Genomic DNA, 55,777 nt, shown 5'->3' with positions numbered 1-55,777 from the left:
GCCCCGGGAGCGCCGCGCAGTTCCGCGGCCGCCCGCCGCACGGCGTCCGGCGCGCGCCCGGTCAGCAGCACCGTGTACCCGCGCGCCGTCAGCTGCCGGCACACCTCGCGGCCGATACCGCGGGTGGCGCCGGTGACGAGGGCGACGGGTCCGGTGGGAGGGTCGGCGTCCATGGGGCCATCTTCCGTCCCCGATCTCCTGCGCGTCCAAGGCCGTTTCTGATAACCCATGGCTATGGATGCTCATCTGCGGGACCTGCGCTACTTCGTCGTCACGGCCGAGGAGTTGAACTTCACCCGGGCCGCCGAGCGGCTGTTCATCTCCCAGCCGGGGCTGAGCAAGCAGATCCGGCAGCTGGAGGACGGGCTGCGGGTGAAGCTGTTCGTCCGCGACCGGCGCACGGTCACGCTGACCGCGTCCGGTGCCGCGCTGCTGCCCCGGGCGCGGGAGCTGGTCCAGCTCTGGGACGAGGCGCAGCGTGCGGTCAGCGACGCGGCCGCCGCGGAGGCCGCCGTGCTGACCCTGGGCATCTCGACGAGCACCGGCCGCGGGCTGCTCCCCGCGATCCGCACGCGGCTCGCCGAGCGCCGCCCCAACTGGCGCCTCCAGGTGCGCCAGATCGACTGGGCGGACGCCACCGCCGGGCTCGCCGGCGGCGAGACGGACCTGGCGCTGCTGTGGCTGCCGTTCCCCGGGCAGGAGGAGTTCGCCGTGCAGGTCGTGGCCACCGAACCGCGGTGGGTGGCGCTGCCGGCCGGCCACCCTCTCGCCGAGGCCGCCGAGATCCCGTTCGCCGCGCTGCTCGACGAACCGTTCCTGGCGCTGCCGGAATCCGCCGGGGCGCTACGGGACCACTGGCTCGCGGTGGACGAACGGGGCGGCCGGCCGGTACGCATCGGCGGGGTGGTCGCCAACGCGGACGAGACCTTCGAGTCGGTGGCCGAGGGCCTCGGCGTGGTCCTGCTGTCGGCCGGGAACGCCGCGATCTACCGGCGTCCCGGAGTCGTCGCCCGCCCCGTCACCGGCCTGACGCCCGCCCAACTCGCCCTGGTCCGCCGCCCGGACGACCACCGCACCGTGCTGCGCGACGTCCTCGACGCCGTCCGGCACCACCGGTCGCCATCCGTCACCCCCTGACCGAGAACCACACCCGTCCGCACGACCGCATGTCCGCGCGTCCCCTGTGAGGAGTTCCCATGTCCGTACGCCGGGTCGTTCCCGACCTCCGGTCGACCGCCCTGGAGGAGAACCGTGACTTCTACGGGCTGCTCGGCCTGGAGGAGGTCATGAACCAGGGCTGGGTCATGACGCTGGCCGCGCCGGCCAACCCCACCGCCCAGCTCACCTTCCTGACCGCGGACCGGACCGCTCCGGTCACCCCCGACCTCAGCATCGAGGTCGACGACGTGGACGCGGCCTACGCCACCCTGCGGGCCGCGGGCGCCACGATCGTCCGGCCCCTCGCGGACGAGGAGTGGGGCGTACGCCGCTTCTTCGTCCGCGACCCGGACGGACGGGTCGTCAACGTCCTGGGACACACGGTCAGTCGGCCCTGACGGCGAACGGACCCCCGTCCCCGAAGACCCGCTCGGCGAACCGCTCGCCGATACGGCGATGACCGGCCGGGTCCGGGTGGAGCGCGTCGGGCAGCGGCAGTTCGGCGTGGTCCGCCTCGCCGTAGAGCACCCGGCCGTCGAGGTAGTGCAGGTTGGGGTCGTCGGCCGCCCGCGCGGCGGTGATCCGGGCCAGCTCGTCCCGGATGCGGTTCAGCGTGAGGCGCCCGGGGTCCTTGGGGTCGCCGAGGGCCGTGAAGCGCAGCGTCCCGGAGCTGAAGTCCGGTGCGCCGGGCCCGGGGGTGTCCTCGTGGACCGGGCACAGGACGGCCGACACGACCAGCAGCGGCGCGGTCGGGTGCCCCTCACGGATCGTGTCGAGGAAGCCGTGGACCGCCGGCCCGAAGGCGCGCAGCCGCATCAGGTCGTGGCCGACCAGATTGATGCCGATCTTGACGCTGATCAGGTCCGCGGGGGTGTCCCGCATGGCGCGCGCGGTGAACGGGTCCAGCAGGGCGTTGCCGCCGAAGCCGAGGTTGATCAGCTCCACCCCGCCGCGGGCGGCGGCCAGCGCCGGCCAGGTCGCGGTGGGCCCTTCGGCGGAGGAGCCGTGGCTGATCGAGCTGCCGTGGTGCAGCCAGACCCGGCGGCCGTGGTCCGGGGCGGCCTCGACCGGGGCGTCCGTGCGCAGCGCGATCAGCTCGGTGGTCTCCGTCTGCGGCAGCCAGATCTCGATGTCCTTCACACCGGCGGCCAGACCGGTGAACCGGAGGGTGCCGGGCGGGCCGGGGCGGGTGACGATCGCCTGGGTGGCCATGTCGATGGTGCGGACGTTGCCGGCCGCGACACCGGCCCGGGCGGTGAACCGGCCGTCCACGACCAGGTCGTACACGCCGTCCGGCTGGGGCGGGGCGCCCTCGTAGACCGTCTTCGTGGGGAGCGTGTCCAGCTCGACGGCGGTGGCGCGGGTGCGGAACACCAGCCGTACGCCGGAGGGCTGGGACTCGACCATGGCCAGGTAGTCGTCCGGCCACTGCTGACGGGCCCACGCGGGCAGCCGGTGCGGCAGCACGCCGTGCGCGGTGCGCTCCACCTCCAGGGCGCCACGCAGGAAGTGCGGTTCCACGGGAGTGGTGATCCAGTCGGTCACGTGGGCCTGCCTGCGGGGGTAGGGAACGTCCGGGGGACGCCGTCGAACGGAAGGATCATGACCATCAGCCTGCCCGTCGTATGCCCGTTTCGCACCCGCATTTCCTCAGCCGCCGCCGGCCGGACCGTTCCCGGCCGGGTCACCGCCGGCCGGACCGTTGCCTGCCGGACCGTTGCCGGCGGGTCCGTCGAGGGACAGCACCGTGCCCTGAGCCACCGCGCACAGGCGCTCGGTGCCGTCCGCGTCGAGCACCGTCAGATCGCACCGGCACACGGCCTGCCGGCGGCCGGCGTGGACGACCTCGGCGCGGGCGCGGAGCGTACGGCCGCGCGCCGGCCGCAGGTACTGGATGGAGAAGCCGCCGGTGACGATGGCCGGGCCCAGGGCGGTGGCCGCGGCGAACGTGAGGGTGTTGTCGGCGGCGTACGACAGCACCCCGCCGTGCACGAACCCGTACTGCTGGAGCAGTTCCTCGCGGATGTCCAGCTCCAGCGTCGCCCCGCCGTCCCCGAACGCGGTGAGCCGCGCCCGCAGCAGTCTGCTGAACGGCTGCTCGTCCAGGCCCTTTTGAGCCGTCGCGAGATCGAAGGCCGCGGCGGGATCGAAGGCCGCGGCGGGATCGAAGCCGGCGCCGCCCCGCTCGGTTTCCGTCATCACTCCCCCATCCAGGCGTTCTCGTACTTCCGGTAGGTGCCGTCGTGGGTGGCCAGATGTACCCACTGGTTCACATAGGCGGTGAAGTCGTGGTCGCCCCGGGGCAGCGCATAGGCCTTCTCGGAGAAGGTGAAGGGCTTGTCCGGGTGGACCGAGCAGAGTTCGGGGTGGAGCTTGGCCTGATAGCGGGTCTCGCTGGCGTCGGTCATCATCACGTCGGCGCGGCCCGCGATGATCTCGTCGAAGATCGTGGTGTTGTCCGGATGGACCTTCAGGGTCGCGTGCTTGATGTGGGCGCGGGCGAACTCCTCGTTCGTGCCGCCAGGGTTGACGATGACGGTCGTGCCGGGGCGGTCGATCTGCTCCAGCGTGCCGTACTTGTCCTTGTCCGCGCAGCGCACGATCGGGGTCTTGCCGTCCGTGCGGGTGGGCTCGCTGAAGGAGACCGCACGGGCCCGCGCCAGGGTGATCGAGACGCCGCCCATGGCGATGTCGCAGCGCCCGGCCGACAGGTCGCCGACCAGTCCGGCCCAAGTGGTCGGGACGTAACGGGGCTTGGCGTCCAGGCTCCGGGCGAGGTCCCGGGCCATGTCGATGTCCACCCCGCGGTAGGTGCCGGTGCCGGGGTCGCGGTAGCTGAAGGGGCGGTAGTCGCCGGTGGTGCACACCCGCAGCTCCCCGCGCCGCGGAACGGTGTCGAGCGCCGACACCTGCCGTCCGTGGGCGGGAGTGGGCCTTCGTGCCGGGGCGGGGGCGCCGGACGCCGCCGGGGCGGCTGCGGTGACGGCGAGCAGACAGGCGAGGGCGGAGAGGGTGACGGCACGCTTCATCGGGTCTCCTGGGGCTCCTTGGGCCGCGGGCGCGGGGCTGACGCCTCATCGGATGATCGCGCGCTCAGCCTGGCAGAGCCGGTGATCGACGTGAAGCCCCTGCCCGGGGACCGGGACGCCCGGCCGGTCGGCCGGCCGAGCGGGGAGGGTGGGAGCCGGCCACCCGTCAGCGCGTCGGACCGGCGGGGCCCGGCAGCCGTCAGGGCGGGCCGGTGGACCGGCCGCCGGCCGTCAGTCCGTCAGTCGCCGTACAGGCCGTCCTCGTCGTCGCCCGCTGTCCCGTCCTGGGTGGCTTCGGCGAGACGGGCGAGGAGCACGGCGGCGCGCTTGGCGACGGTGTCGCGGTCGCCTTCGGAGAGGGCGGCGCCCATGCCGACGGCGGCCGCCCCGGCGGCGATCCACTCGGGTGCGCTGTCGACCGTCACCCCGCCGGTCGGCAGCAGCGGCGCCTGCGGCAGTGCCGCGCGGACCTCCCGGAGCCAGGACGGGTCGTGCGCCGAGGCGGGGAAGAGCTTGAGGGCGTCCGCGCCGAGCTCCAGGGCGCGGACGATTTCGGTGGGCGTCGAGACACCGGGGAAGACCGGGACGCCATAACGGTGCGCGGTGCGGATGACCTCGGGATCCAGGCTGGGCGAGACCAGGAAGCGGGCGCCGGCGTCGACCGCCATCCGAGCCGACATCGCGTCAAGGACCGTGCCCGCGCCGATGACCGCGTCCTCACCCAGCTCACGCGTCAGCGTCGTGACCGCCTCCAGCGCGAAGGGGGTGGTCAGGGATATCTCCAGGGTCGTGATGCCGGCCGACAGCAGGGTGTCGGCGGTGGCGCTCGCCTCGTCGTAGGTCTTGCTGCGAACGATGGCGAATACGCGCTGCGCCAGTGCGGCCCGGGTGATCTCCCAGCGATACACGGCAGTTCGCCGTCCTTCCTTGTCTGCGACACACCATGCCGGACCGCCCGGCCATGGCGGATACGGCACTTTCCCGGGCGCGCCGCAGCAGCTGACCCCACATGGTCCCTTGTCCGCCGATGCCCGCCCGCTCCTCGTTTCCACCGAAACGCTACCGGGAACCACCGACAATCCTCTCTCGGGGGGTGCGCCCCGCGCGCCCCTTCTGCCAAGAAATGCGAGAAGAGCGAGGTCAGAGGGGGCGCACGGCAAAGCGGCGGCCGGGGTGCGCAAGGCACCCCGACCGCCGCGGCGGATGGTTTCGGGTCGTTCGTGCGACCCGTGCGCCGGCTGAGCCGGTCTCAGCAGTTGCGGTCGACCAGGTCGAACGTGGAGTAGTGGTCGGCGGTGTAGTAGTCCTCGTCCTTCTTCTCACCGGCCACGATGCGCCGGGCACCGCGGTCGGGCGAGCCCGGGGTGATGACCGTGTACTCGTGGTAGTAGCCGGTGCTCTGCTTCGGCAGGATGCCTTCGCGGTTGTCGAAGACCGTCCCGTCCTTCGGGTACGGGAAAGGGCCGCCCTTGGCGATCAGGTCGAGGGTGTCATGGGCCTGCGAGGGCAGCTTGGAGTAGCAGACGCTGCCGACGTCCTTGACGTGCACGGCCGTTGCGTACGCCGTCGTGGCGTGCGGGGCGGCCGTGGCGGAGGGGGTGGCGGCGACCGCGGTCCCGCCGAGGAGAAGAGCCGATGCGAGGGCGCCCGCGGCGCCGATCCTGGTAATCCGTGGGGGGATTCTCATGCCTCCCAGAATGACGCGCGTAGACATGGCCCTGTCAATCCCAAGAGGCCGATGTTTCCCGGGAGTTCACACGGTCGCCCCAACTGGAGGCCCGAAAAATCCCGATGTCCCCTTCGGTCCCCACCAGGCATGATGAGCGCGCGGACGATCACCGAGGGGTGAACGGACCGGCGGTGCCACGGACGGTCCGTCAGCACCGCGCGGCGACGAGAGGGAGGGTTTTCCATGCGGGTCAAGGACTTCGACCACCTGGTGCTCAAGGTGCGGGACATCGAGCGGGCACTGGACTTCTACTGCGGTCCGCTCGGACTGGAGCCGGTGCGGGTCGAGGAGTGGCGGGCCGGCGAGGCCCCGTTCCCGTCGGTGCGGATCAACCCCGTCACGATCATCGACCTGATCACCCGCCCCGAGGACGAGCCGGGCGCGGCACCGGCCACCAACGTGGACCACATCTGTCTCGTCGTGGATCCGCTGGACTGGCAGGAGGTCATCGACTCCGGCGTCTTCACCACCGTCCTGGAGGGCCCGGTCGGCCGCTACGGCGCGCGCGGCGACGCCCAGTCGATCTACGTACAGGACCCGGACGGCAACACCGTCGAGCTGCGGTGGTACCCGGAGGACGCCGACCGGTCCTGACCGGGGCACCGGTCCGGCCTCGGGACATCGCACGGGGATGCCTCAGGGGCTTTTGCCTCTGAGGCAAAACTTTTGCCTGCCAGGCCGCATCTCGCTATACCGGTGCTATGTCCGAGCTCCCCGACGAGCCTCCCGGCGTCCCGCCGGCCGAGCTCCCCACCGTCGCGCCGCGCCTGCGCGACCTGCGGCGACGCAGTGGTCTCACGCTGGAGACGGCGGCCCGGCTGGTCGGGCTGTCGCCCGCGCACCTGTCCCGCCTGGAGACCGGCCGGCGGCAGCCCTCACTGCCGATGCTGCTGGCGCTCGCGCGGACGTACGGAACCACGGTATCCGACCTGCTGGGCGAGACCGCCCCGGAGCGGGACCCGATCATCCGGGCGGACCGCGCCGAGCCCTCGGAGGCCGGCGGCTGGGCGTACTGGACCGTGGGCGGCGCCGGCCGCGCCCTGCAGGCGCTCCGGGTGCACGTGCCGCAACGCGCGCAGGGCGAGCTGGTGCGGGTGCATCCCGGCGAGGAGTGGCTCTACGTCCTCAAGGGACGGCTGCGGCTGACGCTCGGTGCGGCGGCGCACGTGCTGGCCCCGGGGGACGCGGCGCACTTCGACTCGCTCACCCCGCACCGGATCGCCGCCGACTCCCGGGGCGGCACGGAGCTCCTGTTCGTCCACACGCTGCTGCAGAGCGGCGCCGCCGAGCTGTGTCTGGGCGACGACGCGAGGTACCGCGGGGTGTGAGCCCGCGCGCCGCCCGAACGAAAGGACCGTACGCCGTGCCCGACCGGACCCCGACCGATCTCCCCTCCGGCCCCTCCGCCGCCCCCGCCCGCTACGTCGAGAACAAGCCACCCCGCGGACTGTATGTGCGGGTCTTCATCTACGTCGTCGCCACGCACGTCCTGCTGGCCTTCATGAGCCTGCTCGTCATCATCGCCAAGTCACGCTGACCGCCGACCGCGCGGACCCGGCCCGTGGCTCCGGCCCCCGGGCCGCCACGCCCGGCAACGTCCATCCCTTCGGTCCGAAAGTCCATTGCCCCGGTGTGCCCCGCGGGTGAAGCCTGCTGCCGCGCAGTCCTGGCACCAGACTCGTCCCCGGACCACGTTTCCGTACCTCGTCCCTGCACCTGGTCGCACCGAGGAGGACCGAAGGATGCACCGTACGCGCACCGCGGCGGCCACCACGCTGGCCATGGCGCTGGCCGTCCTGCCCCTCACGGGCATGGCCGGACCGCCGGGCACCGGCCGGAGTGCGGACCGGGAGAGCACCGGCGACCGGACCGCGGCCGCCGGCGCCATCACCCCCGTCCCGCAGTCCGCGCACCGCCTGCCCGGCCGGGCGGTCATCACCCCCACCACCACCGTCGTCGCCGGGCCGAAGGCCGACACCGCCGCGCTGGAACTGGTCGAGCGGTCGCTCCAGGCCGCCGGCGCCGACCGCGTCGTACGGGCCGGCCGGGCGCCCGGAGGCGGGCAGTTGACGGTCTACGTGGACGGGCCGGACGCCGTCCGGACGCTCCGCGACCTGGGCACGCAAGGCACCGACGGGCTGCCCGCCGAGGGCTACGCACTCGCCGTCGGCGCCGGCCGGATCGCGCTGGCGGGCAAGGACGCCACCGGCACCTACTACGCCGCGCAGTCACTCCGACAGCTGCTGCCGCACCGCGACCACCCCGGCGGGCAGGTGCCGGGCACCGCCGTACGGGACTGGCCGGCCACCCCGCTGCGCGGCGTCATCGAGGGCTTCTACGGCACGCCCTGGTCGCACCGCGCCCGGCTCGACCAGCTCGACTTCTACGGCGCGCACAAGATGAACACCTACGTCTACTCGCCGAAGGACGACGCCTACCTCCGGGAGAAGTGGCGCGATCCCTACCCCGCGGACCGGCTCGCCCAGCTCCTTGAGCTGGTGGACCGGGCCCGGGCCCGCCATGTGGACTTCACCTACGCCCTCTCCCCCGGCCTCTCGGTCTGCTACAGCTCGGACGCCGACCTCAAGGCGCTGACCGCCAAGTTCCAGACACTGTGGGACATCGGCGTACGCGACTTCGCGGTACCGCTGGACGACATCAGCTACACGCACTGGAACTGCCCGGCCGACCAGGAGAAGTTCGGCACCGGCGGCGGGGCGGCCGGCGCGGCGCAGGCCCATCTGCTCAACCGCGTCAACCAGGACTTCATCGCCCGGCATCCGGGTGCCCGCCCGCTGGAGATGGTGCCGACCGAGTACTACGACGTGAAGCCCACGCCGTACAAGAAGGCGCTCGCCACCCAGCTGGACAAGGACGTGGTGGTGGAGTGGACGGGCGTCGGGGTGATAGCGCCCACCATGACCGTCACCCAGGCCGAGCAGGCCCGGGAGGTCTTCGGCCACCCGATCCTGACCTGGGACAACTACCCGGTCAACGACTACGTGACCAGCCGGCTGCTGCTCGGCCCGTTCAACGGCCGGGAGAAGGGGCTGCCCGGGAAGCTGGCGGGGATCACCGCCAACCCGATGATCCAGCCCGCGGCGTCCAAGATCGCGCTGTACACCGTGGCGGACTACGCCTGGAACGACCAGGCCTATGACGCCCGTACGTCCTGGGGCGCCGCGCTCAACGAGCTGGCCGGCCCCGACGCGGGGACCCGACGGGCCCTGCGGGCTTTCGCCGACGCGAGCTACGCCTCCTCGCTCAATCCCCGGCAGGCGCCCGAACTGGCCGCCGCCCTCGACCGGTTCCGCGAGGACGGGAACGCCGGGCGACTGGACGCGGTGCTGCGCACCCTCCGCGACGCGCCCTCGGTGCTGCGCGCCCGGCTGGCCGACCGCGGCTTCGTCGACGACAGCGGCCCCTGGCTGGACGCGACCCACGCCTGGGGCATCGCGGGACGCAGCGCCCTGGCACTGATCGAGGCGACGAAGGCCGGCGACGAGACCCGGGCGAAGGAACTGCGGGAGCGCATTCCGGAGCAGGTCAAGACCGCCAAGTCCTTCGTGTACGTGGACCTGAAGGGGAAGCGGGTTCCGGTGGTGGTGGCGGACAAGGTCCTGGACGCCTTCGTCGACGAGGCACTCGCCGGGCACGCCGGCTGACGCAGGAACGCGGGACGCGGCGGGCCGGCTCCGGCGCGCCGCGTCCGGGCGCATTGGCCCGGTCCACCGCGTCCCCCGCCCTAACCTGGGGCCCCGGCCCACCCCGGAGGAGACCGCCCCATGCCCCGACCACCCGCCCCCGGCGCCCCTCGCCCGGCCGCAACCGCCGTGCTCGACGACGCGGTACGGGCACTCGCCCCGGACGACGGCGCGAACCGGCTGGTCGCACGGATCGAGGCGGGAGAGGCGCCGCGTTCGGTGTTCGCGACCTTCGCCCTGGAGCAGCACCAGGTGATCACCGCCGACCGCCTCAGCTTCCGGCATCTGGCACGGCGGGCGGACGCGGATCCGCCGGTGGCCGACTTCTTCGAGCTGCTGGCGCAGGGCGAGACACTGGCCCTGCGCCAGCTGGCCGGCCTGACCGACGCGTGCGGGCTGACCGCCCGGGACATCGACGACTACCAGCCGCGGCCCGGCTGCCAGGCCTATCCGTCCTACGCCGCACGGCTCGCCCTCGGCGCGGAGCCGGCGGACGTGGTGATCGCGCTGACCGCCAACTTCGCGGCCTGGACCCGCTGGTGCGCCGTCGTCGAGACCGCGATGCGGGACCACTACGGCTTCGCCGAGGAGGCCCGCGGCTTCTTCGGCTTCTTCGCCACACCGGCCCCCACGATCGCCGAACAGGCCCGCGCGGCAGTCCAACACGCCCTCGACACCGGCCAGACGGAGCCGGCCGTAGCGGTGCGCTACGGCCGGCTGTTGCAGGCGTACGAGCTGATGTTCTGGCGTTCCGTCGCGTAACGCGTTTGCGGGTGCCTCCCACGTACCTGGCTTTCCCGCCGCGGGGCTTGCTCGCCGTTGCGCTTTGCGGCGCCCCGCACGTAGCCGTCTGTCCCGCCGCGGGTGTTGTTCGCCGTTGCGCCTGGCGGCGGGCGTTTGTGTGTCGGGTGCGGTGCCGGCCCTCCAGACTTCGTCCTCCGGTCCAGCCCCTCCCGTGAGTGGGAGTTTCCAAGCTGGTTGGGGGCGTGCGTAATCCGTTGCCTGCGCGCACGTCGGCATTACCTGCACCCCCACCGTCCTTAACTTTCCCTCTCACGGGAGGGGACGGGCCGGAGGGGCCGGTTGTGTGGACGTAAAGCGTCAGCAGTCCACACAACCGGCCCCGGAGGCCCGTCACCGCACCCAACAACAACCCAGCCCGCCGCAGGCGCAACGGCGAACAACACCCGCGGCGGGACGGCCAAGTACGTGGGAGGCGCCGCAAAGCGCAACGGCGAGCAACAACCGCGGCGGGTCAGCCAACTACGTGGGCGGCACCCCGAAGACGTACGAAGCCCGCATCCGTCAAAGAGCCATGCACCCGCAACCGCGCGATGCCCCCGTCCGGGAAGATGTCGAGCCGGACATGCGTGACGGCGGGCGCGCCGTCGAGCAGGAAGCGGTGTACCGAGTCGGGCTGGAGGCGGGTGCGGGGCAGGAGTTCGGTCCAGTCGCCGTCCTCGCCATCGCGGCCGGACAGGGCCGCCCAGCCGGCCGCGTTGCCCTTGAGGTAGCCGGTGTCGATCTCCACCGCGCGGATCACGGACTGCTCCGTGAGCCGGTAGCGGACCCAGTCGTTGCCGGTGCCGCGGCGCCGCCGGGTCTCCCAGCCGTCGTCCATCTTGCGGGAGCGGCCCGGCTGGATGGTGTGGGTGGGCGAGGAGTAGAAGCGGTCCGAGGCGTCCTCGACCCGGCCGCCGTTCTCCAGCGCGACCAGGTCGAAGGTGCCCAGTGCGGCGAGCCACTCGGGTGCCGGGACGACCTCGCCGTACACCCGCAGGCGGGCGATGCCGCCGTCGGGGTGCTGGTTGAGCCGCAGGTGGGTGAAGCGTCCGGTGGCGTCCACGGCGAAGCCGTTGGCGGCGTGGCCGGCGATGGCGGTGCGCGGGACGAGCGGCGTCCAGGTCACGTCGGCGGCGAGCAGTTCCTCGGGCGAGGGCGTGCCCTCGACGCAGGTGCCCTCGATGCTGACGGACTGCGGGTAGTTGCCGCGGAAGTGGGCGGTGTCGACGACGATGCCGTGGATCACGCCGGGCGCGCCGAGCCGGATGAGCGCCCAGTCGTGGTCCTCGTCCGCCGGGAACGGATGCGCGCCGTCGGTGCCGCGGCGGCGCCGGGTCTCCCAGCCGTCCATGATCTTGCCCTTGTGGCCGAACAGCTCGGGGTCGAAGTGGGCGGCCTCGGGCTTGAGCAGGTTCTCCCGCTCGGCGAAGAACTCGTCGTTGGCGGCGATCACGCCGGCGCCGAGCCGGCGGTCGGCGAGGTCGGGGAGGTGGGTGAAGGGGAAGCCGGCCGCGCCGGGGGTGCGGTAGTCGGCGTACGGGTCGCCGCCCTGGTAGGGGCTGGCGTCGCCGGTGTAGCGGGGTATGCCGTCGGTGGTCATGCGCGGTGCGGCCTTTCGAGCAGTTCGCCGGTGGGTTCGGCGAGGGTGGTGCCGTCGTTGATCTGCCGGCCGCGCAGCCAGGTGGAGCGGACGACGCCGTAGAGGGTCCGGCCGGCGTACGCGGTGATCTTGTTGCGGTGCTGGAGGGCCTGCGGGTCGACGGTGAAGGTCTCGTCGGGCGCGAGCACCGCGAAGTCGGCGTCCCGGCCGGCCTCGATGGCGCCCTTCCGGTCGAGGCCGACGAGGGCGGCGGGGGCGGTGGACATCCAGCGCACGACGTCATCGAGGCTGTGGCCGCGCTCGCGGGCGGCGGTCCAGATGGCGGGCAGGCCGAGCTGGAGGGAGGAGATGCCGCCCCAGGCCGCGCCGAAGTCGGCGGTCTTGAGGTCGGCGGTGGAGGGTGAGTGGTCGGAGACGATGCAGTTGATGGTGCCGTCGGCCAGGCCCTCCCACAGGGCGTCCTGGTTGGCGGCCTCGCGGATCGGCGGGCAGCACTTGAACTCGGTGGCGCCGTCCGGGACTTCCTCGGCGGTCAGGGTGAGGAAGTGCGGGCAGGTCTCGACGGTGACCTTGACGCCCTCGCGCTTGGCGGCGGCGATCAGCGGCAGCGCGTCGCTGGAGGACAGGTGCAGCACGTGGACCCGGGCGTCGAGCTGCTTGGCGAGCACGATGAGCCGGGCGATGGCGTCGTTCTCGGAGATGCGCGGGCGGGAGGCGAGGAAGTCGGCGTACTTGGGGCCGTGCGGCTGGGGGGCCTCGTCGAGGTGGCCCGGGTCCTCGGCGTGCACGATCAGCAGGCCGTCGAAGCCGGCGATCTCGCCGAGGGCGGCGGCCAGCTGCTCCTGGTCGACCGCGGGGAACTCGTCCACGCCGGAGGGCGACAGGAAGCACTTGAAGCCGAAGACCCCGGCGTCGTGCAGCGGGCGGAGGTCCTTGACGTTGCCGGGGATGGCGCCGCCCCAGAAGCCGACGTCGATGTGTGCCTTGCTGCGGGCGACCTCGCGCTTGGTGTCGAGGTGGGCCGTGGTGGTGGTCGGCGGCAGGCTGTTGAGCGGCATGTCGACGAGGGTGGTGATACCGCCGGCCGCGGCCGCGCGGGTGGCCGTCCAGAAGCCCTCCCACTCGGTGCGGCCGGGGTCGTTGACGTGGACGTGGGTGTCGACGAGGCCGGGCAGCAGGACGTCGTCGCCGACGTCCGTGAGCCGCGCCCCGGCCGGTACCTCGGCGTCGTGCGGCAGCACCGCGGCGATCCTGCCGTCCTTGACGGCGACGGACGCGGCGCGCGTGCCGTCCGGCGTCACGACGCGCGTGGAGCGCAGCACCAGCTCGATCTCGGACACCCGGTCCCCTCCTCATATCGTGTCTTCATGGTCGCGTGGCGGCGCGGCGGAATGTCGCCGGCGGCGCTACCGAATCCGGAATTCGGAATCTGGAATTCTGGATTCAACAGTCTGTTGAATGAGTCTTCACTCCGGACCCCGGCCCGTCAAGACCCTTCCGCGGCCACCGGCGCGACCGCCGGCCCGGCGACCCGGGCGTCGTCCGGCCGGTCCCCCGCTGCCGGGCTGAGCTGCGCGGGGATGATGGCGTCCGGGATCGGGCCGGTCCCGGCCGGCACCCGGCCCCGGCGGGAGACCGCGGCGTAGATCCCGCCGGACAGCCCCATCCCGAAGATCCAGGAGAACGGCGCGAGCGCGTCGAAGGACGGGACCAGGGCGAGCGCGGCGGAGACCGCCGCGGCCGGGAGGAAGGCGATCACGGCCTTCGGGTTGTAGCCCCGGCGGTAGAAGTAGGCACCCGCGGCATCGGCCGAGAAGAGCGCGTCGACATCGATCCGGCCCCGGCGCACCAGGTAGTAGTCGACGAGGAGGATCGCCACCAGCGGTCCGAGGAAGGCGCCCAGCGCGCCGAGGAAGTACTGGATCACCAGCGCCGAGGAGTACAGCTTCCAGGGCATGACGACGACGGCCAGCACCGCGGTGATCATGCCGCCGCGCTTGAAGTCGAGGTACTTCGGCGCGAGGTTCGCGAAGTCGTAGGCGGGCGAGACGAAATTGGCGACGACGTTGATGCCGATGGTGGCGACGATGAAGGCGAGTGCGCCGATGACGGTGACCACCGGGTCGTCGATCTTCTGGATCACCTTCACCGGGTCGTAGATCGCCTCCCCGAAGACCGCGATGGTGCCCGCGGTGACCAGTACGGCGACCACCGCGAAGGCGGTGAAGTTCACCGGCAGGCCGATCAGGTTGCCGCGGCGGTAGGAGCGGTGGTCGGGCGTGAAGCGGGCGAAGTCGGCGTAGTTGAGGACCAGGGTGAGGAAGGTGGCGACGGTCAGGCTGACCGCTATCAGGCTCTGATGGAGCTGCGCGGAACCGCTGAGCCCGGTGAGGCTGCGGGTCAGCGAGATCTCCCCGTGCGCCTTGACCACCAGGTAGACGGCGAGCGCCAGCACCACGAGCCAGACCACCGGCCCGGTCGCGAAGTCCTGGACCTTGCGGATGAACTCCATGCCCCGGGTGAGCAGTACGGCCTGCAGCCCCCACATCACCATGAACGCGACCCAGCCCAGGGTGGACAGGCCGAGCACCGAGTTGCGGTTGTAGACCTCCAGGCCCGGCGCGATCTGCAGGGTCAGCAGGACCACGGCGGTCGAGGCGAGCCAGGTCTGGATGCCGTACCAGGCCACGGCCATGACCGCCCGGAGGAGGGCCGGGATGTTGGCGCCGTAGACGCCCCAGCTCGCGCGGGCCAGTACGGGATAGGGCACGCCGGTCCGGTGGCCGGCATGGCCCATGCGGTTCATCAGCCGGTAGACGATCGTGATGCCGACCAGCAGGGCCAGGAACACCTCCCAGGCCGGCAGGCCCAGCACGAAGAGGCTGGCGGCGAAGGCGTAGTTGCTGATCGCGTGGGTGTCGGACATCCAGAGCGCGAAGATGCTGTACGTGCCCCAGGTGCGCTCGGGGGCCGGCGCGAGGTCGGCATTGAAGAGCCGCGGGTCCGGCTGCGGGTGCTGCGGGGATGTGGTCACGTGTCCTCCCAGGCAGATTGGGTGGAGCTTAGGCGATGGTTGTCAGATGTCTGATGTCTGTGCGGAAAAATCGGTGTGACATGAGGAGCCCCGGCCGCGCCCCAGGTCGAGGTGGGTACTCAGCGGCCAGGAGCCGATGCTCTTGGGCCGGGGCGGGGCGAAACTGCGGCCCCTGCTGGTGGTCAGCCCGAGTCCGACGACCGCCTCGGCGAACTTCACCGCCGCCGCGACCCCGTCGACGACCGGCACCCCGAGCTCCGCCGCGACCTTCTCGTCCAGTCCGGCCATCCCGCCGCACCCGAGGCAGATGACCTCGGCGCCGGCCCGGACGACCGCACGGGCGGCCTCGATGATCACCTCGACCGTGCGCTCCGGGTCCTCCTCCAGCTCCAGCACCCCGAGCCCGGTGCCGCGGACGCCGGCGCAGCGCTGGAGCAGTCCGGCGGTCAGCAGCCGGTCCTGGATCTGCGGTACGGCGCGGTCGAGGGTGGTGACGACGCCGTAGGCGTGGCCGAGCATCATCGCCATCTGGGCGGCGCTCTCGGTGATGTCCAGGACGGGGACGTCGAGGAGTTCCTGGGCACCCTCCCGGCCGGGTTCCCCGAAACCGGCCATGACCAGGGCGTCGAAGGGGGTATCGAGAGTGGCGAGCCGGTCCAGGACGGCCGCGGCACTGAGGTAGCCCTCGAAATGTCCCTCGATCGACACGGGTCCCCACAGGGGTTCCGTGGCGAGAATCTCGGTGCCCGGGGCGGCGGCCGCGATGGCGGTGGCGCGGATCGACGCGGTCATGGAAGCCGTGGTGTTCGGGTTCATGACGAGTATGCGCATGACGCTCCAACGATTTGGAGGATTCCACAGAATGGACAGTAGGTTTCGCGCAGCAGAACGTAGCTACGGCCACTGGCACCGTCAAGGGATCGTGGCCAGCGGCCTGCACGACAGCCCCTACGGTGGGACAAAGAGGGCCTGACCGGCGAGAACGAGTGTGCGAAGGCCGATGTGTCAACGTGCGGGGACCGGTAGGCTGGCGCGGTCGGGCCCGGCGCCCGCAAGTCCCAGCCGAGACCGATCTGACCCGCCCCGAAAGGAACGCGACGTGCCGCCGTCCAGCGCCAGCACCTCCGCCGCCGAAGCCAAGCCCGCAGGCGCCAGCGGCGGTGTCCAGTCCCTTGAGCGCGCCTTCGACCTGCTGGAGCGGATGGCCGATGCCGGTGGCGAGGTCGGCCTGAGCGAGCTCTCCGGCAGCAGCGGACTGCCGCTCCCCACCATCCACCGCCTGATGCGCACGCTCGTCGCCTGCGGGTACGTCCGCCAGCAGCCCAACCGCCGGTACGCGCTCGGCCCCCGGCTGATCCGGCTCGGCGAGAGCGCGTCCCGCCTGCTGGGCACCTGGGCCCGGCCGTTCCTGGCCCGACTGGTCGAGGAGACCGGCGAGACCGCCAACATGGCGCTGCTCGACGGTGACGAGATCGTCTACGTCGCCCAGGTCCCGTCCCGGCACGCGGTCCGGATGTTCACCGAGGTCGGCCGCCGCGTCCTGCCGCACTCCACCGGCGTCGGCAAGGCCCTGCTGGCCAACCACGCGCCCGAGGAGGTCCGCGCGCTGCTCGGCCGTACGGGCATGCCCGCCGCGACCGAGAAGACGATCACCGACCCGGAGCACTTCCTGGAGGCGCTCGCCGACGTCCGCCGGCTCGGCTACGCGGTCGACGACAACGAGCAGGAGATCGGCGTCCGCTGCCTCGCGGTGCCGGTGCCCAACTCCCCCACCTCCGCGGCCATCTCGATCTCCGGCCCGACCGGCCGGGTGACGGAGGCCGCGACCGACAAGATCGTCCCGGTACTGCAGGACGTCGCGGCCCAGCTGTCGGTCGCCCTGGCCAACCAGACGCCGGCATAACGCCGCCCGCGAGAGTCCCCGGCCGGGGCGGCGCGCCCGTCCCGGTCACCGGCTTCATCGATCGCGGCCGCCCCGGTCACCGGCTTCATCGATCGCGGCCGCCCCGGTCACCGGCTTTGTCGAGCACCGGCCGTCCTGGTCACCGGCCGCCCGGCAGCGAACCGAAGCGGTCGATGCCCGCGCGCACCTCGCCCAGCGCGGGCGAGAGCGCACTCACCGAACCGACCGCACCCGCGATCAGCAGCAACGAACGGCGCAGCCGGGGCACCTCCGGCAACCCGTGACTGACCATCGCATCCAGCGCGGCCAGCTCCTCGTCGGCGGCCGCCCGGTCCGGTAACTCCCCGGGCAGCGCGGCCAGTTGGCGCCGCAGCCGGGCCACCGCCCCGCGCAGCTCCGCCACCCGCGGGTCCCCGTCGACCCCGGTCACCGGTGCGTCACCCTGCAGTTGTTCCACAACGACGGCGCCCTCCCGAGCCGTTGCCCGTCCCGCGATGCGGGACAGTTAACGCCACTGTGTGCTGCCTGCGCCACACGGAGCGCGAAAAAACCACCGCAGCCGAACTTCCCCGCCGCCCACCCCTCGGGGGGTGGGCGGGTGAGACAGCGCGGGTGCGGTGGTGCGAACGAGGTCGTGCGGGTCAGTCCTGCTTCGGCTGGACCGCGTTGCGCCAGACGCGGACGTCGACGGTCATGTAGCTGCTGGGGTCGGACTTGGGTGCGAAGCCCTTGAAGGTGATCAGTGCGACATGGCCGTAGTCCGTGGTCAGGCAGATCTGCGCGCCCTTGGTGAGCTGCTTGGTCAGGATGCTCTCGGTGAACCGGGTCTCGTTGCGGCAGGTGTCGAGCGAGCCCTGCTCGCCCGGGTTCAGCAGCACCAGCTTGCCGTTGTCGGTGGAGACCTGGTCGTCCGAGTAGCTGTTGTCCTGGTAGGAGAAGTCGACGTCGGTGTCGTTGTCCGAGTTCGTCGGCTTCATCGACTCGTCGGCCATCGACAGGTGGTAGTCGTCCGGCAGGTTGATGTCCTTGAAGTCGACCGGCTTCGGGTCCTGCACGGGTGCGGCCGGTGTGCTCGTGCCGTCCCCGCCCGGCGTCCCGGTCGGGTCCGCGCTCGGCGTCGGCGAGGCGCCGCTGGTCTTGGCCTTGGTGCTGCCGTCGGCCTGGTCCTTCTTCGTCTGGCCGTTGTCCTTCATCAGCGCGTAGACGACCCCGCCGCCGGCGCCGGCGAAGGCCAGCAGGCAGACCAGCACCAGCGCCGTGACCAGGCCCTTGCGCTTCTTCTTCTTCGGCGGCTGCGGGGCCGGCGCGGCGGCGGCCGGGTAGGCGGCGGTGGGGCCGGTGGCCGTCGGGCCGGCCGGGGTGGCAACGGTCGGGGCGGACGCGGTGGGCGTGGGACCCGTGGCGGCGGGCGTCCCCTGCGCGGTGGCGCCGACGGTCGGCGCGTAGGCCGCGGGGCCGAAGCCCGGCGGCGGGGTCTGCGGGTGGTTCACCTCGGTCGGCACCGGCGGGACCGCGGGCGCCGGCTGGACCGGCGGCTGGGCGGGCGGCACGGGCGGCTGCGCCGGCCGGGCCGGGGCGCCCGCGGTCGGTGCCTCCAGCGGGGGCGGCGGGGTCTGCACGGGTGCCGGGGCCGCGGTCCGCGTGGTGATGTCGGCGGCGACGGCGCTGGGCAGCCAGTCCTCGGGACGGCGCAGCTGGGTCTGCCCGGAGGCGGCCCCGCACAGCTCGATCACCTCGGCCACCGACGGCCGGTCCGCGGCGTCCTTGGCGAGGCAGCGGCCGACCAACTCCCGCAGTTCCTCGGGGAGTCCGGTCAGGTCCGGCTCCTCGTGGACGATGCGGTAGAGCACGCCGTGCGAGGTGCCCTCGCCGAACGCCGGGGTGCCGATCGCCGCGTACGCCGCGACCTGGCCCAGCGCGAAGACGTCGGTGGCCGGGCTGATGGCGCTGCCGGCGGCCTGTTCGGGCGCCATGAAGGTGGGCGTGCCGACCGTGACGCCACTACTGGTGAGCGACGTCGCGTCGGCGGCCCGGGCGATACCGAAGTCGATCACCCGCGGGCCGTCCGCGGCCAGCAGCACGTTGGACGGCTTGAGGTCGCGGTGCACGATGCCCGCGCCATGGATGACCTGCAGGGCCTCGGCGATGCCGGCGACCAGCAGCAGGACCGTGGGGACCGGGAGCCGGCCGTGTTCGGCGACCGCCGCGGAGAGCGAGGGACCGGGGACGTAGGCGGTGGCGAGCCAGGGGCTCGGACCGTCCGCGTCGCTGTCGATGACCGGCGCGGTGAACAGGCCCTGCACCCGCTGTGCGGACTGCACTTCCTGCTTGAAGCGGCGGCGGAACTCCGCGTCCTCGCTGAACTCGGGCCGGATCACCTTGATGGCCACCGGCCGCCCGCCGGGCGTGTACGAGAGGTAGACCTTGCCCATGCCGCCGGCGCCGAGCTTGGCCGTGAGGCGGTAGCCCGCGATCGCCCGCGGGTCGTCACCCTCCAGCGGCTGGAAGATCCCGGACGAGCCCACACTGTTCACCACGAACGTCCCCCGACTTCAGAAAATGGCCCGGTCTGCCCCACCGGCAGACAGCCACGATTGCCCGCAACGGGGCAGAACCTTATCCGGCCGCACGCGGCACCGTGACATCGCCGGCCGACAGGGGGGGCACCTTGTCCGAAGCGCCGGTTTCGCGACCGCATTTCACGGCAGGCCCGGCCGCGGTCGGGGCTTGGCCGCGGGTATCAAGGGCACGCCGGCACACCGTCATGCGGCCGTTCCCCGTAGCGAACTGACCATGCGTCATGAGCCGGGTGTACATACGTTCCCCATGCCACCCGTTGGCGTGGGCGTGGCCGGATCGATGCGTACAGGGGGGCAAGTTGGAGCATTCTTCCCTCCGAGGAAATATCCGGCATATCACTGGATCGGAGAAACGGCATGGAGCCCCACATCGGCCCCGACACCGGACCGAACCGTCGCGACATCAGCGTCGTCCAGCTCATCTGCCGCGCGTACGGCCTTTCCGATGCCTCGGAAATCACCCTGGAACACATACACCGTTATGTGAGCGAGCGGCGGCGCGCGGAGGACGGCACACACCGCCTGCGGGACCGGTTCCGGCCGAGCATTCCCCGCCAGCGCTCCGTCGACGACGCGGCCTGATCCCGCGGGCGACGACGGCCAACGGCCCGCGACGCACGGTGCCATGAGGTAAGCAGTCCCCATGGCACCGACATCGCCGAACGCAACCTCCGAAGCGGACCACACCTCCGAAGCGAACGAACCCCCCGAAGCGAGCGGAACCGCGGAAGCGAGCGGAGCCTTCGAGGCGCCGCAGGCGCAGTCCGCGACGCCCCGGCCCGAGGGGAGGGTGGCCGGTCTGCTGCTCGCCGCGGGCGGCGGCCGACGTCTGGGGGGACGACCGAAGGCGCTGCTCGACCACCGGGGACGGCCGCTGGTCGAGCACGCGGCACGGGTCCTGCGGGACGGCGGCTGCCGGCCGGTGCACATCGTGCTCGGCGCGGCCGCCGACGCCGTACGCACCCGGGCCGACCTCGCGGCGTACGGCGTCTCGGTCAACCCCGACTGGGCGCAAGGCATGGGCTCGTCGCTCCGGGTGGGGCTCGCCGCGCTGGCCGGCGAGGGGGCGGACGCCGTGGTGGTGTCGCTGGTCGACCAACCGGGCATCGGCGCCGCGGCGGTGGCCCGGCTGATCGCGGCCCACGCCGGGGGCGCGGACCTGGTGGCGGCCGCGTACCACGGCCGGCGCGGCCACCCCGTCCTCTTCGGGGCCGGGCGCTGGGCCGGGATCGCCGCGAGCGCGGAGGGCGACCGCGGCGCCCGCGCCTACCTCCAGCAGCATGTGAACGCGCTCACGCTGGTGGAGTGCGGCGACATCGCCGAGCCGTACGACATCGACACCCCGGAGGACCTGTACCGCCTGGAGTGAGGCCCGGCCGGCGCGGTTCACCGGGCCCGCACACCCGTGGAGGGACCGTAATGGAGAGTGACCGGCGTGGCACCGAGAGCCATTCGATCACCACTTCTGTCGACCCTGAGAATCTCGACATCAACAAACCATTGAAGTTCCGCGATAAGGAAACTAGTCTCCACTGGTCAGAAGCGCCCTGAATCCAGACGGCGCCCGCGACCGTATCTCGGAGCCCGCGGCACCCCGTGCCGCCCGTGTCCCGGCGGCCGCCAGGCACCGCCGCTGAATGGAGTGACAGCTCATGTCCGCACCAGCGCCGTCCCCGCTGGCCATCGTCGAAGTCGACCCCGCCCACACCCCGGAACGGCAGGACGAGGTCCTCACCGACGCCGCGCTCGCCTTCGTCGCCGAGCTGCACCGCCGGTTCACCCCGCGCCGTGACGAACTGCTCGCCCGCCGCGCCGAGCGCCGTGCGGAGATCGCCCGGACCAGCACGCTGGCCTTCCTCCCGGAGACCGCGCAGATCCGCGCCGACGACAGCTGGAAGGTCGCCGAGGCGCCCGCCGCGCTCAACGACCGACGGGTGGAGATCACCGGTCCCACCGACCGGAAGATGACCATCAACGCGCTCAACTCGGGCGCCAAGGTCTGGCTCGCCGACTTCGAGGACGCCTCCGCCCCCACCTGGGAGAACGTCGTCGGTGGCCAGATCAACCTGATCGACGCCTACGAGCGCCGGATCGACTTCACCGACCCGAAGTCCGGCAAGTCGTACGCCCTGAAGCCCGCCGAGGAGCTCGCGACCGTCGTGATGCGGCCGCGCGGCTGGCACCTGGCGGAGCGGCACCTCCAGTTCGAGGGCCGCCCGGTCCCCGGCGCCCTGGTCGACTTCGGCCTGTACTTCTTCCACAACGCCAAGCGGCTGCTGGACCTGGGCAAGGGCCCGTACTTCTACCTCCCGAAGACCGAGTCCCACCTGGAGGCGCGCCTCTGGAACGACATCTTCGTCTTCGCGCAGGACTACGTCGGCATCCCCCAGGGCACCATCCGCGCCACGGTCCTCATCGAGACCATCACCGCGGCGTACGAGATGGAGGAGATCCTCTACGAGCTGCGCGAGCACGCCTCGGGCCTGAACGCCGGCCGCTGGGACTACCTCTTCTCCATCGTCAAGAACTTCCGTGACGGCGGCGAGAAGTTCGTCCTGCCGGACCGCAACGCGGTGACCATGACCGCCCCGTTCATGCGCGCCTACACCGAACTGCTGGTCCGCACCTGCCACAAGCGCGGTGCGCACGCGATCGGCGGCATGGCGGCCTTCATCCCCAACCGCCGCGACCCGGAGGCCAACGAGAAGGCACTGGCCAAGGTCAAGAACGACAAGGACCGCGAGGCCGGGGACGGCTTCGACGGCTCCTGGGTCGCCCACCCCGACCTGGTCCCGGTCGCCCGCGCGTCCTTCGACGCGGTCCTCGGCGACAAGCCGAACCAGAAGGACCGTCTGCGCGAGGACGTCTCCGTCGCGGCGGCCGACCTCATCGCGATCGACTCCCTTGACGCCAAGCCCACTTACCAGGGCCTGGTGGACGCCGTCCAGGTCGGCACCCGCTACATCGAGGCGTGGCTGCGCGGCCTGGGTGCCGTCGCCATCTTCGGCCTCATGGAGGATGCCGCCACCGCCGAGATCTCGCGCTCGCAGATCTGGCAGTGGGTGGACGCCGGGGTCACCTTCGAGGACGGCAAGAAGGTGACCGCCGATCTGGTCCGCACGATCGCCGACGAGCAACTCGCCGCCATCCGCGGCGAGATCGGCGAGGACGCCTTCACCACCGGCAAGTGGCAGCAGGCCCACGACCTCCTGCTGAAGGTCTCCCTGGACGCGGACTACGCGGACTTCCTGACGCTGCCCGCGTACGAACTGCTCGGCTGAGCACCCCGCGAGAACGCCGAAGGGCCGGTACGGACCGCCGTACCGGCCCTTCGGCACGCCGCCAGCGGGTACCGCTTCCTGCCGCGGCGGGCGGAGGGCCGGTGGTGGATCCGGAGCTGCCACCGCCGTCCCGGGAGCGGAGGGCGGGGTGAGTGAGCCGGCCACGTACGCTTACCCCGTGACGATGCGCAAGGCGGTCGATGTGAGTGTCGACGCGATGATTGAGGACCTCAGGACACTCGTCGACATCGAGTCTCCCTCGCGCGATCTCGACGCCTTGCGGGCCTCCGCGAAAACGGTCGCCGCCGTCCTCGAGAACCGCCTCGGCGGGCGGGCCGTCCTGGTGGAGAGCGAGGCCGGACCGCATGTCCGCTGGTCAGGTGGCGGCGAGCCCAAGGTACTGATCCTCGGGCACCATGACACGGTGTTTCCGCTCGGGACCCTGGAGCGCCGCCCGTTCAGGGTCGAGGACGGGCATGCCACCGGGCCCGGGGTCTTCGACATGCTCGGCGGTCTGGTGCAGGCCGTTCACGGCCTGGCGGCGCTCGACGACCGGTCGGGCGTCGAGATCCTGGTGACCGCCGACGAGGAGGTCGGTTCGCGCTCCTCCCGTGCCCTGATCGAGGAACGGGCACTTGCGTGCGGCGCCGTGCTGGTCTTCGAGGGTGCCGCGGACGGCGGGGCCCTGAAGACCGGCCGCAAGGGCTGCGGCACGTTCCAGGTCCGCATCAAGGGCCGGGCGTCGCACGCCGGCCTGGAGCCCGCGGCGGGGGTCAACGCCCTGGTCGAGGCGGCACACCAGGTGCTGGACATCGCGGCGCTCGGCCGGCCCGGGATCGGCACGACCGTCACCCCGACCGTCGCGTCCGCGGGCACCCTCGACAACGTCGTCCCCGCCGAGGCGACCGTCGTCGTCGACGTCCGGGTCGAGTCCGCCGACGAGAAGGAACGCATCGAGTCCGCGTTCGCGGCGCTGGCTCCCCATCTGCCGGAGGCGGAGGTCACGGTGGAGGGAGGCATCGGTCGCCCGCCGATGCCCGAGTCGGCATCGACCGAGCTCTTCGCGCTGGCCCGGCGGCTGCTTCCCGGCATCGAAGCCAGGGCGGTCGGCGGCGGCAGCGACGGAAACTTCACGGCCGCACTGGGGGTGCCCACGCTCGACGGCCTCGGAGCGGTCGGCGGCGGCGCACACGCCGACCACGAGTACCTGGTCGTCGACACCATGGTGGAACGGGCGAACCTCGTCGCCGGACTGGTGAAGGCGATTCAGCAGGCGTAGGAGGGGAGGACGGGGCAAGCCCCCCGCCGGGCGTCCCGGGCCGCGAGGCCACCCTCGTCAGCGATCTGTCGGCGGACGAACGCGACGCCCTCAGCACGCTGTTGGAGAAGCTGATGACCGACGTCCGACGGCGCACGGCCCACGTCGAGGGCTGAGCCGACCCGTCAAGCGCGGTGGGTGGCGGCGTATTCGGCGAAGAAGGCCGCCTCGGCGAGCAGCGCGGCGCGGAGTTCGGAGAGCAGCACCCGCTCGTCGGGGGCGTGCAGGTTGCAGAGGTTGTCCTCGGCACCGAAGAGCAGGATCTCGGCGTCCGGTACGGCCCGGGCCAGGCCGTTGACGAGCGGGATGGAGCCGCCGGTGGCGGTGTGGACGGGTTCGGCGCCCCAGGCACGGCGCAGGGCGGTACGGGCGGCGCGGTAGGCGGGGCCGTCGGTGGCCGCTTCGTATCCGGGGCCGGCGTCGGTGGGCGTGACGGTGAGGGGGATGCCGAAGGGGCGCAGACGCGCCAGGTGGCGGACGAGGGCGGCCTGGGCCTCGTGGGGGTCCTGCCGCGGATGGATGCGGAGGTTGAGCTTGGCGCGGGCGTACGGGACGACGGCCGAGGCGCCGCGCTCGACGGACGGGGCGTCCAGGCCGGTGACGGTGAGGGCGGGGCCGCTCCAGAGGCGTTCGCCGAGGCCGCCGGAGCCGATGAGCGGGGTGCCGTGCGGGACGCCGGCCAGTTCGCGGAACTCGTCGTCGGTGAAGGTGGTGCCGTTCCAGGGTTCGCGGCGCAGGCCCTCGACGGCGACGTCGCCGTGCACGTCGTGGAGGGTGGCGAGGGCCTTGAGCAGGACGATCAGGGCGTCCGGGGCGGCGCCGCCGTATTCGCCGCTGTGCACGGCGGAGTTGAGGGTGCGGACCTCGACGTGGACGACGACCGAGCCGCGCAGGGCGGTGGTGAGGGTGGGCGTGCCGGGGCGGATGCTGCCGGTGTCGGCGATGACCATCGCGTCGCAGGCGAACAGGCCGGGCTCGGTGGGCGGGTAGTCCTCGAAGACGCTGCCGTACTCCTCCTGGCCTTCGAAGACGATCCGGATACCGACCGGCGGGCGGCCGCGGTAGGCCCGTAGCGCACCGATGTGGACCATGAGGTTGGCCTTGTCGTCGGCGATGCCGCGGGCGCGGATGCCGCCCTCGATGTCGGTGGGTTCGAACGGCGGGGAGGACCAGAGCCGTTCGTCGCCGGGCGGCTGGACGTCGTAGTGGCCGTAGAGCAGGACGGTGGGGGCGTCGGGGGTGGGCGGCGGGACGGAGCCGGTGATGACGGGCGCGGTGTGCGGGAGGTTGAGCTCGCCGATGTCGGCCACACCGACGTCCCTGAGGAGGGCCACCACGAGGTCGCGGGCCTGGAGGACCGGTTCGGGCGAGAAGCCGGGGACGGCGATCGAGGGGATGGCGGCGAGTCGCTTGAGGTCGGCGCACACCCCGTCCATCAGGGCGTCGACGGTGTCCTCCAGCGCCGCGGCGCCGGCGCCCCGGGCGTGCGGATCATTGGCTTCCTGATTCACCGCGGAACCCCTCTCCATGGCACCGAAAATGGTGCGCGCACATGCCGTACCGACGTCATCTCAGGGCAAAGGAAGCATATCGACCATAATGGGATGAAGGGCGGGATGCGGCGCGGCGCCCGGCGCGGCCCCTTCACCCCCGGCCGGGCCGCGCGGACCGGGAGTGGGCAACGGCGGGCCGGCGCACGGGAGTTGGATCCGCCCGGACGGGTGTACGGCCTCCGTCAAGTCTGGTAGGAAAGCTTCCTAACGATTGGGGAATCCCGAACCCCCCACGGCTCGCCTGACTGGAGGACCGACTCCATGCGCACCCGATCGACAAGCGGCACGACCCGCCCACTGCTCTCCCGGACCACCGTCCGGGTCGCCCTCGGCCTGGCCCTCGTCGCCGTCCCCGCCACCGCCGTCGCCACCACGGCGACTCCCGCGGACCACCACCGCCCGGCCGCCGCCCACGACGCCGCGCGGACCACCCGGGCCGCGACCGGCCTGGACGACCCGGCGAAGAAGGAGATCGCCATGCAGCTGGTCTCCAGCGCGGAGAACTCCTCGCTGGACTGGAAGGCCCAGTACAAGTACATCGAGGACATCGGCGACGGCCGCGGCTACACCGGCGGCATCATCGGCTTCTGCTCCGGCACCCACGACATGCTCGAACTCGTCGAGCTCTACACCCAGCGCAAGCCCGGCAACGTGCTCGCCAAGTACCTCCCCGCGCTGCGCAAGGTGGACGGCAGCGACTCGCACGAGGGCCTGGACCCCAACTACACCAAGGACTGGAAGAAGGCCGCCCAGGACCCGGCGTTCCAGCAGGCCCAGAACGACGAGCGGGACCGGGTCTACTTCAACCCCGCGGTCAAGCGGGGCAAGGCCGACGGGATAGGCGTGCTGGGCCAGTTCGCGTACTACGACGCGATCGTGATGCACGGTGACGGCGACGACCCGACGAGCTTCTCCGGCATCCGCAAGCGGGCGCTGGCCAAGGCGAAGCCGCCGGCCCAGGGCGGCGACGAGAAGACGTACCTCAACGCCTTCCTCGACGCCCGGGTCTGGGCGATGAAGCAGGAGGAGGCGCACAGCGACACCAGCCGGGTGGACACCGAGCAGCGGGTGTTCCTGAAGAAGGGCAACCTCGATCTGCACACCCCGCTGGACTGGAAGGTCTACGGGGACGGCTACCACATCGGCTGAGCCACGAGACGCACGACGGCCCGTAGGAGAGCGGCAGTTGCCGCTTCCCTACGGGCCGTCGCCGTGCGGGTTCCGTAATGCCGCGGGGCCCAACGTCAGTGGGCCGGGGTCGTCGCCGGCTCCCCGCTGTCGTCCACCGCGCCGCGGGCGGGCTGTTGCGGGATCTGTGGATCGGCGCCGTGTGCGGCCTCCGCGGCCTCCGCTTCGGCGTCCCGCCTCCCGAAGTGGTTGAAGGCGAGGTTGAGGACGATGGCGACCAGACAGCCGGTGCTGATACCGGAGTCCAGCACGACCAGCAGGTCCTTGGGGAGGTTGTGGTAGAAGTCCGGCGCGGCGATCGGGATCAGGCCGATGCCGACGGCGGCCGCGACGATCAGCGCGTTGTCGCCCTTCTCCATCGCCGCGGTGGCCAGCGTCTGGATGCCGCTGGCGGCCACCGAGCCGAAGAGCACGATCCCGGCGCCGCCGAGGACCGGCAGCGGCACCAGCGAGATGACCGACGCGGCCATCGGGCACAGTCCCAGCACGATCAGGATCAGGCCGCTGGTCGCCACCACGAACCGGCTGCGCACCTTGGTCATCGCGACCAGGCCGATGTTCTGGGCGAAGGCGCTGTTGGCGAAGCCGTTGAAGAGCGGGCTGATCGCCGTGCCGAGGGTGTCGGCGCGCAGTCCGCCCTCGATGGTGCGCTCGTCCGCCGGGCGGTCGACGATCCGGCCGAGGGCCAGCATGTCGGCCGTCGACTCGGTCATGCAGACCAGCATCACGATGCACATCGAGACGATGGCCGCGATGTCGAACTCCGGGGCGCCGAAGTGGAACGGCGTCGGGAAGCCGATCAGGCTCGCCTTGGTGATCGCGGAGAAGTGCGTGATGCCCACCGGGATGGCGATCAGGGTGCCGGCTATCAGGCCGAGCAGGATGGCGATCTGCTGGAGGAAACCGCGCAGCACCCGGCGCAGGACCAGCACGATCAGGAAGGTCAGCGCGGCCATCCCGATGTTCGTCAGCGAACCGTAGTCGGGGGCCTTGGCGTTGCCGCCCTGCGACCAGTTGAAGGCGACCGGGAGCAGGGAGACGCCGATCAGGGTGATGACGGTGCCGGTGACGACCGGTGGGAAGAACCGGACCAGCTTGGAGAAGTAGGGGGCGAGGACGAAGCCGAGCACACCGGCGACGATCACCGCGCCGAAGATGATCGGCAGGGCGTGCTCCGGGCTCTGGGCCTTGCCGATGGCGACCATCGGCGTGACGCCGGCGAACGAGACGCCGTTGACGAACGGGAGCTTGGCGCCGACCTTCCAGAACCCGAGGGTCTGGAGGAGGGTGGCGATGCCCGCGGTGAAGAGGCTGGCGCCCATCAGGAACGCGGTCTCGGTGGCGCTCAGCCCGCAGGCCGGCCCCACGATCATCGGCGGGGCCACCACGCCCGCGTACATGGCGGCCACATGCTGCAGGCCACTGGTGAACATCTTGAAGGGCGGGAGGGTCTCGTCGACCGGATGCTTCCGGTCCCCCTCCGACTTCTGCCCGGTAATTGCGGCCACTGCGGGCCTCCTGTCGATTTCTGCGTCGCCGGGGCCGGCGAGGCGAGGCTGTCACGGAGGGCTTGCCATGTGGTGCGGGGTGGAGAAGTCGCCTGGTGAGCGTGGGTGGTGGGCCGCGCTTGTGGCGCAGGAACGGGCGAGCTGGGCCGACCGGCCCGGGGGTACGAGATGTCCCGCACCCCCGGGGTCCGGCGCTTGCGGATCCCGCTCGGATCCACAAGCTCGGCCGGGAGCCGTCCCTCCCGGCCGAGTCGGGGGTTGCGTCGGCGGCGGGTGCCGCGCCGGGGGTCAGCCCTCGGCGGCGATCCGGGCCAGACGCTGTGCCTCGGCCCGCGCGGTGCGGGCGATGGCGTCCTCGTCGACGTTGGTGAGGTGGTTGTCCTCGACGACCGGCTTGCCGTTGACGAGGGAGAGGGTGACCGGTGCGGCCGCGCCGAAGACCAGCGCGGTGACCGGGTCGGCGATGGAGGAGTGGCCGAGTCCGTCGAGCTTCCAGAGGACCAGGTCGGCGAGCTTGCCGGGCTCCAGCGAGCCGATCTCGGAGGTCCGGCCGAGGACCTGCGCGCCGCCGTAGGTGCCCAGGCGGAGGGACTTGCGGGCGTTGAGGGCGGCCTCGCGGTGGCTGCCGAGGCGGTTGATCAGCAGGGCGTTGCGCAGCTCGGTGTGGAGTTCGCCGGACTCGTTGGAGGCGGTGCCGTCGACGCCGAGGCCGACCGGGACGCCGGCCGCGAGCATGTCCGGGACCCGGGCGATACCGGCCGCCAGACGGGCGTTGGAGGACGGGCAGTGGGCGACACCGGTCTTGGTCCGGGCGAAGGCCGCGATGTCCGAGTCGGTCATGTGGACGCAGTGCGCCATCCACACGTCCTCACCGAGCCAGCCGGTGGACTCGAAGTAGTCGGTCGGACCCATGCCGAACAGCTCGTGGCAGAACTTCTCCTCCTCCACCGTCTCCGAGCCGTGGGTGTGCATGCGTACGCCCTTGCGGCGGGCCAGCTTGGCGCCCTCCCGCAGGAGTTCGGTGGAGATGGAGAACGGCGAACAGGGGGCGGCGGCGATGTGCACCATCGAGCCGAAGGAGGCGTCGTGGTGCTTGTCGATGGCCTCCTCGGTGCCCAGCAGGGCGCCCTCGGTGGTCTCGACGGCGAAGTCCGGCGGCAGGCCGCCGTCCTTCTCGCTGCGGTCCATGGAGCCCCGGGCCAGGGTGATCCGGGCGCCGATCTCGGCGGCCGCGGCGAGCTCGGCGCTCACCAGGTCGCCGGAGCCGTGCGGGAAGACGTAGTGGTGGTCGGAGGCGGTGGTGACGCCGCCCTTGACCATCATGCCGAGCGAGCCCTGGGTGGCCGCGGCCAGCATCGGCGCGTCGATCCGGGCCCAGGTCGGGTACAGCGCGACCAGCCAGTTGAACAGGTTGTGGTCGGTGGCCAGGCCGCGGGTGATCCACTGGTAGAAGTGGTGGTGGGTGTTGATCAGGCCGGGGGTGACCAGGTGCCCCGTGCCGTCGACCCGGCGGACGACGTTTTCCAGACCCTCGGGGGCCTTGCCGGCGCCCAGCGACTCGATGATGTTGTCGGCGACGACCACATAGCCGGTGGCGTACTCGGTGTCGTCGGCGTCGACGGTCGCGATGGCGCAGTTCTCGATGACGATGCGCTGCTTCACCGCGCTGTCAGGGGATGCCGATGCAGCCATGGTGCTGTCCTCGTACTTTCGGTGATGGCGGTTGGGCACGGCATGGCCCTAGGGGATTTGAGTGCCGGAGCCGGGCGAGGCGGCTGACAGTACCGCCGCCCGTGGGGTGCTCCGGGTGCCGAGATGGTGGAAGAACAGGTTGAGCGCGACCGCGACCAGTGCTCCGGCGCTGATCCCGGAGCCGAGCACGGTCTGTGCCCAGGCGGGGAAGTCCGCGTAGAAGGTCGGCGCGGCGAGCGGGATGATGCCCGCGCCGAGCGACACGGCCACCAGGATGATGTTGGAGCTGTCGTCGAGACCGGCCTCGGAGAGCGTACGGATGCCGCTGACCGCGATCGATCCGAACAGGACGATACCCGCACCGCCGAGCACCGGCATCGGCACCAGCGAGACCACGGCCCCCAGGACGGGGAAGGCGCCGAGGACGAGGAGCACGGCGCCGGCCAGCGCGACGACGTACCGGCTGCGCACCCGGGTCAGCGAGACCACTCCGACGTTCTGCGCGAAGGCGCTGGTCGGGAAGCCGCCGAAGACCGGCCCGAGGAGGGTGGCGAGGCCGTCGGTGCGCAGTCCGCGGGTGATGGTGGTGCCCGTGGTGGGCCGGTCGCAGATCTCGCCGAGGGCCAGCATGCCGGCCGAGGACTCCGTCATCAGCACCAGCATCACGATGCACAGCGAGAGGATCGCGGCGGGCTGGAATTCGGGCGGGCCGAAGGAGAACGGCGTGGGCAGCGCGGCGATCGGCGCGGAACGCAGTCCCGCGACGCTCGCCATCCCGAACGGGATCGCGGCGAGGGTGCCGACGACCAGGCCGATCAGCAGCGCGATCTGCTTGACGAAGCCCTGGGCGAAGCGCTGGATCAGCAGGATCACCACGAGGGTGAAGGCGGCGAGCGCGAGGTTGTTCATGTCGCCGAAGTCGGCGGCGTGCTTGTCGCCGCCCTGGGCCCAGCCGACCGGTACGGGCATCAGGGTGACCCCGATGAGGGTGATCACCACGCCGGTGACCAGCGGCGGGAAGAACCGCAGCAGCTTCCCGAAGAACGGGCCGATCGCGAGGCAGAACACCCCGGCGACCATCACCGCGCCGTAGATGGCGGGGAGTTGGTGGCCCTTGGCGGTGGTCTCGGCGATGGCGAGCATCGGGGTGATGCCGGCGGAGCTGGCGGCGTTGACGAACGGCAGCCGGTTGCCGGCGAAATTCCGGATGCCGAGTGTCTGCAGGAGCGTGGCGAGCCCGGCGATGAGCAGGCTGGCGGCGATCAGCCGGGTCCGGCCCGCGGTGTCCAGGCCGACGGCCTGGCCGATGATGAGCGGAGGGGTGACGACGCCGGCGTACATGGCGGCGATGTGCTGGAGTGCGGCGGGGAGGAGCCGCCTGGCCGCCGGCTTCTCGTCCACCGGATGGACCGGGGACGAGGGGTGGTGCGGGACTTGCGAATGCTGTGCCATGGGTCGTTCCCCTCGGGTTCCGCGCCCCCTCCCCGCTGCGGGGCGAGGAGGGGACACGAGGCACGGCGCTGCGTCTGAAGCCCTCAGAGGTTCGTCAGATCCACCGGGATCTTGGCTTCGACACCGTCGCGCAGAACAGTGGCTTCGATCAGGCCGTACGGGCGGTCCGCCGCGTAGTAGACCTCGTTGTCGTTCTTGAGCCCGAACGGCTCCAGGTCCACCAGGAAGTGGTGCTTGTTCGGGAGCGAGAACCGCACCTCGTCGATCTCGGAGCGGTTGTTGATGATGCGCGACCCCATTTGGTACAGGGTCTGCTGGAGCGAGAGGCTGTAGGTCTCGGCGAAGGCGTGCAGCATGTGCTTCTTCACCTGCTCGTACGAACGCTCCCAGTTGGGCATCCGCTGCTCGTCGTCGGTCCAGTTGAACCGCCAGCGGCCGGACACCTGAGTGGCGAGGATGCGGTCGTAGGCCTCCTTCAGCGTCGTGTACTTGTCCTTGATGTAGCCCCAGAACTCCGAGTTGGTGGAGTTCATCACCACGAGGTCCTTCAGACCCGAGATGACCTGCCACTGCTCGCCGTCGTAGGTGATCTCGGTGACCCGGGTCTCCTGGCCCTTGCGGACGAAGGAGTGCTTGACCTCGTCCGAGCCGATGAACTTGGAGTTGGCGTCGGAGGTCTCGATCCGCTCCCAGGCGTACTCCTCGATGCGGATCCGGGCCCGGTGGATCGGCTCCTGGCTGGTCACGAAGTGCCGGGCCAGGTGGATGCCGAACTGCTCGGCCGACTCGATCCCGTACTCCTTGGCGAAGGCGTACACGGTGTTCTTGGTCGTGTCGGTGGGCAGGCAGTGGGCGTTGGAACCGGAGAGGTGGACCTCCTCCAGGTCGCCGGAGAGCGCGACGGAGACGTTCAGGTCCTTGATGTGGTGCGTGTCGCCGTCGCGGGTGATCTTGACGACGCGGTTTTCCGCCTTGCCGTACTGGTTCTGGCCGAGAATCGTGGGCATGTCGGTGCTAGCTCCCTCGGTATACGGAGTAGCCGAACGGGTTGAGCAGCAGCGGTACGTGGTAGTGCTCGCCCGGCTTGACGGCAAAGGTGATTGCCACCTCCGGGAAGAAAGCTCCGCTGTCCCTTACGCGGGGGGCGTCCTGCTGTTCCTCGGCTTGCTGGTGGGAAACGAAGTACGCCTCGGTCTCGAATTCGATGCGTACGTGGGTGGTGCCTTCCGGCAGTGCCGGCAGGTCCTTGCAGCGCCCGTCCGCGTCGGTCTTGGACGCGCCGTGGGCGGTCCAGGCACCGTCGCCGCCGGAGCGCACCGAGAGCGTGAGGGCGACGCCCTCCGCGGGGCGGCCCACGCTGGTGTCCAGGATATGCGTGGACACCGACGTCTGTGCAGCCGTCTCGCTGCTCATGCTGCGTCTCCTTCCGCGGTTTCCGCGATACGGGTCAGGCGAATGCGGTTGATCTTGCCGAGCTCCACACGCACGATCTCCCGCTCCTGTTCCGGCGAGTTGTCGATCCGGTTACGGAGCGCGTCGCGCATCTGCTCCCCGGTACGGCCGGAGGCGCAGATCAGGAAGACGTGCCCGAACTTCTCCTGGTAAGCCAGGTTGAGTTCGAGCATTTCCGCCTTGAGCTCGTCGGAGGCGCCGGCCATCCCGCTCTGCTCGCGGTTCGAGGTCGGGTCGCCCGGCTTCGGCCGGCCGATGGGCGGGTGCCCGGCCATCGCCTCGGCCAGGTCCTCCGCGGTCAGCTCCGCCATGGCGGCGTCGCTGGCGGCGAACAGGGCGTCGGTGGTGGCGTAGGGGCGCTGGGCGAGGATCTTGCTCCCCCATGCCCGGCTGGCGCACACCTCGTGCAGTACGGACCGGGCCGTACCGTCGTCGGAGGTGTTGAACCGGGCGAGCGCCGGGGTCGTACTCGAAGACACGGGAAGCCTCCGTGGCCTGGTGCTGGACAGCTCTGCTTGGCTGGAAACAGCTAAGACCCCCGGCAACATCACGTCAACACTTTGTTGAAAACTCGGCGACACAAAAGCCGCCGTCCGGCGGTACGGGACGGCGGCTCCGGCTGCCTGGACGGGGCGTATGCCCCCTTCGCCTCAGTCGGCGTCCTTCGCGGCGTTCTCCCTGTTCAAGTAGTTGTAGACGGTGAAACGGCTGACGCCAAGGGCCCCCGCCACGGTCTCGACGCCGTGTCGGACCGAGAAGGCGCCCCGGGATTCCAGTATCCGGACCACCGATTGCTTGGTCTTGCGGTCCAGCTCGGCCAGCGGCATGCCGTGCCGGCGCTGGAGCTCGGCGAGGATGTGGTCGAGCGAATCCGAGAGGTGCGGGAGCCGGACGGCCACCCGGTCCTCCCCCTCCCAGGCCAGCACGACGTCGTCGCCGCGCGCCTGGTCCGGCGCGACCATCTGTCCACCCATCGCGTCCACCAGCGGCTTGACCGCCTGGACGAACGGGTGGTCCGCGGGCTCGGTCACGACGTTCCCCCCTCGCCCTGCCCGGCATCCCCGATCACATTGACCTGGAGGGAGACCCGGGTGGCCCCGGCCCGCAGGGATTCCCGCAGCAGCGCGGTCACCGCACCGAGCACCTGATCCGCCTCGCCCTCGGCCGTGTTGCCGAACGGGCCGACGTCCACGGCGTCCAGCTCGGCGCCCGTGACGATCTCGCGGGCCACCACCGCATGCGCCGGCGCCTCGTCCAGGTCGAACGGCTCCGTTGTGAACTCAACTCTCAATCGCACGTCGCTCAACCTACGCGCGGCGGGCCCGACTCACCAGAAATTGCTCGGGAGCCCCCTTGACAGCCTCCGAGCACGCCGGGCAATGTTCCAGTACGCAGAAAAACAGTTCCACTATCCGGAAGGAGCGCCGGCCCTCATGGGTTTCACGGACACGCGCTTCAACGTCAATCTGTCGATCCTGTTCACCGAGCTTCCGTTGCTGGAGCGGCCGGCGGCCGCGCGGGCGGCGGGTTTCACGGCGGTGGAGCTGTGGTGGCCGTGGGTGGATGCCCCGGTTCCGGACGAGGCGGAGCTGGCCGCGCTGCGCACCGCGCTGACCGAGGCCGGGACGCAGTTGGTGGGGCTGAACTTCTACGCCGGTCAGCTGCCGGGTCCCGACCGTGGTGCGCTGTCGATTCCGGGGGAGGAGTCGCAGAAGTTCCGGGCGAATGTGCCGGTGGCGATCGAGTTCGCCCGCTCGGTGGGCTGTACGACCTTCAACGCCCTGTACGGCAACCGCGTCGAGGGCGTGGCGGCGGCTGAGCAGGATGCGCTGGCGTTGGAGAGCCTCACGTTCGCCGCGCGGGCGGTGGCCGAGGTCGACGGCACGCTGCTGATCGAGGCGCTCAACGCGCCGGAGTCTCCGAAGTGCCCGATCGTCTCGGCGCCGAAGGCCATCGAGATCGTCGACGCGGTCAACGCGGCCACCGGATTGGACAATGCGCGGTTCTTGATGGACCTGTACCACCTGTCGATGAACGGCGAGGACCTGGAAGAGGTCATCGACCGCTACACCGCCAAGACCGCGCATGTGCAGATCGCCGACAACCCCGGGCGCGGCGCGCCGGGCACGGGTGGGCTGGACTTCGCCGACCTGCTCGACCGGCTGACGAAGGCCGGCTACCGCGGCTGGGTGGGCCTGGAGTACAAGCCCGGCGACGGCCCCAGCGCCGGCGCCTTCGAGTGGCTGCCCGCGCCCCTGCGCGCCGCGAAGTAACCCGCACGGGCGGCCCTCGGGTACGCGACCGCCGCCGGACTACGGCCGCCCGGACCCCTCTGACTGATGTAACAGCATGTGAAAGGCACCGTTGTGAGCACTCTTCCCAAGATTGCGTGGATCGGTCTGGGCATCATGGGTTCGCCCATGGCCGAGAACCTGATCAAGGCCGGCTACACCGTGGCCGGCTACACCCTGGAGGCCGACAAGCTCGAGCGGCTGGCCAAGGCCGGCGGCAGCGCGGCCGGCTCGATCGCCGAGGCCGTCAGGGACGCGGATGTGGTCATCACCATGGTCCCGGCCTCCCCGCAGGTCGAGGCCATCGCCTACGGCCCCGACGGCATCCTGGAGAACGCCCGGCGCGGTGCGCTGCTGATCGACATGTCCTCGATCACCCCGCAGACCTCCATCGACCTGGCCCGCGCGGCCGGCGAGAAGGGCATCCGAGTCCTGGACGCCCCCGTCTCCGGCGGCGAGGCCGGCGCCATCGAGGCCGTCCTGTCGATCATGGTCGGCGGTGAGCAGGCCGACTTCGACGCCGCCCGCCCGATCCTCGAAGCCCTCGGCAAGACCATCGTGCTGTGCGGACCGCACGGCTCCGGGCAGACCGTCAAGGCCGCCAACCAGCTCATCGTCGCCGTCAACATCCAGGCCTGCGCCGAGGCCGTGGTCTTCCTGGAGAAGTCCGGCGTCGACCTGACCGCCGCCCTGGACGTCCTCAACGGCGGCCTGGCCGGCTCCACCGTCCTGACACGCAAGAAGGACAACTTCAAAAACCGCGACTTCGCACCCGGCTTCCGCATCGACCTGCACCACAAGGACATGGGCATCGTCACCGACGCCGCCCGCACCGTCGGCGCCGCCCTGCCCGTCGGCTCCGTCGTCGCCCAACTCGTCGCCTCCCTGCGCACCCAGGGCGACGGCGGCCTGGACCACTCCGCCCTCCTCCGCGGCGTCGAACGCCTCTCCGGATACCCCACCGGGGCCTGACGTCCATGGCGGCACAGCGGATCCCCGCCGCACGGGCGGCCGTGCAGATCCTCCGGGACGAGGGCATCGACCTCGTCTTCGGCTGCCCCGGTGGCCCGCTGCTCCCGCTGTACGCGGCGATGGCGGAGACCGGCGGTATCGCCCACCTGCCGGTGCGCGATGCCGAGGCCGCCGTGCACATGGCCGACGGCTGGGCCCGGACGAACGGACGGGCCGGGGTCGTCGCGGTGGCCGCCGGACCGGGAGCGGCCCGGCTGGTCACCGGGCTGTACGCGGCGGCGCAGGACGCGGTCCCGCTGGTGTGCCTCACCGGCCGGCCGACCGCCGCCGGGCCGCCGCGCCGGGCGGCCCACCGTCCCCCGGACCTGGTCCGGTTGGCCGCTCCGGTCACCAAGCGGGCCGAGCGGATCGAGGATCCCGCGCGCTTCCCGGGGGCTTTCCGTGAGGCCTTCCGGATCGCGCGGGAGGGCCGTCCCGGCCCGGTGCTGATCGATGTCCCGGCCGATCTGGCGGTGGCGGAGATCGCATCCGACGCGGGGCGGGCCACCGGTGGCGGCCGGTGGTCCGCCCCGCCGACCAGGGCGGCGGCGCCCGCGGGCCTGACGGCGGACCGTGGTGGGCATGCCGACCCCGGTACCGTCCGCGGGGCGCCGCCCTGGTTCCTGGCGGAGCTCGCCGCGGTCTTCGGGACCGGACACGACGCGGCAGCCGCGTCGGCCACGTACCTGGTCGGCGGCCCCCTGCACGCCCCGTCCGCCGCCGGGCCGGGCGGATCCCGGCTGCAGCACCTCTACGGCCGCAGCGGTCCGCCCGGCTGGGAGGTCCCGGCCGCGATCGGGGTCCGCAAGGCCCTGGACGGCAGGGGTGAGCGGGACGCCGAGGTCGTCGTGGTCCTCGACGGCGACGGTTTCCCGTCGCTGTCCGGGGAACTGGCGGCCGCGGCACGGTACGACGCCCCGATGGTGCTGCTCCTGCACACCGCGGACCGGGCCGGCGAGGACTTCGCGGACCCCGTGAAGGTCGCCGAGGCGTACGGCTGCGCGGGCCGCGGCGTCGTCGATCCGGCGGAGCTGCGCACGGCGGTCGAGTGGGCCCGCAAGGAGGCCGTCTCCACCCGGCGGCCGGTCCTCGTCGACGTCCGGACCGGTCCCCCGGTACGCCTTCCCGGCGGACCGGCCGTCGAGCCGGTGCACGAGTACACCCACGGGCCCTAGGCACCCCGCCGAGGTGCCCGGCCCCCGAACTTCCGGGCGGTGGCTGCGCTGACACCTGTCCTGTCGCGCCCAGGCGCGGCCGCCGCCCGGAATACCCACCCAGGTTTGTTTCAACAAACTGTTGACGTTTGGTCGGAGCTCTTCTTACGCTCCGACATGCGGAAGTCAACTTCCGCGCTCTCGTACGGAAGGTCACCATGTCGAAGCCCACGCTGACGACCGAGTCCGGCGCCCCGGTCGCCGACAACCAGAACTCCTCCACCGCCGGCGTCGGCGGCCCGATCATCCTCCAGGACCAGCACCTGCTGGAGAAGCTCGCCCGCTTCAACCGCGAGCGCATCCCGGAGCGCGTCGTGCACGCCCGCGGGTCCGGCGCGTACGGCTACTTCGAGGTGACCGACGACGTCACGGCCTTCACCCGGGCCGACTTCCTGAACACCGTCGGCAAGCGGACCGAGACGTTCCTTCGCTTCTCGACCGTCGCCGACAGCCTCGGCGGCCCGGACGCGGCCCGCGACCCGCGCGGCTTCGCCCTCAAGTTCTACACCGAGGAGGGTAACTACGACCTCGTCGGCAACAACACCCCGGTGTTCTTCATCAAGGACCCGATCAAGTTCCCCGACTTCATCCACTCGCAGAAGCGCGACCCCTTCACGGGCAAGCAGGAGCCGGACAACGTCTGGGACTTCTGGGCGCACGCCCCCGAGGCCACCCACCAGATCACCTGGCTCATGGGCGACCGCGGCATCCCGGCCTCCTACCGCCACATGAACGGCTACGGCTCGCACACCTACCAGTGGACGAACGCCGAGGGCGAGGCCTTCTTCGTCAAGTACCACTTCAAGACCAACCAGGGCATCCGCTCGCTGAGCAGCGAGCAGGGCGCCGAGCTGGCGGGCAAGGACCCCAACAGCCACCAGACCGACCTGCTGCAGTCCATCGAGCGGGGCGTGTACCCCTCCTGGACGCTCTACGTGCAGATCATGCCGGCGGCCGAGGCGGCCGACTACCGCTTCAACCCGTTCGACCTGACGAAGGTGTGGCCGCACGCGGACTACCCGCTGCAGCGGGTCGGCCGGCTGGTCCTGGACCGCAACCCCGACAACGTCTTCGCCGAGGTCGAGCAGTCCGCCTTCTCGCCGAACAACTTCGTGCCCGGCATCGGCCCGTCCCCGGACAAGATGCTCCAGGGCCGGCTGTTCGCCTACGCCGACGCGCACCGCTACCGCCTGGGCGTCAACCACACCCAGCTGCCGGTGAACGCCCCCAAGGCGACCAAGGCCAACAACTACGGCCGGGACGGCCTGATGGCGACCAACGCCTACGGCCGGCACGCCAAGAACTACGAGCCGAACTCCTACGACGGTCCGGCGCAGACGAACGAGGCGCTCTCCGCCCCGCTCGCCGTCGCCGGCTACACCGGCACCCACGAGGCGCCGCTGCACACCAAGGACGACGACTTCTTCCAGGCCGGTGAGCTCTACCGCCTGATGTCCGAGGACGAGAAGAAGCGCCTGGTGGACAACATCGCCGGCGGTCTGTCCCAGGTCAGCCGCGACGACGTGATCGAGAAGAACCTCGCCCACTTCCACGCCGCCGACCAGGACTACGGCAAGCGCGTCGAGGCCAGGGTCCGCGAGCTGCGCGAGGACTGACGGGAGGTCAGTCTCCTCGCGCACTCCGTACCGGCCGGCCCGTTGAGGGGTGGTCGGCCGGTACGGAGAGGTAGCGCGAGCTCCGCGGTCACCGGGGAGTCCAGTGCGGTGGCAGTGCTCGCCCGCTAGGGAAGGGCGAGCCACCTCCCCGCACCGCGGAGCCCGCCTGCTCCCCCTTCCCACCCCTCCCCCAGACTCCGTCCGGCGGTGCGATGTCCCGTCGCGCCCAACTCTCGCACTGTCGGACGGGAACCACCGCACAGGGCCCGGCATCCGTACGGTCACGGATCCCGGGCCCTGTGTCGTGCCCGGGCCCCGACCCGCTCCGTTGTGTACGCCGCCGTGCGCCGACGTGCGCGCCGCGTGCGCCGTCGTTTCCTCCGCGGAATCTTCCCGCCCCGCGCCCTCTCGCCGTAATTCGGCCCACGGCACCCTTCTTTGCGGAGACTATGGGGGCAGCAGCAGAACCCGACTGCCTGCCGCCCTACCGCCAGGAGCCGACCATGGCCGACAGCGTGCCGGTGCGGTGCCCCACGTGCCGCCGCGAGAACGCTTTCACCCCGCCCACCTTCCCGTGCGCATGCGGTGCCCCGCTGACCATGCCCGTGCTGCGCGGCGGGGTGCCGGTCGAGATACTGCACCGCACCTGGCAGGCGTCCTGGGTGGAGGTGCGCTGCGACGTGTGCGGGCGGCACGACGAATGGCCGGCACCGGAGTCCGGCTGCGTGTGCGGCACGGTGGTCCGGGTCCCGGTCGTCCCGGCGCCCACCCCGCCCCCGCCGAACTTCCCCTCGCCCGGGCGGCCGGCCGCCGAGGCACCACCCGCCGCCGAGCCCCCGGCGCGCGGTCCTGCGGCCGGCCTTCCGGCCGGTGACGATCCGTACCGCCCGTGACTGCGTCACCGCCGCCCAGCAGTACTTGAAGTGGCTGGGCTACGCCGACGTCGCCCGGGCCCAGGAACGCACCGCCGCCGGTGTGGACCTGCGGGGCACCGGCGTGGTGGCCCAGGTCGACCCGACCACCCGCGCCACCCAGCTCCGCGAGATCGAGTGCGTCTGGCTCAACGGCCTCAACGACTCGGCCATCGCGGTCTTCTTCTCGCTCGCCGGCTACGCCAGGGACGCCCGGACGCGCGCCGACGAACTGCACATCCCGCTGTTCGTCATGGACCTCACGGGCACCCCGCAGCCGGTCAACGACCCGGCCGACGAGCTGATCAGGTACGGCGCGGCACAGCCGTGAGCCCGCCGCCCGCGACACCGCCTACGAGCCGCCGCAGCGCACCGGCGGACGGCGATCCCGGCTCGGCGTGGTAGATCACCACCCGCTGCCCCGGGTCGTCCGGCAGGGTCAGCAACTCATCGGTGAGCGTGAGCGGACCGACGACCGGGTGGCGGTAGTCCCGGGCATGGGTGGCGCAGGTGCGTACCGGGTGCTCCGCCCACAACGCCTCGAACTCCGTGCTGCCCCGGCGGAGTTCGGCGATGAGTCCGGTGAGTTGTGGCGCGTCCGGCCACCGCCCGGCGATCAGCCGCAGATCGCCGACCGTGTCGCGGGCCTTGGCCGCCCGGTCCGCATACAGCGCCCGGGTGCGCGGATCGAAGAACATCATCCGCGCGACGTTCGGACGCGCGGTGGCGTCGCGGGTCCCCGGGGTGGCGTCGTGGGTTCCCTGGGCGGCGTCGCGGGCTCCCTGGGTGGCAGCGGGGGCGTCCGGGGCGTCGAAAGGCAGGTGCCCGGCCAGCAGCGCATGCCCCGCATGGTTCCAGGCGAGTACGTCCACGAAGCGGCCCAGCACCAGCGCCGGGGTGTCCCCCAGCGATGCGATCATGTTCCGTACCGACGGCCGCAGCCGCTCCTCGGCGGCCGCTTCCGCTCCGGGTCCGCCACCGCCCTCGGGGCGGGCCAATCCGTACAGATGCCGCCGTTCGGTCCCGTCCAGCCGCAGCACCCGGGCGAGCGCGTCCAGGACGGCGTCCGAGGCGCCGGCGGCCGCGGTGCCCTGTTCCAGCCGGGTGTAGTAGCCCGGGCTGATTCCGGCGAGCCGCGCCAGCTCCTCCCGGCGCAGCCCCGGCACCCGCCGCCGACCGCCGTGGTCCGGCAGCCCGACGTCCTGTGGGGCGAGCCGCGCTCGCCGGCTCCGCAGGAATTCCCCCAAGTCCGGCCCGTGATCCATGCGTTCAGTGTGCCGGGGCGGACGCAGCCTGCACCTGGCAGGGGTAGGAACGGCGTTCCTGCCCTCCACAGGGGGCTGGGTAACCGGGCGGCGGCGCGGCAGCATCGTGCCCATGCCTCTGAAGATCATCGTCATCGGTGCGACCGGCACACTCGGCAGTGCGGTCGCCCGCCATCTGACGGCCCGCGGACACGAGGTCGTGCGGGCCGCGCGCCGCGGCCCGGTCCCGGTCGACCTGGCCGATCCGGTCTCCCTCGACGCGCTCTTCGCCACCGTGCGGGACGTGGACGCCGTGATCTGCTGCGCCGCGAGCGGCCGGCTGACGCCCCTGGATTCCCCCTCCGACGAGGAGTTCACCACCGGCCTGGACGGCAAACTCCTCGGCCAGGTCCACCTCGTCCGGCGTGCGCTGCACCATCTGCGGGACGGTGGTGCGGTCATCCTGACCAGCGGCACCTTCGCCGAGCCGACGCCGGGCGGCGCATTCGGCGCACTGGTCAACGCCGGCCTGGACGCCTTCGTACGGGCCGCGGCCGTCGAGCTCCCCCGCGGGCTGCGGCTCGACGTGGTCAGCCCCGGCTGGATCACCGAAACCCTCGCCGGTCTCGGTCTGGACCCGGCCGAGGGCACGCCCGCGGACGAGGTGGCCCGTGCGTACGTCGACCTCCTCGACACCCTGGTGCCGCGGGCCGCCGAAACCCGTTCGCCGCGCCCGGCGAAACCGGCGACACTGGCACAGTGATCATCGCTGCCCCGTCGCCCGCCGAGCTGCCCCTGCTGCGCGCCCTGGAACGCGCCGCCGGCGAGCCCTTCCGCCGCCACCTGGACATGGCTCCGGTGGCGGACGATGAACCGCCCTCGCCAGCCGAACTGACGAGGTATCAGCAAGCGGGTCGGGCTTTGGCGGCGTACGAGGGGGATGCGCGGGCCGCTTCCGTCCGTGGCCGGCCGATCGGCTATCTCCTCTGGGAGCCGGTCGACGGGTGCACCCACATCGAGCAGGTGTCGGTGCACCCGGATCACTCCCGCCAGGGCATCGGACGGGCCCTCATCGACCGGGCGGAGCGTGACGGCGGCTCGGCGCCGCTGACCCTGACCACCTTCGCCGAGGTGCCGTGGAACGCGCCGTACTACGCCCGCCTCGGCTTCCGGGTGCTCACCGAGGCCGAACTGACCCCCGGGCTCAGGGCGATCCGGGCGCGGGAAGCGGAGCTGGGTCTGGACCGCTGGCCGCGGGTGTGCATGCGCCGCGAGCCGGGCGTGCGGCCGGGGGCACGGCCCAGCTGACGGCGCGTCAGTCACTCAGGACAGTCGGAAACATCACCCGCCCATAATGAGGACATGATCGACGCGAATGCGCTCCGGGACCACTGCCTGGCCTTCAACGGCACGACCGAGGAGTTCCCCTTCCCGCGCCACCAGGACGTCTGCACCTTCAAGGTCGGCGGCAAGATCTTCGCGCTGACGACGCTCACCGACACCCCGCTCACCGTGAGCCTCAAGTGCGACCCCGAGCTGGCCGAACGGCTGCGGGCGGCCCATCCGGAGGTGGTGCCCGGCTACCACCTCAACAAGCGGCACTGGAACACCGTTTCCCTGGCCGGAGCGCTGCCCGATCAGCTCGTCCGCGACATGATCGAGGACTCCTACGACCTGGTGGTCGCCTCGCTGCCGCGGGCCCAGCGGCTGCTGCTCGACTGGCCGGGCGAGTCGCGACGACGCTGAACGCCCCGCGGGGGCGAACTCGCCCGCGCCGGGGGTGGTTTGTCGACTGCGACGGCACGGCCCGGTGACTCACCGGCACTCGTCGAGCAGAATCCGCGCCAGTTCCCGCGGTCGGGAGAACATCGGCCAGTGGCCGGTGTCCAGCTCGACCAGCCGCCAGTGCTCGCTCTTCAGCAGCTCGGCCACCTCGTCGCTCGGTTCGGGGCCGTCCAGCAGGCACTTGACGTACGTCGCCGGCAGGTCGCCGAGCGGGCGGGCCAGCACGGCGGGCTCGGTGAGCGTGGCTCCCGGGTGCGGGGTCGAGCCGCTCACGATCCGCGCGATCTGCGCGTCGTCGAGGCCCTGGCCCGCGTAGTCCGCCGCGGTGAGGGGCGCCCAGAAACCTCCGGTCTCGGCTATGGACGCCTCCACCATCGCGCGGCCGCTGGGCCAGGCGGACACGAACGACCCGCCGTTCACCGGGACGTTGGAGTCGACGAACACCACACGGGCCAGCCGGTCACCGATCCGCTCGGCGGCCTGGCCGACCGGTATGCCGGCGTAGCTGTGCCCCACCAGGGCGACCTCGCGCAGATCACGCCGCGCGATCTCGTCGACGATGTCCTGGACGTGCGTCTGCTGTCCGGCCGGTACGCCCTGCTTCTCGGCGACTCCGGACAGTGTCACGGGATGGACGTCGTGGCCGGCCGCCCGCAGCTCCGCCGCCACCTCCTCCCACGCCCACGATCCGAGCCACGCCCCTGCTACCAATACGAATGCGGTCATGCCGGCAACGTAGCGGTGACCACTGACAATCCGGTGCCGCGGTTCCGGTTCCGCGGCCGTCCGGCCGACGGGCCTCGCCTATGCTGCCCCGATGCGAACTCCCCGGCAGGCCGCGCGGATCGCCGTACTCGACCCCACCGGCGCGCTCTTCCTCTTCCGTTACGACAACGAGGAGGTGGGTGTGCACTGGGCGATGCCCGGTGGCGGGCTGGACCCCGGGGAGGCGCCGCGCACCGGTGCCCTGCGCGAGCTGGCCGAGGAGACCGGGGGTGGCCCCCGGCGGAGCTGGCCGCCACCGCCGATCCGCTCTGGCCGCCGCAGCTGCCCGAAATCCTCGCGCCGTGGCGCGACCCCGTCGGCCACGCCACGGGCGCCGCTCCCGCCTCCTCCCCGGCCCCTCCCCCGGTCGGCCTGGGGTACGTCCCCCACGGCTGATCCGGCCGGAAGGGCGGTCCCCGCTCAGGTGGTGTAGTCCGCGTTGACCCGCACGTAGCCGGCGGACAGATCGCAGCCGTAGACGGTCGCCTCGGCGGTTCCGAGGCCGAGGGTGATGGTGATCGAGACCTCGGACTGCCGCATGGCGTCGGTGAGCGCGTCGAGGGTCTGCGGCGTGGGCTCCTCGGGATACACCTCGATGCCGCCGAACGCGACCGTGACGCGGTCCGGTGTGATGTCGCGATCGCGGTCCTCGGTGTTCTTGCCGATGGCCATCACCACCCGGCCCCAGTTGGGATCGGCGCCGTGTACGGCCGTCTTGACCAGGGGTGAGTTCACCACGCTCTTGGCGATGCGCCGGGCCTGGGCCTCGTCCCGCGCCCGGCCGACCGTGACGCGCAGGAGCTTGGTCGCGCCCTCCCCGTCGCTCGCGAGCTGCCGGGTGAGGTCCAGGCACAGGTCGGTGAGCGCCGCGGTGAACTCCGCGAGGTCGACCGGCCCGGCCGCGCCGTTGGCGAGGACCGCGACGGTGTCGGAGGTGGAGGTGTCGGTGTCGACGCTCAGGCAGTGGAAGGACCGGTCGACGGCGGTGCGCAGCGCCGTGTCCAGGTCGTCCGCCGGCAGTTCGGCGTCGGTGAAGAGGTAGGCCAGCATCGTGGCCATGTTGGGCTCCAGCATGCCGACGCCCTTGGCGACACCGACGATCCGCGCGGCGCCGACCGCACGGACGGCGGTCTTCGGGCGGGTGTCGGTGGTCATCATGGCGCGGGCCACGTCCAGCGGCCCGGCCCCGAAGGCTTCGGGGCCGCGTCCGGCGGCGGCGTCGAAATGGGCGCGGATCGTGTCCATCGGCAGCGGGCGCCCGATGACTCCGGTGGAGCCGATGAGCACGTGACGGTCGTCGATGCCCAGGAGGGCGGCGACCCGCCCGACGACTTCGGCGGCGTTGGCCTCGCCCTGGCGCCCGGTGGCGACGTTCGCGTTCTGCGCGAGCGTGGTGACGGCACGCAGGTCCCGCCCGGCGGCGTGCGCGCGGCTGAGCACCACGGCGGGTCCGGTGAAGAGGCTGCGGGTGAACATGGCGGCACTGACCGCCGGACGGTCCGAGGCGACGACCGAGATGTCATCGCCCTGGTCGCGCAGTCCGCCGTGACCGGTGTAGGCGCGGAATCCGCGCGGCCAGGAGAGGGCGTCGGCCTCGCCCCCGGACGCCGATGCATGAATATTCGTCATACGGTATATATTTACGCCGAGGAGTGGGGCCGTCCAGTGATTTACGGACCACCGGACGGTCCCTGGATCACCGAACGACCCCACTCACCCCGGGTGACACGCCTCAAGGCTGACGGCGAGTCAGCGCGCTACCTTCCCCGCCTCCTTCGCCGCCGCCTTCCCGACTTCCTCCGCCAGCCGTTCGCGCAGTTCGACCTTGCGGACCTTGCCGCTGACGGTCATCGGGAAGGCGTCGAGGATCTCCAGGTAGCGCGGCACCTTGTAGTGGGCCAGGCGGGAGCGGCAGTAGCGGGCCAACTCGTCGCGGGTGAGCGGGTCCTGGGGATCGCGGAGGATGACGCAGGCGGCGATCTCCTCGCCGTACTGCTCGTCGGGGACGCCGACCACCTGGACGTCGGCGATCTTGGGGTGGGTGTAGAGGAACTCCTCGATCTCCCGGGGGTAGACGTTCTCACCGCCCCTGATGATCATGTCCTTGATGCGGCCGACGATCCGGACGTAACCGTCGTCGTTCATCACCGCGAGGTCCCCGGTGTGCATCCAGCGGGCCGGGTCGATGACCTCGTCGGTGCGCTCGGGGTCCTCCCAGTAGCCGAGCATCACGCTGTAGCCGCGGGTGCACAGCTCACCCGGGGTGCCGCGCGGGACGGTCACCCCGCTCGCCGGGTCGACGACCTTGACCTCGATGTGCGGCAGCACCCGTCCCACCGTCGCGGTGCGGTGCTCCAGGTCGTCGTCGCGGCGGGTCTGGGTGGAGACCGGCGAGGTCTCGGTCATGCCGTAGCAGATGGAGACCTCGGCCATGTGCATCTCGGAGACCACCCGCTTCATGACCTCCTCGGGGCAGGGCGAGCCCGCCATGATGCCGGTGCGCAGGGAGGTCAGGTCGTAGCCGGCGAAGTCCGGGTGGTTGAGCTCGGCGATGAACATCGTGGGCACGCCGTAGAGCGAGGTGCAGCGCTCGTCCTGGACGGCCTGCAGGGTGGCGCCGGCGTCGAAAGCGGGGGCCGGGATGACGATGCAGCCGCCGTGCGAGGTGATGCCGAGGTTGCCCATGACCATGCCGAAGCAGTGGTAGAAGGGCACCGGCAGACAGACCCGGTCCGCTTCGGTGTAGCCGAGCGTCTCGGCCACCCAGTAGCCGTTGTTGAGGATGTTGTGGTGCGAGAGGGTGGCGCCCTTGGGGAAGCCGGTGGTGCCCGAGGTGTACTGGATGTTGACCGGGTCGTCCGCGGTGAGTGCCTTCTCGCACTCGGCGAGCCGGGTGTGCGGGACGCCGGCGCCGGCGGCCAGCAGCCCGCCCCAGGTGGGGTCGCCGATGTAGACCACATCGCGCAGCGCCGGGCTCTCGGCGCGGACCTGCTCGATCATCCGGCGGTAGTCGCTCGTCTTGTGCCGGGGCACGGAGACCAGCACGGTGATGCCGGCCTGCTGGAGGACGTAGGCCAACTCGTGCACCCGGTAGGCCGGGTTGACGTTGACGAGGATGGCGCCGATCTTGGCGGTGGCGTACTGGACGAGCACCCATTCGGCGCAGTTGGGCGCCCAGATGCCGACCCGGTCGCCCTTGCCGACCCCCTTGGCGAGCAGGCCGAGCGCCACCTCGTCGACGGCCCGGCCGAGTTCGGCGTAGGTCCAGCGGCGGCCGCTGGCCACCTCGACCAGCGCCTCACGGTCACCGCACCGGGCGATGGTGCGGGCCAGGTCGGCGCCGATGGTGTGCCCGAGCAGCGGCCGCTCGGCGGCCCCGCTGGCGTACGACAGCTCCTGGTGCGACGGGCTCATCGGTGGTTCTCCTCCCAGTACGCGGCACCGCCGTCGCCCGGCGCGGTGCGCGCGGGCGGTTCGCTGCGGCTGAGGGTGCCGGGGACGGTCTTCGGCAGGTCGGCGAACTCCAGCCGCCGGATGCGCTTGTAGGGGGACAGGACTTCACGGGAGTGCCCGGAGAGCGTGTTCATGGTCTCCGGGCATCTCGGGCGGGGACCGGCGCGTCCCCGTCGTTCAAAGGGCGGAAGCGTCACTCCGCCCTCCGGTGGCGCCTCCCCCGGCGCCTCCACCACTGCGTTCATCGGCTGCTCCCAGAAGCCCGACATCGGCCATCGCTGCACTACACCGCAAGGTTGCCCGCCGGAGGGGACGAGCCACTCCAAGGACACCCGGTGCGCGCCGTGTACAGGATGGCGTCCGGCGCGCCCGGACGGGGTCACAACCACCCATCCGTTCGCTCCGCGAAGAAAAGTTCGAGCTCATCCGGGCCCGGGCAGCGGACGGCCTCGGCGCCCCGCTGCGGGCGGGTGCGCCGAGGCCGAGGGAGGGGGCGGTCAGCGGTGGGTGGTGAAGCGCCGCTCGAAGGAGGCGAAGCCGGCTTCCTGCCGCCACTGGACGGCCGCCTTGGGACTGGACGCGAGCAACTGCCGGCAGGCGGCACCGGGCGAGCCGTTGCCCGGGAACCGGCCGCGGCAGGCGTCGACGACGTGGTAGCCGTCCCGCGTCGGGTTGCCCCGCCACAGGCTGCGGCCGGGCAGGAAGGCGTACTGCAGGGAGGCCCGGGCCAGGTCCTTCAGATCGCCGTAGCCGAGGTGGTACGTCGTGGCGGCGTACCGGTACTCGTGGGAGATGTCGATACGGGAGATGCCGGGGTCGTCGGTGGCCAGCACGATCGGCACCCCGTACGCGCGGTAGGTCGTGAAGGGGTGCTCGGCGCCCTTGACGCCGAGGATCTGGGCGTTGCTGGTGAAGGGCACCTCGACGGCCACCTGGCGGGCGGCCATGGTCCTCGCCAGTTCCTGCCAGTCGTCCTCGTGGACCAGGTCGACGCCGTGGCCGATGCGTTCGGCGTGGGCGATCGTGACGGCCTGGTTGATGTGGAACCTCAGGTCCTCCGGTTTGACCAGGCCCGGCCACAGCTCGCCGGCGTGCAGGGTGAGGTGGGCGCGCGGATACCTGCGGTGCAGGAAGTCGAGCATCCGCATCTGCAGGGTGTAGTTGCGCAGCGAGCTGTCCCAGTCCTCGGGCGCCACCAGGTTGACCGCGGTGAACCGCGGGTCCCGCTCGGCCAGCCGCATGCCGAGCTCCATCTGCGTGAAGACCCGCTCGGGGCTGCTGCCCCGGGACACCTGGGCGTTCCAGCGCACGGTCAGCCGGCAGCCGGGTGCCGGACGGGAGGTACCGCAGTGCGAGGTGGCACGGAACTCGGCGTCCGCGTCGTCGGCCTCCTTGCGGGCGGTGGCCACCAGACGGTCCAGCTTGCCGTCGGCGACCAGGGCCCGGTGCATACGACCGAAGTCGTCGTCCCAACCGACCTGGTCGGCAAGGTGCTTGGCCTCCTCGGAGGCGGGGGTGACCAGCGTCTCCAGATAGAACTGGTTCTGCGCGACGATGTCGTCGGCGACCCGCGACAGCAGCTTGCCGCGGTGGCGCCAGGTCACCTCCCCGAACTTCCCGAAGGCGTCGAAGAAGTGGTCGTGGCCCGACTGGCCCGGCGGGAAGTCCTGCATGGACCAGGCCCGCACCAGCGCGTCATGGAACGCCCGGTCGGTCCGGGCGTCCGCGGCCGGCCGCTTCCCCGGACCGCACGGCGGGACGACCGCGGTCATCGTCTTCTCGTCGATGCACAGTCCGTCCTCGGCGGCGAGTGCGATCAGGTACTCGGTGGGGACGGCGCCGGACAGGTGGTTGTGCAGATCACCGCCCTTGGGCAGGCGCCGGAAGAAATCGCGGAGCCGGGCCGGCTCCTGGCGGATGGACTCCAGATAGGCGGCGGTACGCGCCTCGGCCGCGGTGCGCGGACGGGCGGAAGTCGACGCTGGTGTACGGGAGTTGGCCGGCTGGGCGGCGGCGGGTAGGGCGGACACGAGCGACAGCATGCTGAGGGTGGCCAGACCGGCCCGAAGAGCCCGGCGACGGTCCATGGCACGATGGCGATCACCATTCACGATCGCCATCGTGAAGGCACGACGAGGCCGCGCGAAGCCCCTTTTCGGCAAGTTACCCCGGACGAGACCCGCACACGTGACGCCTGAGGCGCACGTGGCCGCGGGACGGCGCTCAGCCGGCGGTGCCGAGGAGCAGCGGCGGCTCTGCCCGGTACCGTCCCGGGGCGGTGCCGTATTCCCGCTTGAAGGCCTTGGCGAACGCGAACTCCGAGGCGTAGCCGGTGCGTTGGGCGATGACGCGGAGCGGCTGGTCCCCCTCGCGCAGCAGGCGGCCGGCCAGGGTCAGCCGCCACCACGTCAGATAGCCGAGCGGCGGCTCGCCGACGAGGGCGGTGAACCGTTTGGCGAAGGCCGCCCGGGACAGGCCCGCCACCGCGCCCAGTTCCTCCACCGTCCAGGGGCGGGCCGGATCGTGGTGGATCGCGCTCAGCGCCCGCCCGATCGCCGGGTCCCGCAGCGCCACCGCCCAGCCGTTCGTCGCCTTGGCGTGTTCCTCGTACCAGGCCCGCAGGATGTACAGCAGGGCGGTGTCGAGCAGGCCGCAGACGGCGGCCTCCGCCCCGGGCCGGGGGTGCGCCGTCTCGGTGCGGAGCAGGTCCAGCACCGCGCCCAACGGCCGGCCCTGGGTGGGCAGCCGGACCACGCCGGGCAGGCAGGTCAGCAGCGGGTGGGGGCGGGACCGGTTCAGGCGGTAGGCGCCGCAGAGCGTCAGCGTGCGGGGCGTTCCGTCGTCGGGGGTGTCCGGGCCGGACGGCCAGGAGCCGTCCGGGTTCTGCCGGACCTCGACCAGCGGGGTGCCGGGGTCGTCGGCCAGGCCGTGGGCGATGCCGTGGACGAACGCGAGGTCACCGGCGGTGAGCCGGAGGGGCGGGCTGCCGTCCTCGGGCAGCACCCAGCAGGAGCCCTCCAGTACGGCGTGGAACCCGACGCCGGTCGTGGCCGGGAAGCGCTGGCCCCACGCACCGTGCCGCTGCTTGCGGGAGGCGTGTGGCCGCCCGGCGCGCATCGCGGTGATCGCGTCGCTGAGTACGTCCATGCCGGTGAGCGTACCGAGGAGACGCCCGCACATGATCGCGAGACGTTGCGGCATGGGCCCGGCGCACGAGCTCTCCGTACGGTGAATCCGCATCCACGAAGGAGAGGAAATCTCCCGCTTCGTCGGTGATGTACGCACTCCCCATGACAGAAATGGATTCACGGTGATGATGGCCCAACACGTGGTGTTCGACGAGCTCGGCGGCCCGGAGGTGCTGCGGATCGAGGAGGTGGAACTCGGCGAGCCCGGTCCGGGCGAGGTGCTGCTCCGGGTGGACGCGCTCGGCCTCAACCGGGCGGAGGCGCTGTTCCGTTCCGGCGGCTACTACTACCAGCCCACCCTGCCGGGGTCCCGGATCGGCTACGAGGCGGCCGGGGAGGTGCTCGCGGTCGGAGAAGGGGTGACCGGTTTCTCGGTGGGCGACCCGGTGCTGACGGCGGGCACGGGGGGCATGAGCACCAACGGCGTGTACGGCGACCACCTGCGTCTGCCGGCCGACAGCCTGCTCCGCCGCCCCGGCGACACGGACGCGGCGACCGGGGCCGCCCTCTGGCTGTCGTACAGCACCGCTTACGGCGCGCTGGTGGAGAAGGGCGGGCTGCGGCCGGGCGACACCGTGCTGATCACCGCCGCCTCCAGCAGCGTGGGCGTGGCGGCGATCCAGATAGCCCGCCACCTCGGCGCGATCCCGGTGGCCGTCACCCGCAGCGCGGCGAAGCGGGAGCGTCTGGCGCAGCTCGGCGCGGCCCATGTGATCGCGCTCGACGAGGGCGGGCTGCCCGACCAGGTCGCCGAGGTCACCGGCGGGCGCGGGGCCGAGATCGTCTTCGACCCGGTGTCCGGTCCCGGACTGGCGGAGGTCGCGCGGGCGGTCGCCCCGGGCGGGCTGCTGATCGTCTACGGCTGGCTCGACCCGCGGCCGGCACCCCTGCCGCTCAACTGGACCCTGCGCATCCTCGGTTACGGCAACCTCCAGGTGACCGGCGAGCCGGAGGTACGGCGCCGGGTCCGGCACTTCCTGGACGCCGGCCTACGGGCGGGCACCCTGGCTCCGGTCATCGACCGCACCTTCGCCTTCGAGGAGATCGTCGAAGCGCACCGCCATCTGGAGTCCAACAGCCAGATCGGCAAGATCGTGGTGACGGTCCGGCACTAGGTTCCCCGGGGGCAAGGGTGGGACGGCGCGACGCGGGGTGTCCCCCGAGGCCGCCGCGTCCGCCCCACCGGGAGCAACAGGCGCCCCTCTCCCCTCAGTTGACCCCCCGCTCGACCCCGGCCCAATACGGCTGGCGGAGCTTGAACTTCTGGATCTTGCCGGTGGCCGTACGGGGAATGGACTCGCGGAACTCCACGGACGTCGGGGCCTTGTAGCCGGCCATGTGCTGCTTGCAGTGGGCGATGATGTCGGACTCGTCGGCCGTCGCGCCCTCCGCGAGGACCACCAGGGCCTTGATGGTCTCGCCCCACTTCTCGTGCGGCACACCGATGACGGCGACCTCGGCGACCGCCGGGTGACTGAAGATCGTGTCCTCCACCTCGATCGACGACACGTTCTCCCCGCCGGTGATGATCACGTCCTTCTTCCGGTCGGAGATGGTGAGGTGGCCGTCGCCGGGGTCGAGGGTGCCGCCGTCGCCGGTGTGGAACCAGCCGTCCTCCAAGGCCTCCGCCGTCTCCTCCGGCTTGTCCCAGTACCCGTCGAGCACCGTGTTGGAGCGGGCCAGTACCTCACCGGACTCCGAGACCTTCAGCTTCACCCCCAGCGCGGGCAACCCCGCACGGGACAGTTTGCGCGCGCGTTCCTCGGCGGGAAGGGCGGCATCGGCCGGCCGGGTGCGGTTGAAGGTGAGCATCGGGGAGGTCTCGGTCAGGCCGTAGAGCTGGGTGAACTCCCAGCCCAGTTCCTCCTGCACGCGCTGGATGGTCCTGGTCGGCGGCGGGGCACCCGCGCAGACGATCCGTACCCGGTCGCGGCCCGGGACCTCGCCCTCCCAGGTCGCCGCCGCGTCGAGCACCATGTTCCAGACGGCCGGCGCCCCGCACATGAGGGTGACCCCGTGCTCGTCGACGCGCCGCAGAATCTCGGTGCCGTCGACCTTGCGCAGCACCACCTGCTTGACGCCCAGCCCCGCCATCACATACGGCATGCCCCAGCCGTTGCAGTGGAACATCGGCAGGGTGTGGAGGTACACGTCGCCTTCCCACACACGGGTGTGCAGGCCGAAGGTCATGCCGTTGACCCAGATGTTGCGGTGGGTCAGCTGCACGCCCTTGGGGCGGGCGGTGGTACCCGACGTGTAGTTGATCGTCGCGGTGGCGTCCTCGTCCGGCTGCGACCACGGGCGCGGCTCGGTCCCGAACCGCATCAGCCCGGCCTCGGTCTGCTCGCCGAGGACGAAGCGGTGGGGCGCCTTGACCTCGGACAGCCCGGCGTCGAGCTCCGGGTCGACGAGGAGGACCGAGGCGCCGCTCTGCGCCACCACGTAGTCGACCTCCTCCGGCTTGAGGCGGAAATTCACCGGGACGCAGATGCGGCCGCTCATCGGCACCGCGAACAACAGCTCCAGCAGACGCGCGGAGTTGTGGCTCGCCACGGCCACCCGCTCCCCTTCACCGACCCCGAGGGCGTCCAGCCCCGCCTGCCAGGCACGGACCCGTTCGGCGAACCGCCCGTAGCTCGCCACGGGCACCGGCGGGGCGGGCTGCTGCGGCTCGTCGACCACCCCGGGACTGTCCCGGAAGCCCAGCTCGGCACGGTCGAGGAAGTCCGCGATCGTCATCGGTGTCCGCATGTGCGCTCTCCTGTGTTCTACGTCTGCCGAGGGAAGAGCGTCCCACGTACTTGGCTTTCCCGCCGTGGTTGTTGCTCGCCGTTGCACCTGCGGCGCCGCCCACGTGCCCGTCTGTCCCGCCGCGGGGCGTCTCGCCGTTCCGCTGCGCTTTGCGGCGCCTCCCACGTACCTGTCTGCGGCGCCGCGGGGCTTGCTCGCCGTTGTGCGCTTTGCGGCGCCTCCCACGTACCCGTCTGTTCCGCCGCGGGTGTTGTTCGCCGTTGCGCCTGCGGCGGGCTGGGTGGTTTGTGGGTGCGGTGACGGGCCTCCGGGGCCGGTTGTGTGGACTGCTGACGCTTTACGTCCACACAACCGGCCCCGGAGGCCCGTCCCCTCCCGTGAGGGGTAAAGGAGACGGTGGGTGGGGGTGCACGTGGTGCCTACAGGCGCGCAGGCAACGGATGAGGCTTGCTGCCAGGCGCAACGGCGAGGCGACCCGCGTGGGGACAGACGGCTATGTGGGGAATCAAAAAGAACTCGCCAGGGCTGCCATGATCAGGACGTCGTGCCATTCGCCGTCCCAGTACAGCGCTTCGCGCAAGCGGCCCTCCACCTCGAAGCCGCATTTCTCGTAGGCCCGTCGGGCGCGCGGGTTGAAGGGGAAGACCTCCAGCTCGACGCGGTGCAGGCCCACCCGGTCGAAGGCGTAGGCCAGGAGGAGGCGGATCGCCTCGGGGCCGATGCCGCGGCCGGTGGCGTCGGCGGCGAGGGAAATGCGGAAGGTGCCGTGGGCGTTGTCCTTGTCGATCTGGCTCAGCGCCAGTTCGCCGAGGTAGCCGCCGGACTCCCGGTCCTCGATGACGAGGTCGAGGCGGTCGGGGCGCCCGGCGGCGGCTGCGCACCATTCCTGCAGTTCGGGCAGCGTCCAGTCACGGTGGGTGCCGGTCAGCCGTCGTATCTCGGGATCGAGGAAGGTGGCGTGGAAGGCATCCGCGTGGCGGAGCGTGAGCTGCACGAGCCGGATGCGCTCGCCCGTGAGCACCGGCTTCTCGGAGAGTGCGGTGGGGTCGATCATGTCGGGATGATGGCGGGCCGCGGACGGTGCGGCAACTGAAATTGACCGGTGGGGGTGCCGGGGCGGAAGGGGGACGACGTGGAGCTGCGCCAGGTGCGGTACTTCGTCACGGTCGCGCAGGAGCTGCACTTCGGGCGGGCGGCCGAGCGACTGCACATCGTGCAGTCGGCGGTGAGCCAGCAGGTCCGGCGGCTGGAACGGGAGCTGGGGGCCGAGCTGTTCGACCGCTCCGCGCGTCAGGTCCGGCTGACGGCCGTCGGTGCGCGGTTCCTGCCGGAGGCGCGGGCGCTGCTGGCGGCCGAGGAACGTGCCCTCGCCGTCGTCGCCGAGCTGACCGCCGGCCGGGCCCGCACCCTGCGTCTGGGGACGAGCACGGGCCTGGGCGCCCATCTGGACCGGGTGCTGGACGCGCTGGCCGGGCTCGCCCCGGAGATCGGGGTGGAGCTGGTCTCGGCGCGGGCCGCGGAGCGGCTCGACCGGGTGGTGTCGGGCGAGCTGTCCGCGGCGTTCCTCCGCGGTGAGCCGGACGACGGCGGCCGGGAGGGGCTGAGGTTCCTCCCGCTGTGGCAGGACCCGCTGGTGGCGGTCGTCCCGGCCCGGCATCCGCTCGCCGCCTCACCCGGCACGATCGCGCTGGCCGAACTCGCCGCCGTGCCGCTGCTGCTGACCGAGCGGCGCAACAACCGCGCCCTGGTCGACCTCGTCGTCAACGCGTGTCATGACGCCGGTTTCGCGCCCGTTCCCGGCCCGCGGTACGGCTCGCTGGACAATACCCTGACCGCGATCGGCGCCGCCGGCCCGGCGGACGGGCTGTGGACCGTCGTCTACGCCTCGCACGCCGACCGGCTCCACACACCCCGGGTGGCCTTCCTGCCGTTCCGCAACCCCGGCATGGAGCTCACCACCCACCTCGCGGTGCGCCGCAGCAATCCGCCGGCCGGTCTGGAGCCGCTGCTGCGGGCCTGTGCGGAGGCGGGCGGCGGCGGGGTGTGGCCCGCCGCCTGAAGCCGACCCATCTCGATCCGTGATCGCTGCGTGCGCGATCCGCTTCTTGGTCACGCGGGCCGTACGCGATGAACTGAGGGCACGCCGGCGAAACCGCCGCGAACGGCCAAATGGCCTGCAAAGCAAGGGAGTTCGTCATGCCGATCGTCACCGTCCAGCAGGGTCCGCGCAGCGTCGAGCTGAAGCGGGAGCTGGTCCGGCAGATCACCGATGCGTTCGTGGACGCCTACCGGATCCCCGCCGAGACCGTGCAGGTCTGGATCCAGGAGGTCCCGACCGACAGCTGGGGCACAGCAGGCACCCTGACGGCAGATAAGTAGTCCAGCCCACGTGAGGGGGGCGAGCCTGATCCATTGCCCGCGGGCGCATGGGCATTACGTGCACCCCCACCGTCCTTCACTTCCCCCCAACGGGAGGGGACGGGCCGGAGGGGCCGGTTGTGTGGACGTAAAGCGTCAGCAGTCCACACAACCGGCCCCGGAGGCCCGTCACCGCACCCACAAACCACCCAGCCCGCCGCAGGCGC

General features: G+C 71.8%; 54 protein-coding genes and 2 pseudogenes (1 of these 56 cut by a window edge). 26 read left to right on the top strand and 30 right to left on the bottom strand.

The window, feature by feature from the left end; translation table 11 throughout:
* A protein-coding gene (locus V2J85_RS19495; protein ID WP_330822321.1) for an SDR family oxidoreductase crosses the window boundary here: on the bottom strand, positions 1-173 show its 5' portion. The gene continues 550 nt to the left of window position 1, outside the view; the window shows 173 of its 723 coding nt (coding positions 1-173); its start codon is at positions 171-173; the stop codon falls past the left edge of the window.
* Between the two features lie 61 nt (positions 174-234).
* On the opposite strand from V2J85_RS19495, the gene V2J85_RS19490 reads away from it, so the two are divergent.
* Positions 235-1,137 carry a LysR family transcriptional regulator gene (locus V2J85_RS19490; RefSeq protein WP_261954974.1) on the top strand — a complete coding sequence of 301 codons (903 nt, stop codon included), beginning with the start codon at positions 235-237 and terminating at the stop codon, positions 1,135-1,137.
* A gap of 59 nt (positions 1,138-1,196) precedes the next feature.
* Positions 1,197-1,556 carry a VOC family protein gene (locus tag V2J85_RS19485; RefSeq protein WP_261954975.1) on the top strand — a complete coding sequence of 120 codons (360 nt, stop codon included), beginning with the start codon at positions 1,197-1,199 and terminating at the stop codon, positions 1,554-1,556.
* Here the strand turns inward: V2J85_RS19485 and V2J85_RS19480 are convergent.
* From V2J85_RS19480 to V2J85_RS19460, 5 genes are all read right to left on the bottom strand, one after another.
* Positions 1,543-2,703 carry a GDSL-type esterase/lipase family protein gene (locus tag V2J85_RS19480; protein ID WP_261954976.1) on the bottom strand — a complete coding sequence of 387 codons (1,161 nt, stop codon included), beginning with the start codon at positions 2,701-2,703 and terminating at the stop codon, positions 1,543-1,545. The two genes, V2J85_RS19485 and V2J85_RS19480, sit on opposite strands and share 14 nt — an antisense overlap.
* A 105-nt stretch (positions 2,704-2,808) precedes the next feature.
* The gene (locus V2J85_RS19475) at positions 2,809-3,357 is read right to left on the bottom strand and encodes a PaaI family thioesterase (RefSeq protein ID WP_261954977.1); all 549 of its coding nucleotides are present in this window, start codon (positions 3,355-3,357) and stop codon (positions 2,809-2,811) included.
* On the bottom strand, positions 3,357-4,187 hold the full coding sequence (locus V2J85_RS19470; RefSeq protein WP_330822320.1) for a transporter substrate-binding domain-containing protein: 831 nt from the start codon (positions 4,185-4,187) through the stop codon (positions 3,357-3,359). Before V2J85_RS19470 ends, V2J85_RS19475 begins: the two co-directional genes overlap by 1 nt.
* A 239-nt stretch (positions 4,188-4,426) precedes the next feature.
* Positions 4,427-5,095, bottom strand: a complete 669-nt coding sequence (locus tag V2J85_RS19465) for a bifunctional 4-hydroxy-2-oxoglutarate aldolase/2-dehydro-3-deoxy-phosphogluconate aldolase (protein ID WP_261954979.1) — start codon at positions 5,093-5,095, stop codon at positions 4,427-4,429.
* A 341-nt stretch (positions 5,096-5,436) separates the two neighbouring features.
* Positions 5,437-5,874 (bottom strand): ribonuclease domain-containing protein, encoded by a 438-nt coding sequence (locus V2J85_RS19460; protein ID WP_261954980.1) that lies wholly within the window; start codon positions 5,872-5,874, stop codon positions 5,437-5,439.
* A gap of 225 nt (positions 5,875-6,099) precedes the next feature.
* Between V2J85_RS19460 and V2J85_RS19455 the strand changes: the two genes are divergently transcribed.
* From V2J85_RS19455 to V2J85_RS19435, 5 genes and pseudogenes are all read left to right on the top strand, one after another.
* Positions 6,100-6,510, top strand: a complete 411-nt coding sequence (locus tag V2J85_RS19455; RefSeq protein ID WP_261954981.1) for a VOC family protein — start codon at positions 6,100-6,102, stop codon at positions 6,508-6,510.
* 107 nt (positions 6,511-6,617) lie between these two features.
* The gene (locus V2J85_RS19450; protein WP_330822319.1) at positions 6,618-7,244 is read left to right on the top strand and encodes a helix-turn-helix domain-containing protein; all 627 of its coding nucleotides are present in this window, start codon (positions 6,618-6,620) and stop codon (positions 7,242-7,244) included.
* Positions 7,245-7,279: 35 nt separating this feature from the next.
* Positions 7,280-7,453 carry a DUF6126 family protein gene (locus V2J85_RS19445; protein ID WP_330822318.1) on the top strand — a complete coding sequence of 58 codons (174 nt, stop codon included), beginning with the start codon at positions 7,280-7,282 and terminating at the stop codon, positions 7,451-7,453.
* Positions 7,454-7,658: 205 nt separating this feature from the next.
* Positions 7,659-9,572 (top strand): annotated as a pseudogene (locus tag V2J85_RS19440) (beta-N-acetylglucosaminidase domain-containing protein); the annotation flags it as partial.
* Between the two features lie 129 nt (positions 9,573-9,701).
* Positions 9,702-10,382, top strand: a complete 681-nt coding sequence (locus V2J85_RS19435) for a thiaminase II/PqqC family protein (protein ID WP_330822317.1) — start codon at positions 9,702-9,704, stop codon at positions 10,380-10,382.
* Between the two features lie 493 nt (positions 10,383-10,875).
* Here V2J85_RS19435 and alc read toward each other — a convergent pair whose 3' ends face one another.
* The 4 genes from alc to V2J85_RS19415 all read right to left on the bottom strand — a co-directional run bounded on the left by alc (position 10,876) and on the right by V2J85_RS19415 (position 15,868).
* Positions 10,876-12,003 carry an allantoicase gene (gene alc / locus V2J85_RS19430; RefSeq protein WP_330822316.1) on the bottom strand — a complete coding sequence of 376 codons (1,128 nt, stop codon included), beginning with the start codon at positions 12,001-12,003 and terminating at the stop codon, positions 10,876-10,878.
* Positions 12,000-13,343, bottom strand: a complete 1,344-nt coding sequence (gene allB, locus V2J85_RS19425) for an allantoinase AllB (RefSeq protein WP_330822315.1) — start codon at positions 13,341-13,343, stop codon at positions 12,000-12,002. Before allB ends, alc begins: the two co-directional genes overlap by 4 nt.
* 146 nt (positions 13,344-13,489) lie before the next feature.
* Complete coding sequence (locus V2J85_RS19420; RefSeq protein WP_330822314.1) at positions 13,490-15,037, bottom strand: NCS1 family nucleobase:cation symporter-1; 1,548 nt, start codon at positions 15,035-15,037, stop codon at positions 13,490-13,492.
* Between the two features lie 42 nt (positions 15,038-15,079).
* Entirely contained in the window at positions 15,080-15,868 is a 789-nt protein-coding gene (locus V2J85_RS19415; RefSeq protein WP_330822313.1) for an aspartate/glutamate racemase family protein, read from the bottom strand.
* Positions 15,869-16,136: 268 nt separating this feature from the next.
* Here V2J85_RS19415 and V2J85_RS19410 point away from each other — a divergent pair, with 268 nt between their 5' ends.
* Complete coding sequence (locus V2J85_RS19410; protein WP_261954989.1) at positions 16,137-16,940, top strand: IclR family transcriptional regulator; 804 nt, start codon at positions 16,137-16,139, stop codon at positions 16,938-16,940.
* 139 nt (positions 16,941-17,079) lie between these two features.
* On the opposite strand, the gene V2J85_RS19405 is transcribed toward V2J85_RS19410, so the two are convergent.
* Together V2J85_RS19405 and V2J85_RS19400 are read right to left on the bottom strand one after the other, a co-directional pair.
* Complete coding sequence (locus tag V2J85_RS19405; protein WP_261957368.1) at positions 17,080-17,370, bottom strand: DUF5955 family protein; 291 nt, start codon at positions 17,368-17,370, stop codon at positions 17,080-17,082.
* 211 nt (positions 17,371-17,581) lie between these two features.
* Entirely contained in the window at positions 17,582-19,477 is a 1,896-nt protein-coding gene (locus tag V2J85_RS19400) for a serine/threonine protein kinase (protein WP_330822312.1), read from the bottom strand.
* A 399-nt stretch (positions 19,478-19,876) separates the two neighbouring features.
* On the opposite strand from V2J85_RS19400, the gene V2J85_RS19395 reads away from it, so the two are divergent.
* The 4 genes from V2J85_RS19395 to V2J85_RS19380 all read left to right on the top strand — a co-directional run bounded on the left by V2J85_RS19395 (position 19,877) and on the right by V2J85_RS19380 (position 24,079).
* The gene (locus V2J85_RS19395) at positions 19,877-20,101 is read left to right on the top strand and encodes a hypothetical protein (RefSeq protein WP_261954991.1); all 225 of its coding nucleotides are present in this window, start codon (positions 19,877-19,879) and stop codon (positions 20,099-20,101) included.
* Positions 20,102-20,309: 208 nt separating this feature from the next.
* Positions 20,310-20,888 (top strand): nucleotidyltransferase family protein, encoded by a 579-nt coding sequence (locus tag V2J85_RS19390; protein ID WP_330822379.1) that lies wholly within the window; start codon positions 20,310-20,312, stop codon positions 20,886-20,888.
* A gap of 283 nt (positions 20,889-21,171) precedes the next feature.
* Positions 21,172-22,800 (top strand): malate synthase A, encoded by a 1,629-nt coding sequence (gene aceB, locus V2J85_RS19385; RefSeq protein WP_330822311.1) that lies wholly within the window; start codon positions 21,172-21,174, stop codon positions 22,798-22,800.
* 184 nt (positions 22,801-22,984) lie between these two features.
* Positions 22,985-24,079: a M20 family metallopeptidase gene (locus V2J85_RS19380; RefSeq protein WP_330822378.1), complete on the top strand. Its 1,095-nt coding sequence runs from the start codon at positions 22,985-22,987 to the stop codon at positions 24,077-24,079.
* 164 nt (positions 24,080-24,243) lie between these two features.
* Here the strand turns inward: V2J85_RS19380 and V2J85_RS19375 are convergent, their stop codons facing one another.
* Positions 24,244-25,647 carry a M20/M25/M40 family metallo-hydrolase gene (locus V2J85_RS19375; RefSeq protein WP_330822310.1) on the bottom strand — a complete coding sequence of 468 codons (1,404 nt, stop codon included), beginning with the start codon at positions 25,645-25,647 and terminating at the stop codon, positions 24,244-24,246.
* Positions 25,648-25,932: 285 nt separating this feature from the next.
* Between V2J85_RS19375 and V2J85_RS19370 the strand changes: the two genes are divergently transcribed.
* Entirely contained in the window at positions 25,933-26,820 is an 888-nt protein-coding gene (locus V2J85_RS19370) for a chitosanase (RefSeq protein WP_330822309.1), read from the top strand.
* 95 nt (positions 26,821-26,915) lie between these two features.
* Here V2J85_RS19370 and V2J85_RS19365 read toward each other — a convergent pair whose 3' ends face one another.
* The 8 genes from V2J85_RS19365 to V2J85_RS19330 form a co-directional block, all read right to left on the bottom strand.
* Positions 26,916-28,367 carry a nucleobase:cation symporter-2 family protein gene (locus V2J85_RS19365; protein ID WP_261954995.1) on the bottom strand — a complete coding sequence of 484 codons (1,452 nt, stop codon included), beginning with the start codon at positions 28,365-28,367 and terminating at the stop codon, positions 26,916-26,918.
* Positions 28,368-28,655: 288 nt separating this feature from the next.
* Positions 28,656-30,059: an 8-oxoguanine deaminase gene (locus tag V2J85_RS19360; RefSeq protein WP_261954996.1), complete on the bottom strand. Its 1,404-nt coding sequence runs from the start codon at positions 30,057-30,059 to the stop codon at positions 28,656-28,658.
* A gap of 48 nt (positions 30,060-30,107) precedes the next feature.
* Positions 30,108-31,511 (bottom strand): nucleobase:cation symporter-2 family protein, encoded by a 1,404-nt coding sequence (locus V2J85_RS19355; RefSeq protein WP_330822307.1) that lies wholly within the window; start codon positions 31,509-31,511, stop codon positions 30,108-30,110.
* Between the two features lie 83 nt (positions 31,512-31,594).
* The gene (gene pucL, locus V2J85_RS19350; RefSeq protein WP_030814061.1) at positions 31,595-32,518 is read right to left on the bottom strand and encodes a factor-independent urate hydroxylase; all 924 of its coding nucleotides are present in this window, start codon (positions 32,516-32,518) and stop codon (positions 31,595-31,597) included.
* Between the two features lie 7 nt (positions 32,519-32,525).
* Positions 32,526-32,924, bottom strand: coding sequence for a hydroxyisourate hydrolase (gene uraH / locus V2J85_RS19345; protein WP_030415156.1), 399 nt, complete (start codon positions 32,922-32,924; stop codon positions 32,526-32,528).
* The gene (gene uraD / locus V2J85_RS19340; protein WP_261954998.1) at positions 32,921-33,442 is read right to left on the bottom strand and encodes a 2-oxo-4-hydroxy-4-carboxy-5-ureidoimidazoline decarboxylase; all 522 of its coding nucleotides are present in this window, start codon (positions 33,440-33,442) and stop codon (positions 32,921-32,923) included. The genes uraH and uraD overlap by 4 nt, the downstream gene beginning before the upstream one ends.
* A 171-nt stretch (positions 33,443-33,613) precedes the next feature.
* Complete coding sequence (locus V2J85_RS19335; protein WP_261954999.1) at positions 33,614-33,994, bottom strand: helix-turn-helix domain-containing protein; 381 nt, start codon at positions 33,992-33,994, stop codon at positions 33,614-33,616.
* Positions 33,991-34,260 carry a YkoF family thiamine-binding protein gene (locus V2J85_RS19330; protein WP_261955000.1) on the bottom strand — a complete coding sequence of 90 codons (270 nt, stop codon included), beginning with the start codon at positions 34,258-34,260 and terminating at the stop codon, positions 33,991-33,993. The genes V2J85_RS19335 and V2J85_RS19330 overlap by 4 nt, the downstream gene beginning before the upstream one ends.
* A gap of 136 nt (positions 34,261-34,396) precedes the next feature.
* Between V2J85_RS19330 and V2J85_RS19325 the strand changes: the two genes are divergently transcribed.
* The 6 genes from V2J85_RS19325 (at position 34,397) to V2J85_RS41385 (ending at position 40,337) form a co-directional block, all read left to right on the top strand.
* Positions 34,397-35,236: a TIM barrel protein gene (locus tag V2J85_RS19325; RefSeq protein WP_330822305.1), complete on the top strand. Its 840-nt coding sequence runs from the start codon at positions 34,397-34,399 to the stop codon at positions 35,234-35,236.
* A gap of 93 nt (positions 35,237-35,329) precedes the next feature.
* Positions 35,330-36,226 carry a 2-hydroxy-3-oxopropionate reductase gene (locus V2J85_RS19320; protein WP_261955002.1) on the top strand — a complete coding sequence of 299 codons (897 nt, stop codon included), beginning with the start codon at positions 35,330-35,332 and terminating at the stop codon, positions 36,224-36,226.
* Between the two features lie 5 nt (positions 36,227-36,231).
* Complete coding sequence (locus tag V2J85_RS19315) at positions 36,232-37,440, top strand: thiamine pyrophosphate-binding protein (RefSeq protein WP_330822304.1); 1,209 nt, start codon at positions 36,232-36,234, stop codon at positions 37,438-37,440.
* Positions 37,441-37,637: 197 nt separating this feature from the next.
* A complete protein-coding gene (locus tag V2J85_RS19310) occupies positions 37,638-39,095 on the top strand; it encodes a catalase (protein WP_261955004.1) in 1,458 nt (485 codons plus the stop codon).
* Between the two features lie 503 nt (positions 39,096-39,598).
* On the top strand, positions 39,599-39,988 hold the full coding sequence (locus tag V2J85_RS41390; RefSeq protein ID WP_419836808.1) for a hypothetical protein: 390 nt from the start codon (positions 39,599-39,601) through the stop codon (positions 39,986-39,988).
* The gene (locus V2J85_RS41385) at positions 39,966-40,337 is read left to right on the top strand and encodes a hypothetical protein (protein ID WP_419836807.1); all 372 of its coding nucleotides are present in this window, start codon (positions 39,966-39,968) and stop codon (positions 40,335-40,337) included. The genes V2J85_RS41390 and V2J85_RS41385 overlap by 23 nt, the downstream gene beginning before the upstream one ends.
* Here the strand turns inward: V2J85_RS41385 and V2J85_RS19300 are convergent.
* Positions 40,312-41,271 (bottom strand): helix-turn-helix domain-containing protein, encoded by a 960-nt coding sequence (locus V2J85_RS19300; RefSeq protein WP_330822303.1) that lies wholly within the window; start codon positions 41,269-41,271, stop codon positions 40,312-40,314. The genes V2J85_RS41385 and V2J85_RS19300 overlap by 26 nt on opposite strands.
* A 118-nt stretch (positions 41,272-41,389) precedes the next feature.
* On the opposite strand from V2J85_RS19300, the gene V2J85_RS19295 reads away from it, so the two are divergent.
* The 3 genes from V2J85_RS19295 to V2J85_RS19285 are packed head-to-tail and all read left to right on the top strand — an operon-like array spanning position 41,390 to position 42,996.
* Positions 41,390-42,013, top strand: coding sequence for a short chain dehydrogenase (locus tag V2J85_RS19295; RefSeq protein WP_330822377.1), 624 nt, complete (start codon positions 41,390-41,392; stop codon positions 42,011-42,013).
* Entirely contained in the window at positions 42,010-42,558 is a 549-nt protein-coding gene (locus V2J85_RS19290; protein ID WP_261955007.1) for a GNAT family N-acetyltransferase, read from the top strand. Before V2J85_RS19295 ends, V2J85_RS19290 begins: the two co-directional genes overlap by 4 nt.
* Before the next feature lie 54 nt (positions 42,559-42,612).
* Positions 42,613-42,996 carry an MmcQ/YjbR family DNA-binding protein gene (locus V2J85_RS19285; RefSeq protein ID WP_330822301.1) on the top strand — a complete coding sequence of 128 codons (384 nt, stop codon included), beginning with the start codon at positions 42,613-42,615 and terminating at the stop codon, positions 42,994-42,996.
* A 69-nt stretch (positions 42,997-43,065) separates the two neighbouring features.
* Here V2J85_RS19285 and V2J85_RS19280 read toward each other — a convergent pair whose 3' ends face one another.
* The gene (locus V2J85_RS19280; RefSeq protein ID WP_330822300.1) at positions 43,066-43,761 is read right to left on the bottom strand and encodes an alpha/beta fold hydrolase; all 696 of its coding nucleotides are present in this window, start codon (positions 43,759-43,761) and stop codon (positions 43,066-43,068) included.
* 94 nt (positions 43,762-43,855) lie between these two features.
* Here V2J85_RS19280 and V2J85_RS41380 point away from each other — a divergent pair.
* Positions 43,856-44,029, top strand: a pseudogene (locus tag V2J85_RS41380) (NUDIX domain-containing protein); the annotation flags it as partial.
* 191 nt (positions 44,030-44,220) lie between these two features.
* Here V2J85_RS41380 and argJ read toward each other — a convergent pair.
* The 5 genes from argJ to V2J85_RS19250 form a co-directional block, all read right to left on the bottom strand.
* A complete protein-coding gene (argJ, locus tag V2J85_RS19270) occupies positions 44,221-45,429 on the bottom strand; it encodes a bifunctional glutamate N-acetyltransferase/amino-acid acetyltransferase ArgJ (protein ID WP_330822299.1) in 1,209 nt (402 codons plus the stop codon).
* Between the two features lie 120 nt (positions 45,430-45,549).
* A complete protein-coding gene (locus tag V2J85_RS19265; protein ID WP_330822297.1) occupies positions 45,550-47,214 on the bottom strand; it encodes an AMP-binding protein in 1,665 nt (554 codons plus the stop codon).
* Complete coding sequence (locus V2J85_RS19260; RefSeq protein ID WP_330822382.1) at positions 47,211-47,387, bottom strand: hypothetical protein; 177 nt, start codon at positions 47,385-47,387, stop codon at positions 47,211-47,213. Before V2J85_RS19260 ends, V2J85_RS19265 begins: the two co-directional genes overlap by 4 nt.
* A 363-nt stretch (positions 47,388-47,750) precedes the next feature.
* Positions 47,751-49,340 carry an adenosine deaminase family protein gene (locus V2J85_RS19255; RefSeq protein WP_261955013.1) on the bottom strand — a complete coding sequence of 530 codons (1,590 nt, stop codon included), beginning with the start codon at positions 49,338-49,340 and terminating at the stop codon, positions 47,751-47,753.
* A gap of 136 nt (positions 49,341-49,476) precedes the next feature.
* Positions 49,477-50,400: an AraC family transcriptional regulator gene (locus tag V2J85_RS19250; protein ID WP_330822296.1), complete on the bottom strand. Its 924-nt coding sequence runs from the start codon at positions 50,398-50,400 to the stop codon at positions 49,477-49,479.
* A gap of 166 nt (positions 50,401-50,566) precedes the next feature.
* Here V2J85_RS19250 and V2J85_RS19245 point away from each other — a divergent pair, with 166 nt between their 5' ends.
* On the top strand, positions 50,567-51,556 hold the full coding sequence (locus tag V2J85_RS19245; RefSeq protein WP_315975439.1) for a zinc-dependent alcohol dehydrogenase family protein: 990 nt from the start codon (positions 50,567-50,569) through the stop codon (positions 51,554-51,556).
* Positions 51,557-51,650: 94 nt separating this feature from the next.
* Here V2J85_RS19245 and V2J85_RS19240 read toward each other — a convergent pair whose 3' ends face one another.
* Both V2J85_RS19240 and V2J85_RS19235 read right to left on the bottom strand, forming a co-directional pair.
* Positions 51,651-53,192 (bottom strand): AMP-binding protein, encoded by a 1,542-nt coding sequence (locus tag V2J85_RS19240; protein WP_261955015.1) that lies wholly within the window; start codon positions 53,190-53,192, stop codon positions 51,651-51,653.
* 505 nt (positions 53,193-53,697) lie between these two features.
* The gene (locus tag V2J85_RS19235; RefSeq protein WP_261955016.1) at positions 53,698-54,246 is read right to left on the bottom strand and encodes a GNAT family N-acetyltransferase; all 549 of its coding nucleotides are present in this window, start codon (positions 54,244-54,246) and stop codon (positions 53,698-53,700) included.
* 78 nt (positions 54,247-54,324) lie between these two features.
* Here V2J85_RS19235 and V2J85_RS19230 point away from each other — a divergent pair, with 78 nt between their 5' ends.
* Positions 54,325-55,251 carry a LysR family transcriptional regulator gene (locus V2J85_RS19230; protein WP_261955017.1) on the top strand — a complete coding sequence of 309 codons (927 nt, stop codon included), beginning with the start codon at positions 54,325-54,327 and terminating at the stop codon, positions 55,249-55,251.
* Positions 55,252-55,361: 110 nt separating this feature from the next.
* Positions 55,362-55,571, top strand: coding sequence for a 4-oxalocrotonate tautomerase DmpI (gene dmpI, locus V2J85_RS19225; RefSeq protein WP_474064964.1), 210 nt, complete (start codon positions 55,362-55,364; stop codon positions 55,569-55,571).
* The last annotated feature ends 206 nt before the right edge of the window (positions 55,572-55,777 follow it).

The organism is Streptomyces bugieae (genome assembly GCF_036352915.1).
GTDB lineage: Bacteria > Actinomycetota > Actinomycetes > Streptomycetales > Streptomycetaceae > Streptomyces > Streptomyces endophytica.
This window is presented reverse-complemented; position numbering and strand designations above follow the sequence as displayed.

Coding starts and splice junctions, on each gene's coding strand:
- V2J85_RS19265 (WP_330822297.1), bottom strand. CDS start 47,214: ATGAGCCCGTCGCACCAGGAGCTGTCGTACGCCAGCGGGGCCGCCGAG.
- V2J85_RS19490 (WP_261954974.1), top strand. CDS start 235: ATGGATGCTCATCTGCGGGACCTGCGCTACTTCGTCGTCACGGCCGAG.
- V2J85_RS19240 (WP_261955015.1), bottom strand. CDS start 53,192: ATGCGGACACCGATGACGATCGCGGACTTCCTCGACCGTGCCGAGCTG.
- V2J85_RS19310 (WP_261955004.1), top strand. CDS start 37,638: ATGTCGAAGCCCACGCTGACGACCGAGTCCGGCGCCCCGGTCGCCGAC.
- V2J85_RS19235 (WP_261955016.1), bottom strand. CDS start 54,246: ATGATCGACCCCACCGCACTCTCCGAGAAGCCGGTGCTCACGGGCGAG.
- V2J85_RS19245 (WP_315975439.1), top strand. CDS start 50,567: ATGATGGCCCAACACGTGGTGTTCGACGAGCTCGGCGGCCCGGAGGTG.
- V2J85_RS19470 (WP_330822320.1), bottom strand. CDS start 4,187: ATGAAGCGTGCCGTCACCCTCTCCGCCCTCGCCTGTCTGCTCGCCGTC.
- aceB (WP_330822311.1), top strand. CDS start 21,172: ATGTCCGCACCAGCGCCGTCCCCGCTGGCCATCGTCGAAGTCGACCCC.
- V2J85_RS19360 (WP_261954996.1), bottom strand. CDS start 30,059: ATGGCTGCATCGGCATCCCCTGACAGCGCGGTGAAGCAGCGCATCGTC.
- V2J85_RS19325 (WP_330822305.1), top strand. CDS start 34,397: ATGGGTTTCACGGACACGCGCTTCAACGTCAATCTGTCGATCCTGTTC.
- V2J85_RS19255 (WP_261955013.1), bottom strand. CDS start 49,340: ATGGACCGTCGCCGGGCTCTTCGGGCCGGTCTGGCCACCCTCAGCATG.
- V2J85_RS19460 (WP_261954980.1), bottom strand. CDS start 5,874: ATGAGAATCCCCCCACGGATTACCAGGATCGGCGCCGCGGGCGCCCTC.
- V2J85_RS19315 (WP_330822304.1), top strand. CDS start 36,232: ATGGCGGCACAGCGGATCCCCGCCGCACGGGCGGCCGTGCAGATCCTC.
- V2J85_RS19475 (WP_261954977.1), bottom strand. CDS start 3,357: ATGACGGAAACCGAGCGGGGCGGCGCCGGCTTCGATCCCGCCGCGGCC.
- argJ (WP_330822299.1), bottom strand. CDS start 45,429: ATGACGAATATTCATGCATCGGCGTCCGGGGGCGAGGCCGACGCCCTC.
- V2J85_RS19300 (WP_330822303.1), bottom strand. CDS start 41,271: ATGGATCACGGGCCGGACTTGGGGGAATTCCTGCGGAGCCGGCGAGCG.
- V2J85_RS19435 (WP_330822317.1), top strand. CDS start 9,702: ATGCCCCGACCACCCGCCCCCGGCGCCCCTCGCCCGGCCGCAACCGCC.
- uraH (WP_030415156.1), bottom strand. CDS start 32,924: ATGAGCAGCGAGACGGCTGCACAGACGTCGGTGTCCACGCATATCCTG.
- alc (WP_330822316.1), bottom strand. CDS start 12,003: ATGACCACCGACGGCATACCCCGCTACACCGGCGACGCCAGCCCCTAC.
- V2J85_RS19285 (WP_330822301.1), top strand. CDS start 42,613: ATGATCGACGCGAATGCGCTCCGGGACCACTGCCTGGCCTTCAACGGC.
- V2J85_RS19415 (WP_330822313.1), bottom strand. CDS start 15,868: ATGCGCATACTCGTCATGAACCCGAACACCACGGCTTCCATGACCGCG.
- V2J85_RS19395 (WP_261954991.1), top strand. CDS start 19,877: ATGGAGCCCCACATCGGCCCCGACACCGGACCGAACCGTCGCGACATC.
- V2J85_RS19455 (WP_261954981.1), top strand. CDS start 6,100: ATGCGGGTCAAGGACTTCGACCACCTGGTGCTCAAGGTGCGGGACATC.
- V2J85_RS19250 (WP_330822296.1), bottom strand. CDS start 50,400: ATGGACGTACTCAGCGACGCGATCACCGCGATGCGCGCCGGGCGGCCA.
- V2J85_RS19375 (WP_330822310.1), bottom strand. CDS start 25,647: ATGGAGAGGGGTTCCGCGGTGAATCAGGAAGCCAATGATCCGCACGCC.
- V2J85_RS19370 (WP_330822309.1), top strand. CDS start 25,933: ATGCGCACCCGATCGACAAGCGGCACGACCCGCCCACTGCTCTCCCGG.
- dmpI (WP_474064964.1), top strand. CDS start 55,362: ATGGCCTGCAAAGCAAGGGAGTTCGTCATGCCGATCGTCACCGTCCAG.
- V2J85_RS19380 (WP_330822378.1), top strand. CDS start 22,985: ATGCGCAAGGCGGTCGATGTGAGTGTCGACGCGATGATTGAGGACCTC.
- V2J85_RS19280 (WP_330822300.1), bottom strand. CDS start 43,761: ATGACCGCATTCGTATTGGTAGCAGGGGCGTGGCTCGGATCGTGGGCG.
- V2J85_RS41390 (WP_419836808.1), top strand. CDS start 39,599: ATGGCCGACAGCGTGCCGGTGCGGTGCCCCACGTGCCGCCGCGAGAAC.
- V2J85_RS19485 (WP_261954975.1), top strand. CDS start 1,197: ATGTCCGTACGCCGGGTCGTTCCCGACCTCCGGTCGACCGCCCTGGAG.
- V2J85_RS19260 (WP_330822382.1), bottom strand. CDS start 47,387: ATGAACACGCTCTCCGGGCACTCCCGTGAAGTCCTGTCCCCCTACAAG.
- V2J85_RS19450 (WP_330822319.1), top strand. CDS start 6,618: ATGTCCGAGCTCCCCGACGAGCCTCCCGGCGTCCCGCCGGCCGAGCTC.
- pucL (WP_030814061.1), bottom strand. CDS start 32,518: ATGCCCACGATTCTCGGCCAGAACCAGTACGGCAAGGCGGAAAACCGC.
- V2J85_RS19355 (WP_330822307.1), bottom strand. CDS start 31,511: ATGGCACAGCATTCGCAAGTCCCGCACCACCCCTCGTCCCCGGTCCAT.